Raw genomic sequence first — 42,097 nt, 5'->3', positions numbered from 1 at the left:
GGGGCCAAAACCCCATTCGGCCCCCGGCCACTACGCCGGTTGGCCCGTCACGGGGCCCCTCCCGCCCTCCCCGCGGCCACATGCATGGGGGAGCGCGCGTCGATGCCCTCCGCTTCCGGCGGGGGCGGGCGCGACGGGTCAGGCGGTGAGCGCCTCCAGTTGCTCGACCACCAGCTCGGCGACGCGCAGCGCCGAGGCCGGGTTCTGACCGGTGACCAGCCGCTGGTCGGCGACGGCGTGCTCGGCGAAGGTACCCGCCTTGGTGATCTTCGCGCCGCGCTCCGCGAGCCTGCTCTCCAGCAGGAAGGGCACGACCTCGGTCAGCCCGACCGCCGCCTCCTCCTCGTTGGTGAACGTCGAGACCTGCTTGCCCTCCACCAGGTACGAACCGTCCGTCAGCCGGATGTTGACCAGCCCGGCGGGACCGTGGCAGACGGCGGCGACCACACCGCCGCGCTCGTACACCCCGGCGGCCAGCGCCGCCAGGTCCTCGGAGCCGGGCAGGTCCCACATCGCGCCGTGGCCGCCCGCGTAGAAGACGGCGTCGTAGTCGGCGGCGGACAGCTCACCGGGCGCGGCGGTGCTCGCCAGCGCGGCGGCGGTCCCCGGGTCGGCGAGGAAGTCGGCCTGCACCCGGTCCCCGGCATCGAACCCGTCGCGCGGCGGCTCGCCGCCCTGGACGGAGACGTACGCGACCTCGTAACCCGCCGCGCGGAACACGGCGGCGGGGTGGGCCACCTCGGGGACGTAGTAGCCGGTGGGCCGGCCGGTGTCGCCGAGGGCGCCATGGCTCGTGAGCGCGAACAGAACCTTTTTGGCCATTACCGTTCTCCATTTCCGTGTGCGATTCCGTTCACCGAATGTAGGCACCGGGATTCCTGGCCGCCAAATAATCTGTTCGATTGCCCCCATAGAGAACTTCATGGAAGTTATTCGTTACGGTGGCCTCCCTTCGGAGAATGGAATGGATATGAAAGAGCCCGGGGAGAGCGGAGAGCGCGGAGAGGGTACGCGGAGCGGGGCGGGCGGGCCGGGCGGGCCCGCGCGGCGCGGGCTGATCGTGGTGAGCAGCGTCGCGCGGCTGCCCAGCGGCCGTCAGGCCGGGTTCTGGCTGCCCGAGGCCGCGTACCCCTGGCGTGCCCTGCTCGCCGCGGGCTGGGACTTCGCCTTCGCGGGCACCCGCGAGGGCACCCCGCAGATCGGCGGCGTCGACCGCTCCGACCTGCCGCAGCGCCTCTTCCTCGACGACGCCACGGTGCGCGAACGCCTGGCCGCGACCACGACGGCCGACCGCTACGAGCCCGCCGGCTTCGGCATCGTGCTGATCGCGGGCGGTCACGGCGCCATGCTCGACCTCCCCGAGGATCCGCGCCTGGCCGACTTCCTGACGCGTTTCCACGCCGGGGGCGGTGTGGTCGTCGCGGTCTGCCACGGCGTGGCGGGGCTGCTGGCGGCCCGTACGCCCGAGGGCGCCCCGCTGGTCGCCGGGCGCCGGGTGACGGGCTTCTCGCGGGACGAGGAGGTGGCGGCGGGGCTGGCGGCCACCGTGCCGTTCTTCCTCGACGAGGCGCTGCGCGAGCGCGGGGCGCGGTACGAGTCGGGCGAGCCCTTCGCGCCTCATGTCGTACGCGACGGAAACCTGGTCACGGGACAGAATCCGGCGTCGTCGGCGGAGGCCACGGCCCTCGGTATGCGGTGCGCACTCGGCAGGGAACTCCCCCGTGACTGGCTGATCGGACACCCCGCGAATTCCGCAGGTTCCGTTCGGCCGACAGCGGTCGGGAATGTCCGCTGAGGGAACGGAAAATACCCGGACGGAGAAATTCCTCTTCGACGTCGCCGCCACCGGGAGGCCGAGAGGGCCGGGAAGACCGGGAAGACCGGGAAGACCGGGAAGGCCGGGAAGAGCGCGGGCGGGGCGGACCGGGTCAGCCGCGGGGCAGTACGCCCAGGAGCGTCGCGGTCAGGGCCTGCTCCAGGTAGCCCTTCAGCTCCAGATGGAGGCGGGCCAGCTCGGGCTCGGCCTCGTAGGCCGCCCGCAGGCTGGGCGGGGGCGTGCTGTACGACGACAGCGCGCCGGCCATGACCATGGTCTGGAGGCTGAACAGTGTCGCGCTCCCGCCCAGCTCCGGCAGGTACTTCCCGATCAGGGCGGTCATGGTGGCCAGACGTTCCAGGGAGGCGTGCTTGAAGCGCGTCACGACCCCGACGGAGACGTTGTGCTCCAGGACGCCGCCCTGCGCGCCGAAGAGATCGCAGAGCACCGTCCGGCCGGAGAGTGAGCGGCCGAGGATCACGGCCACCGCCCTCGCCCGCTCCTCCATGGGCAGATCCTCGTCGACGCCGGCGGCCAACTCGGCCTCCAGCTCCGTCAGCCACTCCCGCAGGAAGCGGTCCAGCAGCTCCAGCAGCACCGCCTCGCGGGACTCGAAGTAGCGCAGCACGTTCGGCTTCGCCAGGCCCACCCGGCGGCTGAGTTCGTTCAGGGTGACCGCGGCCACGGGCATCTCGTCGAGCATCGCCGACGCCATGTCGAGGATCGCCCGCCGGCGGATCTCCCGCTGCTCCTCGGTTCGCGCCCGCTGGAAAGTCACGGCCACAGCCTAACTTAGGTACCGCCGGTACGTTGACAACGTACCGGGAGTACTTTAACGTCGTCGACACAAGATACCTTCGGTACGTTAATGGTCGACAAGGAGCCTGACATGAGCGAGAAGTGGACAGCAGAGAACATTCCGGACCAGCACGGGCGGGTGGCCGTGGTGACCGGGGCCAACACCGGGCTGGGGTACGAGACCGCCAAGGCACTCGCCGAGCGCGGGGCGTCCGTGGTGCTCGCCGTGCGCAACGTCGAGAAGGGCGAGCAGGCCGCGGCCCGGATGACCGGCGACGTGACCGTGCAGGCACTGGACCTGACCTCGCTGGACTCCGTCCGGAGCGCGGCGGCGGCGCTGCGGTCCCGGCTCGACCGGATCGACCTGCTGATCAACAACGCGGGCGTGATGTACAACCCGAAGCAGACCACCCCGGACGGCTTCGAGATGCAGTTCGGCACCAACCACCTCGGCCACTTCGCGCTCACCGGGCTGCTGCTCGACCTGATGCTGCCGGTGCCCGGCTCGCGCGTGGTGACGGTCAGCAGCACCGGCCACCGCATCCGCGCCGACATCCACTTCGACGACCTGCAATGGGAGCGCTCGTACAGCCGGTCCGCCGCCTACGGCCAGTCCAAGCTGGCCAACCTGATGTTCACGTACGAGTTGCAGCGCCGGCTCGCCCCGCACGGCACCACCGTCGCGGTGGCCGCGCACCCCGGCGTGTCCAGCACCGAACTCGCCCGCAACACCCCGGCGCCGCTCCGGATTCCGCTCACCTGGCTCGCGCCGCTGATCACCCAGACTCCGGCGATGGGCGCGCTGCCGACCCTGCGCGCCGCCACCGACCCCGCCACGCTCGGCGGCCAGTACTACGGCCCCGGCGGACGCAACGAGATCATGGGCCACCCCCGGCTGGTCACCTCCAGCCCGGCGTCGTACGAGGTGGCCGTCCAGCAGCGGCTGTGGGACGTCTCCGAGGACCTCACCGGGGTGACGTTCCCCGTCGTCCGGTCCGGGCGGAAGGCGTCTCCGTCGCTCCCGTCACTCCCGTAGCTCCTGTAGCTCCTGTAGCTCCCGTGTCGGGGCCGGGGCGCGATGAGTTCCGGGGGCGGGGACGGTCAACCCCTCACACACCCGGAACGCCTCCGGACGGGACAAGGGAGTCACGACATGAAGTACATGGTGCAGCTCTTCGGGAACCGTGAGACCTGGGACGCCGACATGGCCTCGTACACGCCGGACGCGCTGCGCGCGATGGTCGCGTACATGGGCACGCTCAACGACGAACTGGTGAGGAACGGCGAGTTCGTGCAGGCCGAGGGGCTCGGCGGGCCGTCCCTGGTCACCTCCGTGAGCGCGCGGGACGACGGCGACCCGGTCGTGTCGGAAGGACCGCACTTCCGGGCCGAGAAGATCCTCGCCGGCTACTGGGTGATCGACGTGAAGGACAGGGAGCGGGCGGTCGAGTTCGCCGCCCGGGTCTCCGCGGCGCCGGGCCCGGACGGAGCGCCGGCCAACGAGCCGGTCGAGATCCACCCCGTCCCCGCGGGGCCGCCGGAGGCGTGAGACGGCCCCGGGGCGGCCCGGGGGCCGGTGCCGGGTTCCGGCCCTGGTCGCGCGCCGGGCGCGGCGGCCCGGCCTATTCGTCCTTGTCCGCGGCGAAGACATCGCCCATGGAGCCGAACTTGCCGCCTTCGGAGTGCATCCCCTTCTTCTTGTTCATCGGGGAGAACGCGCTGGTGCTGCCGTCCTGCATGTACGACTTCAGGTAGGCGGACTGACCCTTCGTCTTGGCGGTGGCCAGGTCGATCAGGGGCTGGTAGTCGGCCTGCGTGACGGCGTTCATGATGGCGAAGCGGCCGGCCGCCCCGGCGGCCGCGTGGAGCGCCGCCACGGGGCCCTCCGCCGCCTTCTTCCCGTCCGCGTCGAGCGGAAAGCGGGCGGGCACGGACATCTTCACCACGGGGCCGTCGCCACCGGTCTCGGAGATCGCCTTCCCGTCGCCGACGTTGAAGTTGACGGCGATCACGGTGTAGCCGGCCGCCCCCGCCTCCGCGAGGAAGCCCGGGGACTGCTGGTCCGCCTCGGTGATCCCGCCGGTGCCGCCGCTGGTGGGGTTGCCCCAGGCGGCGGCGGGGTTGCCGGTGCCGACGCCGATGTAGAGGAGCACCTCCTTGCCGGCTGTCTGCGCCTTCGCCATGATCTCGTGGACCCGGCCCGCGGCCTCTCCGAGCAGCCGGACGTCGTCCGGGTCGAGGGCGCCGCCGAAGCTCCCCCCATCGCCCACGGGCGTGTTCTTGAACCCCGCCCTCTGCACCGGCTGTCCGGGGCCCATCGCCCTCTGCAAGGGCGTCGCGGCTCCGGCGTGCGGCCGGCCACCCGCTTCCGGGCCGGACATCGCGCGCAGCACCAGCTTGTTTCCGGCGGAGTTCTGCAAGGAGTGCATCGGGGACCCCGGACCGCCGGTACGCGCCGACGGGCGGTCGTCGGCGCCGCGGGAGCGCGCGTGGCCCGGGGCGTGTGAGGTGTGTGCGTCACGGCTGTGCACGGCGGGTCCTTCCACAGGGCCGGAGGTTGCCGACCCATTTTCCGCCACTTCTCGCATTCCGGAAGAGGCCGCGGGTACGTCGGGAGGGCAGTGCGGCTGCCCTCCCGACGCACCCCGGCGGCCCGCGACCGGCCCGTACCCTGCCTGAACAGCACATGATGGAGCCGTGAGAACGGAGCCGTGAAGACGGAGCCGTGAAGGGGGAGTTCCCGCGTGAGTGACCAGGTGGACCCACGGACGAAGAAGCCGTTCCTGTACGTCGTCGTGTGCGCGGCGGCGATCGCCGGCGATGTCGGCACGCTGGTCACGGCGGCCCGGAAGGCCGGGTGGGACGTGGGCCTCGTCGCCACCCCGTACGCCCTCGGCTTCCTCGACATCCCGGCGCTCGAAGCCGGCACCGGTTACCCCGTCCGCTCCGCCTGGCGCTCGCCCGGCGACCCCCGGCCCCTGCCGCCGGCCGACGCCATCGCGGTCGCCCCGGCCACCTTCAACACGATCAACAAGTGGGCGGCCGGGATGTCCGACACCCTGGCGCTGGGCATCCTCTGCGAGGCGTACGGCTCCGGGGTCCCCACCGCCGTCCTCCCGTACGTCAACCCGGACCTGGCCGCGCACCCCGCGTACCGCAGAAGCCTGGACCTGCTGCGCGAGATGGGCGTCCGCGTCGGCTCGACCACTTCCCACGCCCCCGGCGCCGAGGACGGAAACGGGGGCGGAGACGAGGGCGGGGGCGGCGACGGGGCCGATCCGTTCCGCTGGGAGGAGGCGCTGGAACTCCTCAGCGCCGGGAGCGCAGCAGCGCGGCCGTCCGATCCGCCAGCTCCGCCGCCGACTGCGGGTTCTGCCCGGTGACGAGCCGGCCGCTCACCACCACGTGCGACCGCCGGTCACGGGCGGCCGAGAACACCGCGCCACGCTCCTCCAGCGCCGTCTGGAGCGAGAACGGTACGACGTCCGCCAGCCCGCGCGCGGTCTCCGACACCTGGGAGAAGGCGGTGAGTTCCCGGCCGGCCACCAGATGCGTACCGTCCGAGAGGGTCAGGTCGACGAGGGCCGCCGGGCCGTGGCAGATCGCGGCCACCACCCCGCCCGACTCGTACACATGGCGTGCGAGCGCGTGCAGCGCCGGGTGTCCCCGGAAGTCCCACATCGTGCCGTGGCCGCCGACGAAGAGCACACCCGCGTACGCCGCCGGGTCCACCTCCTCGGGCCGCGGCGTACGGTCGAGCAGCCCGCCGCCCGCCGGGTCGGCCAGGAACGCGCGCTGGGCCGGATCGTGCGGGTCGTACCCGATCATCGGGGGCCGGCCGCCGCGTACGGAGACGAAGTCGACCGCGTGGCCGTCGGCGCGCAGCCGCCGCCAGGGGGTGACGGTCTCGCCGAGGTGGAATCCGGTGGGCGCGCCCGTGTCGCCGAGGGTGGCATGGCTGGTCAGCACGTGGAGCACGCGCCGGGGCCGGGTCACGGTCATGTCCTGCTCCTGCTCCTGTTCCTGTTCCTGTTCCTGTTCCTGTTCCTGTTCCTGCCCGCAGGAGTGGCGGTACGGGTTCGGGTTCGGGTACGGGTTCCGGTGGCCACGGTGAGGGCGGCGAGCAGCGTGGCGCCCACGAGCACGGCCAGCATGGGCCGCAGCCCCAGGTGCGCGGCGGCGAGCTGGCCGGCCGAGGCGCCCGCGAACAGGGCGAAGGTGTTGACCGCTCCGGCCGTTCCCCGCGCTTGCGGGGCGAGTTGGTGCAGCAGGCCGACCGTCCCCGGCACGATCAGCCCCGTACCCGCGACGAAGACCACGCCCGCGCCGATCACCGCCTCCGGCACGGCGGCGATACCCGCCACCAGCGCCAGCAGCAGCCCCGACGCCGAGATCAGATATCCGGCGAGCGCGAGCGCCCGGGGCCCGGCGGCGCCGAAGCGCCGGTTCACCAGCGGGCCGGCCAGCAGCCCCACCGCCCCGGCGGCCTGGGCGAGCAGCAGCCCGCCCGCGTCGTACCCGTACGTCAGGCGCAACTCCCGTTCCAGCACGGCGTAGAAGGCGACGAAGCCACCGAACACCGGGAGCGCCGCGGCGAAGACGGCGGCCGGTCCCGGGGTACGGAGGAGTGTGAGCGCCGTGGCGGCGACGGCACGGACGGAACCGCCCGGAGCGGGCGGGACTCCACCGGGCGCACCGGGTGCACCGGGTGCCAGGAGACGCCAGAAGGCCACGGCCGCCGCGGCGTACAGCGGGGCCGCGGGCCAGAACGCGGCGCGCCAGTCGGCGTACTCCGTGACCAACTGCCCGTACACCTGCCCGGCGATGCCCGCCCCGAGCAGCCCGGTGGTGAGCAGCGAGAGCGCCACGGGCCGCCGGGCGGCGGGCGCCCGCTCGGTGACGTACGCGAGCGCGACGGGCGCGAAGGTCGCCGCCGCGAACCCCTGGAGCGCCCGTCCCGCCAGGAACCAGCCGAGCCCCGGCGCGGCGGCGGTCAGCGCGGTGGTCACCGCCGTCGCCAGCGCGCCGCCCGCGAGGACGGGGCGTCGGCCGACCCGGTCGGAGAGCGGCCCGAAGACCAGGAAGCCGAGGGCGTACGCGAGGGAGAACGCGGCCCCGGTCCAGGCGGCGGACGCCGCGTCGACCCCGTACGCGACCCGGACGCGGTCGGCGACGGGTATCGCGAGGTAGAGCTGCGCGGGGATGGCGAAGGCCATGGCCACCAGCAGCGCGAGCTGGACCCGGAAGGAGAAGGCCCACCGGGAAGGCGAAGGCGAAGGAGTAGGAGCGGGCGTAGGAGTGGGCGAAGAAGAATCCGGTCGTCGTCGGCGCGGGGCGTCGCGGTGCGCGGCCCGGCTCGCGGCGGTGGTCATGGAACCCCCCATTGCGTGACCTTGAGTCGGATACGGAGGTCGGGATCAGGGTCGGGGTCGGAAGAGGGGCGCCCGGTGCCGTACCGAGTCCACCGGGCGCCCTTCCCGGAGTGGGCTAGAAGGTCGAGAGCAGCCCGGCCAGGCCGGTCAGTTCGAGCCCCGTGATCCCGAACTCTGCTGCCTCCGCGCGGTGTTCCGGGGTCTGGTAACCCCACAGCGCCCACCGCGCCCGCACGCCCGCCGCCGACACCCCGCGCACATTGGTCAGGTTGTCGTCCACGAACGTGGCGGCTTCCAGCGGCACACCCCGTCGCGCGCACGCCTCCCGGACCGCTTCCGGTTTGGCGGCGCACTCCCCGTAGACCTCGGCGACCGCCGATTCCAGGCCGTGGTGGGCCAGGATGGCGCGTACCGAGGACTCGTCCTTGGCCGTCACGATCACCACGGGCACGCCCGCCCGCCGCAGCAGACCGGGTATCCCGGGGTAGAGCGTGTGCAGCCCGAGCCAGAACTCCGGCTCCTTCTCCCGGAGGCAGTCCCGGGCGGCGGACGCGCCCGCCACGAACCGCCGGACCCGCGGCTGCGGCAGCGCGGCGTACAGCCGGTCGAACTCCGCCTGGGAGCCGATCGCGCCGGCCGCGGGGTGATGAGCCACCAGGAAGTGGTCCAGCACCCGCGCGTAGTCCCGTACCTTCCGGAACCGTTCGGTGAACTCCTCCGGCACCCGGGCCAGTTGCCCCGGCCCGGGGAGCGCCGGGTCATACGGCTGCTCCCCGAGCCAGGTGATGAGGGCGCACTCGTCCAGGGCGTCACAGACGACCCCGTCGAAGTCGAGCGCGAGCAGCCCCCGCCCCTGCTCGCGCCCCACTTCCGGACCGGGCTCCCCCGCCCGTGCCCGCGCATGACGGTCCATCAGGCGGCGCTCTTCGCCGCGAGCTGTTCCGTCGTCCGGAACACGGCGCGCATGAACGCGCCCATGTACCCGTAGTACGAACAGGTGATGATGTTGCCGTCGACGATGACGTCGCTGTCGACCACCTCGGCACCCGCGTTGATCACGTCGTCGCGGAGCCCGATGTACGCGCAGGCGCGCCGCCCCCGCAGCACCCCGGCGCTCACCATGATCCACGGACCGTGGCAGAGCCCGGCGACGACCTTGCCGGCCTCGTTCATCCCCGCGACGAAGTCCAGCACGTCGCGGTCCTGCCGGACCCGGTCCGGCGCCTCGTGGCCGCCGGTGAGGATCACGGTGTCGTACAGCTCGACGGCGAGGTCCTCGTAGGCGATGAGCGGCCGCGCCGTCTTGTCCATGGGCAGCGGCACCCCGTACTTGCCGGTGGTCGGATCGCCGTTCCTGGTGGCGATGTCGACCTGCCAGCCCTCCTCCAGGAGGCGGTAGTAGGTGTAGACGACGTCGTGGTCCTGGAATCCCTGACCGGTGATGATGACAGCAGTGTGAGACATGACGATCCCCCCGGATCTTCCTCTCGACCGATCGCGGTTTCCGGTGGTCCTCCGCGATCCCCGATGATCTCTGACGATCTCTCGCCCTCGTCCTTTACTTCTTTCGCTTTATCGTCCGAACTCCGCTCTCCGGCTTCTTCTCGACTTCTCCCCGGCTTCCTCTCGGCGTCCTCTACGGAATCCTCTTCCGTCAGGCGCGGCTGACGCAGAGATACTGCTTGTCGGCCTGTACGCGCCGGGCGTCCTCCGGCCGGCCGGTCAGGATCTCGATGTCGGCGTACACCGCGCCGGAGACGCAGAGCGGAATGTGGAAGAGGTCCTCGGCACGCCGCCGGTAGAACACGTCCATTCCCGTACGGAGTTCGAAACGGAAACGCCCGTCAGGCGTCCGCGCCCGCATCCGCGTGTTCGGAAACGCGACCACTTTCCGCATCGGGTGACGCGGGGTTTCGAGCGAGGTCGATTCGTACGCCGTTCCCGCCCGGTTGTAGTCGTCCTTGAGTCGCATCAGATCGAACTTGTTCCTCGGCGACTCGACCTCGATCAGCTCCAGCGGCTCGTCCCCCGCGTTCCGCGTGCCGTGGAACGCGCCGGGCGCGATCCGTACGACGCTGCCCTGCCTGATCGGGATCGAGACCCCGCCCAGGCCGGTCGTGACGCCCTGTCCCCCCAGACAGAGCAGATACGTCAGCTTGCGCGGGTGCACATGCACCGAGGTGCTGTGCGGGGCGTCGATGTGCAGCGCCCAGAAGTCGAAGAACTCGTCCACGAAGGCGCGGTATTCGTACCCCCACGGCTTCGGTATGACCTCGTCCAGATGCGTGTCCTCGTCGAACTGCTCGTGCGCGACGCGGGCACCGCGCCGCAGGAGCCGCTTCAACTCGGCGATGTCCGCGGTGCCGGCGTCCAGTCGGACGGTCGGATCCCACCGCGGGCCGGTCTCGATCCCTTCCCCGGCCTCCCTCGCGCTTTCGAATATGTTGGTCACAGGTGTGGCCGCCATGTTTTCCTACCCCCGTTTGCGGATTGCCCATGGCCGATCAATCTCGACACGGCAACTAAAGCACCGATCGGCACTTCCGCTCAAATAGGAAGTTCTGGTGGGGGCATGAAGATTCCTTGTTGAGGGGAATCTGATGTTCCGGGGTGGCCGCGAGGCGGGCTCAATACCTCGAACGGGTCAAGGAGAAACGATTTTCGCCGCCCGGGTAAGGGGATTCCCCTACGGGTCCGCCCTTCCGCGCCGAGGCCTCCCCGCTCAGCGCGTCGTACGCGCGCTCGACCAGTACGGGCAGCCCCTCGGGGTCGCCGTCCGCACTGCGCGCCCACATCCGGAGCGCGGCGATCAGCACCCCGACACCGGCGCCGACGACCACCGCGGGGCGGGGATCCCGGTCCGGGTCCACCCCGAGCCGCTCGGCGAGGATCCGTACGGACTCCTCCTGGGCCTCGATCCGTACCCGCTCGTACGCGGCGAACAGCGCGGGCTCACGGTCGATCAGGGCGAACAGCGCCCGGCCTCGGGGGCGTCGGTGCACCCCCGGGCACTCCTCGTCGAACAGCCACACACGGACGGCCGACCGGTAGGCCACCAGCGGCGGTTCACCGGCGGGCCGGGCGCGCAGGGCGTCGTTGATGCGCTCGCCGTCGACCCGGGTCGACTCGACGGCCGCGTCCTCCTTGCCGCTGAAGTGGCGGCTGAACGTACGGCGGGTGACGTCGGCGCGCTCGGCGATGGCCTCGACGGTGACCTCCGCCAGCCCCCGCTCCAGCATGAGATCGGCGGCGGCCGAACCGAGCGCCTCCCGCGTACGCCGCGCCTTGCGCTGCCGGCCGTCCTCGACCGGGGCGTCGGTCGGGGCGGGCTCCTGCCGGGTCACCTCATCACCTTCATAGGGTCGATCGTACACCCCAAATGTCCCATTGGGACATGATTCGCTTACCGTCGAATACCCGCGCAGGGCAGCCGAAAGCGCGGTATAGGCACGGTATTCGGCGCCCCTACGGGCTCCCTGCGGAACGCCTCCGGAGCCCCCGGGGCAGAGGGACGCCGCACGGCCGGCGCGGCAGGCACAGCGGGCACAACAGGCACAACAGCAGCGGCAGCGGCAGCGGCAGCGGCAGCGGCAGCGGGCATAGCAGGGACCCTTACCCCCAACTCTGGGAGTACTGACTGCGATAGCGGGCCTTGTCCGACCACATCCGCTGCGCCATCGTCAGCCCCAGCAGACTCAACGCGATGATCACCAGCCCGGGTACGAGGGTCCGGTAGTCCACGATCGAGCTCACCGAGCCCGTTCCGACACCCGCTCCCGCCCCCACGCCCGTCCCCGTACCGGTCCCCGACCCCGAACCGCTGCCCGCGGGCGCGCCGCCGCCCGCCGCCCCCGCGGGGGCGGGAACGGCCTGGTCCGCCGTCCCGTCGCTGCTCCCCGTCGCCGTGGGGGTGCCCTGCGCGTCGACGCCCGCGAGCCGCACCCCGAGGGCCGCCATCGCGCTCGACACCGGCTGGAAGAACGTCGTACCGCCGACCGTGCAGTCCCCGCTGCCGCCCGAGGTCACCCCGAGCGCGAGCCCCTGTGCGAGGAGCGGGCCGCCGCTGTCGCCGGGCTCGGCGCAGACCGTGGTCTGGATGAGGCCGCTGACGGTGCCCTCGGGGTAGTTCACCGTCACGTTCAACGCCGTCACCTGCCCGGAACGCAGCCCCGTGGTACTGCCGCTGCGGAACACCTGCTGCCCGACGACGGGGTCGGCGGCGCCGATGATCCGTACGCCCCGGCCGTCCCCGATGTCGACGGTGCTCGTGCCGTCGAACGCGGCGGGATTCTCGTACTGCACCAGCGAGAAGTCGCTCCCGGGGAACGTCGTGGCGACCGTCGAGCCGACCAGCGTGGCGCCTCCGGAGTCCTGGAACCAGGTGGTGCCCGCGGGGCCGCAGTGCCCGGCCGTCAGGACGAAGATGTTCTGCCCGTCCGTCACGTTGAACCCGACGGAACAGCGGTCGCTGTTGGTGAAGATGGGCGCGGCGCCGTTCACCTTCGTACGGAACTCCCCCGTGGTCCGCTCCATCTCCACGGAGCCGCCGATCCCGTCCGCGACCTCGGTCATCCGGGACCAGTCGCCGGCGGACACGGTCCGGTCGGCCCGCACCACGACCCGGTTGGAGGCGTAGTCCACGGCCCACGCGGTCCCGGGGACCCGGGGCGCCTCGGCCAGCGCCTCGGTCGCGGAGGTGAGGTCGCGCATGCTGTACCGCATCACCTCGGCCCGCGCCCCCTCGCTCCGTACCTCGGCCGCCGCGTCCTCGTCCGTCACGGCGACGACCGGCCGCCCGTCCGCGGCGATCCAGGTACCGGCGGTACGCGAGGCACCGAGCTTCGCCACCAGCCCCGTCCCCACCTCACCGACGGCCACGCCCCCGGCCCCCGTACCGCGGTCGGCCGGTTCACCGGCCACGGCGTTCGAGACCAGCAGCCCACCGCAGACCAGCCCGCCGACGGCGGCGAGTCGCGTGATCCGCCGGAGGTGGCGTCGCGCGTGCTTCATCCGTGGCCCCCAAGGTCGTACCGGTACGACGTCTACGACATCGCCAGCGCCGGAGCCCCGGGCATCAGAGGGCCCTCCTCCCATACGTACGGGACCCGCGCCCGGTTCAAAGCCGCCCGGATTTCCCGATCGGGCGACGGTCGCGCCCCGTATCCACCGGTCGGCTCGGTCGCGCCGGAGCAGAACCCGCCTTGCTGTTCGGCCAGGGCGACGACCCGCCGCGACCCGTGTGACCCCTGAGGCGTGATACGGCGCGCCGCGCCGGGTAGGACCCGGCCGGGCAGCGGTATACGGAGCGGCGGAGGGGATCCAGCGATATGAGCACTGATCACGGACTCGCACCGGGCGACGGTCTCGACGTGGCGGGGGTGCGCGCGGCGTATCCCGCGCTGCGGGACGGCGTCGCCTATCTGGACGGCGCGGCCGGTACGCAGACGCCGGAGGCCGTGATCGAGGCGATCGCGGGGGCCTACCGCGCGGGGATCGGCAATGTCGGCGGTGCGTTCCCGGCGAGCGACCGCGCGGGCGCCCTGGTCGACGGGTGCCGTGCCGCTGTCGCGGATCTGGTCGGCGGGCGGCCGGAGGGGGTGGTGCTGGGGGCCAACACCACCACGCTGATCCACCGGTTCGCCGGGGTACTCGGGGCGGCCTGGGGGCCGGGGGACGAGATCGTCCTCTCGCGTCTGGACCATGACGCGAACGTCCGCCCCTGGGTGCGGGCCGCGGAGCGGGCGGGTGCCGTCGTCCGGTGGGCGGAGGTGGACCCGGTCTCCGGGGAGCTGCCGGCCGGTCAGTACGACGCCCTGCTCGGCGCGCGGACCCGGCTGGTCGCCGTCACCGCGGCCAGCAACATCCTGGGCACGCGCCCCGATGTCGCGGCCATCACGGCGAAGGCGCACGCGGTGGGCGCGCTGACGTACGTGGACGGCGTGCACGCCACTCCCCACGGCCCGGTCGACGCGGCCGCCCTGGGCGCGGACTTCTACGCGACGAGCGCGTACAAGTGGTCGGGCCCGCACCTCGGCGCGGTCGTCGCGGACCCGGCGCTCCTGGAGACCCTGCGCCCCGACAAGCTGGCCTGCTCGCCCGACGGGGTGCCCGAGCGCTTCGAGACGGGAACCCTGCCCTTCGCGGACCTGGCCGGGGTCACCGCGGCGGTGGACCATCTGGCGTCCCTGGGCGGCCCGCGCGGCGGCGGCCCGCGCCGGGAACGGCTGCTCGCCTCGATGGCGGCGGTGGAGACGTACGAGCAGGGCCTCTTCGCCACCCTGCTCGACGGCCTCCGGGCCCTGCCCGGGGTCACCCTCTACGGCGACCCGGCGCACCGCACCGCGACGGCCTACTTCCGCGTCGCGGGCCACACCCCGTCCGCCGTGGCCGGCCATCTCGCGAGGCGCGGCGTGAACGTCTGGAGCGGCCACAACTACGCCTGGGAACTGACCAGTTCGCTCGGCCTGCGCGACACGGGCGGCGCGGTCCGCGCGGGCCTGGTCCACTACAACGACGCCTCCGACGTGGGCCGGCTGCTCGCGGGGGTGGCCGAACTGGCGGCGTGACCCGGGCCGCGGAGGAGCGGTGAAGCGCGACGGGACGGCGGGGCGGCGGGGCCGCGGGTCGGCGGGTCGGCGGGTCGGCGGGTCGGCGGGTCGGTCGTACGGCGGCCTCGGGCTCCCCCGCCCCGACGTGCGGACGGGCTCACCGCGTTCCGACGTCATGGGCGGCGCCGTCGGCGACGGCCCGGAGTTTGTCCGGGTTGGCCACGTTGTGAAGGGCGGTGATCCGGCCGTCGGCGTCGAAGTCGAGGGTGACCGTGGCGATCACGCGGTCCGGTGCGCTGAACAGCACACCCGGCCCACCGTTGATCTCGACGAGTCGGGCGCTCATGTCGGACGGGCCGACGCCCTCGTAGCTGACCGTGCCGATGGCGGCGAACCAGGCGGCCACCGTCTGCGCGCCCACGATCGGCCGCAGGGCCTGGCGGACCTTGCCGCCGCCGTCGGTCCACAGGGTGACGTCCGGGGACATCAGCTCCATCAGGGTGTTGATGTCGCCACCGGTAGCGGCGGCGAAGAACCGCTCGGTGACCTCGCGCTGCCGCGACCGGTCGGCGGTGAAGCGTGGCCGCCGGGCCCTCACATGGGCACGGGCCCGGTGCGCGGTCTGCCGTACCGCGGCCTCGGAGCGCTCCACCGCCGCCGCGATCTCGGCATGGCTGAAGCCGAAGACGTCCTTCAGCACGAACACCGCACGCTCAAGGGGACTCAGGGTCTCCAGCACCACCAGCATCGCCATCGACACGGACTCGGCCTCCGTGACGGCCTCGGCGGTGTCACCGCTGGTGAGGATGGGCTCGGGAAGCCACGGCCCCACATAGGTCTCCCGCTTGTGCCGGGTGGAGCGGAGCCGTTCCAGCGCCAGGTTCGACACGATCCGCGTCAGATACGCCTTGGGATCGGCCACCTGCGAACGGTCGGCGGCCGACCACTTGATCCAGGCGTCCTGGACCGCGTCCTCGGCGTCGGTCGCGCTGCCGAGGAGACGGTAGGCCACCGAGAACAGCAGGCTCCGGTACTGGTGGAACACCGTCTGGTCGGGGTCGGCCGGCAGCGGGGTCATCGCGCGTCCCGGAGCCGGGTGTAGCGGCCACCACGGGGCCAGAACGCGCCCGAGGCGGGCATCTTCTTCATACGGCCGTAGGTCGGCCAGGGCGAGGCGGTCACCGTCTCCTTGTACCGGGCCGCGGTACGCCCTGTCAGATGAATTCTCCGCGGGCTGTCGTCGGGCCGGGTGAACTGCACCACCGCGTCATCCCGGCCCAGGCTCACGGCCGTGTGGTAGTAGCCGAAGCGGAACGGCCGGGGCCGCCGCCCCTTCAGCGCGCGGAGGATCGACACCGCGGCGTGCACACCGGTGGGCATCCCGCTCTGGCAGGTGCCGTGCATGACGCCGTAGCCCTGCCGGACCGCCGCGGCGTCGCCGACGGCGTACACCTCCGGGTGCGACACCGAACGCAGCGTGGCGTCGGTGACGACACGGCCGCGCTCGTCGACGGTCAGCCCCGCGGCGTCCGCCAGCGGCGAGACCCTCGTACCGCTGGTCCACACGACCACATCGGCGGCGACCTGCTCCCCTCCGGCCAGCCCGATCGCGCCGGGCAGCACCTTCACCACCTCCGCCCCGCCGCGCACCACCACTCCCAGCCGGTCCAGCGCGGCCCGGAGGTACGCCCCCGCCTTCGCGTTCATGGCCGCGCCGGGCTCGGTCCGCCCCAGCAGCACGACCCTCAGCCCCGGGTGCCGTTCGGCGATCTCCGCGGCCGACTCGACGCCGGTCAGCCCGCCGCCGGCGACCACCACCGTGCCGCTGCCGAGCCTCGCCAGCCGATCGGCCAGCACCTCGGCGTCCTGCGCGCTGTTCAGGGTGTACGCGTGGTCCTCGGCGCCCGGCACCGCAGCCGTGTCGGCCACGCTGCCCAGCCCGTACACCAGCGTGTCGTAGTGCAGGACCAGGTCGTCGTCGATCCGCACGGTCCGCGCCTCCGCGTCCACCGCCGTCACCCACCCCCGCACGAACCTCGTGCCCGTCCCCTCCAGCAGCTCCGGGATGCGGAGTTCGGCGAGCGGCTGCCCGGTCGCCGTCATGTGCAGTCGCAGCCGCTCGGTGAACCGCTCCCGGGCGTTCACCAGCGTCACCCGCACCTCCCCGCGCCGCCCGGCCCTGGCCGCGAGCTGGACCGCCGCGGCCATGCCCGCGTACCCGGCCCCCAGGATCACCACGTGGTGGGCGCCTGTCCGTTCGGCTTCGTACTGTGCGCTCATCGTCCGGCCTTCTTCCGTCTGCTTCGGTCCTACGTCGCTGTCGACGACCACCAGATGGAAGGGGGCGCCCCGTACGTGACATGAGGCCGAAGTGACGCGCGCCACACCCCGAACGGACAGGGCGACTGCCGGGCGCCCGGGGGCGGCAACATCCCGGCCGAGGCGGGCACATCAGGACTGGGCCGGCGGCCGGGCCGGATCCGGTGCCCGGGCCGGAGCTCCGAAGGCGCCCTTCACGCGGCCGTGCTCCCCGGCGGTGCCCAACACGGCACCGGCCACCTCGATCCGCCTCACCCGTGAGGGCGTGAAGGGTGCGCCCGCCCGGGGAGTACGGCGCGGGCGCGGGCCATCAGGTCCGGGGTGGTCAGCAGGAACCGGCCGGTGTGCAGGGCGTCGTGCCCGTACATCGTCCGGACCAGCTCGGTCGAGCCGTCCACCTCCAGCGACCAGGCGGCGCGGCGCAGTTCGAGGGTCCCGGGCTTCGGTACGCCGCGCCCGCTCCATCCGACGCAGATCAACCAGCACGCCTCCGCGAACCGGCTGCCGTCCGCGGACCCGTACAACCGCGTCGGCCCGTGCCGCGCCGCGATGTCCGCCAGCACCAGATCCGGCACGCCCGGCACGGGCACGTACCCGACCACCGCCGTGCTCCCGTAGTGCCCGGTGGTCGTGTAGGCGACGACGCCGTACCCGTCGGGCCATGTATGCAGCAGCGGCAGGACGGTCACCCTGCCCTCGCCCGTCACGACGCGCGCCAATGCTCTCTCCTTGCTCCATCGGGTGAAGGTGCGGTTTCCGTCCGGGCTGCCCCCGCGCGGAGCCGCCTCGCCCGTACGCGCCTACGCGCTCAGCTCGTCCCCGCAACCGGAGGACGGATTGGACCCGCCCCCGTCTCCGTCCTCGATATCGGTGTTGTCCGGGTCTCCCTGAACAACCGCACGCGCTCGTAAGCGACTTCCGGACATGTGCCGATCCCTTCTCCCCGAGGGGTGGTGCACCGACCCGCTTCAGCCGCACTGCTGCCGGGGAAAGGGAGTGAGCGGCCGGGCGGGGGGCTTGAGACCGGGCCGTGAAGGAGGCCGGGCCGCAACGCCCTCCGCGACCGTACGGACGGCAGACGTCCACGCACCAGCGACTTGCACCAACTTGCACGGCAATCCATCTGGCCTGGGAAGTTGGCTGTTTTTCCTCCTTACGTACTCGCATCCGACGACGCACCATTTGTGCAAGTCCTCGCAAGCAAGCACAGCCATCGGAGGTTGGCCATGGCCTTACACTTCATCGGCATCGACCCGGAGACCGACGGCGACCATTGCCCGACGGTGTGGTTCGACGACGAGACGCGGGAGCTGGTCGTCCAGGGCTGGAAAGCGGGCCGCGAACTCATGGACCGGTGCCGGGAGTTCGGCGCCGTCCCCGACGGCGAGGCCGTGGTCCGGATTCCCGCACGCATGGTGCACCTCCTGCGGAAGGCGTGCGATGCCGCCGAGCGTGCCGCCCTTTCGTGAGCTGCTGGCCGGCGCCGAGCGGACCGCCGTCCATCTGGAGCTGCGGGACACGTACTTCAGCAACCCGCGCTTCGAGGAGTGGCGGACGGGGAGCCGTGTCGACTGGTCGGACCGGTCGTCGTGGTGGCTGCCCTTCCATCAGCAGATCGCCGATGCCGTGGCCCGGGGAGTGGCGGTCCGTCGCGCACGGGTCGTCTCCGAGCCGGTGACCGAGTACATCCGCTGGGAGCACTACGTCACCCGCGCCAACACGGCGGCGGGGGAGGAGGTGCGATGGCTGCCCCGCAGACAGGCGGGGGACCTCGCGCTGGCCGGCAACGACTTCTGGCTGTTCGACGGCCGACTGCTGCGGGTACATCACTTCTCGGGCGACGGTGACCTGGTGGCGGACGAGATCACCGACGATGCCGCTACCGTCGAGGTGTGCGCCACCGCCTTCGACAGCGTGTGGCAGCGTGCGATCCCGCACGCGCACTACGAGATCCACTAGTCCAGGACCCGAATCCACACCTTGACCACCTCTCCGTCGTCCAGCGCTCAGACCGCACGTGCCGCGCTCGCGGCGCGCCTGCGGGAAATACGCCTGGACGCGGGACTCACCAAACGGGAACTCGCCGCCCGGTGCGGCTGGCACGAGTCGAAGTCGTCACGCATCGAGAACGTCAGGACCCCACCGTCCGACGCGGACATCCAGGCATGGTGCCGCGCCTGCGATGCCGAACGGCGAGCGCCTGACCTCATCGTCGCGAACCGTGAGGCCGATTCCCTCTACGTGGAGTGGAAGCGCCTTCAGCGCACCGGTCTCCGCCGTCTCCAGGAGTCCGGCGTTCCGCTGTACGAGAGCACCCGGCGTTTCCGGATCTACTGCTCGAACGTGGTACCCGGCGTTCTCCAGACGCCGGGATACGCGCAGGCACTGCTGTCGTCCATCGCCGCGTTCCGCGGGACCCCGGACGACGTGGCGGATGCCGTCACCGCGCGCATGGCGCGTTCGCGTGCCGTGCGAGAGGGCGATCACCGGCTTGCGATCCTGGTCGAGGAAACGGTCCTGCGATACCGCCTCGGTGACGCGGGCGTCATGGCCGGGCAATTGGGGCACCTTCTGTCCGCCATGGACCTGCCGTCCGTGTCCCTCGGGATCATCCCGTCCACCGTGCCGCGCCGTATGTGGCCCCTGGAGACCTTCACCGTCTTCGACGATCACCGGGTGCATCTGGAACCGCTGTCGGCGTCCATCAAGATCATCTCACCCGAGGAGATCGCCCTGTACGTCCGAGCATTCGACGAGCTGCGCGGTCTGGCCGCGTACGGAGCAGAGGCGCGCGCTCTCGTCGTGCGGGCCATCGACGCGCTGGGGTAGGTGCCGCAGGCCGTACCGCGCGACCCCGTACCGCACACCAATGGGTGCGATTAGTGATGAATCGCACATACATAACATGTAGCCTTAAGTAATGAAAGCGCGGCTGGATCTGCTGGCCACCGTGGACCAAGGTGTCACGGAGAGTGAGATCTTTCGGCTCGCCCTCCAGCACTCCGTGGCCCAGCTGGGCGGCTTGGGCGGGACCGTGCATCTGCGTGGGCCGATGTCCGCGCTGCGCCTCGTGTCCTCGACCGGGCTGCCGCCGCATCTGGTGCGGCCCTGGGAGATCATCGATCAGGAGGGGCCGACCGCGCCCGCGCTCGCCGTGCGGCAGGGCGGGGCCGGTGGGGGTGGCGGGGTGTGGGTGCCCGGTGGGGGCGGGGCAGGGTGGCCGGGGGCCGGGCTCGCGGCGGTGCCCGTGTCGGGCGGGGCGCGTACCGTCGGCGCGCTCACCCTTGTCATGGCCCGGGGCCGGCCGACCGAGGCGCAGTGGGAGTTCCTGCGGGCCGTCGTCGCCTGGGCCGAGGAGCGGATGGAACAGGCGCCGCCGCCCGCGCGGGCCCGGCCGCCCGGTGAGGAGATGAGCGGGCGGCGGCTGCGGCAGGCGCTGAAGGCCGTCCAGATCGGCACCTGGGACTGGAACATCCACACCGGCGAGCTGGCCTGGGACGACGCCGCCATGGCCATCTACGGCACCGACCCGGCCGACTTCGTCCCGAGCATCGAGAGCTGGATGAAGGTCGTCCACCCCGACGACCTGGCCTGGACCCTCGCCGCCGCCGAGCGGGCGATCCGCAACGGGACCGTCTTCGAGGCCGAGTACCGGGTCCGGCGCCCCGACGGCGGTTACGGCTGGACGCAGGCGCGCGGCAGGACCGTACTGGACGAGCGGGGCGAGCCCGTCCGGATGGTCGGCCGCGCCTGGGACAGCAACGAGTCGCCCTCCGCCCGCGACGCCCTCAGCCGCGCCCTGCGCCACATGAGCGACGGCTTCCTCGCCGTGGACGACGACTGGCGGATCACCTTCGTCAACCTGGCGGCGGAGCAGGCGCTCGGCTCCTCCGAGGAGGAGCTGTTCGGGCACCCGCTGTGGGAGCTGCCCTCCGTACGCAATGTGCCGGGGCTGGAGGCCCGCTGCCGGGAGGCCGCCGCCGCGGGCCGGCCCGCCGGTTTCGACGTACGGGCCCCCGAGGGCGACCGCAGCTACCACCTGCGGCTGGTCCCCGTGCCCGACGGCGTCACGCTCTACTTCACCGATGTCACCGAACGCCGCCGCCGTCAGGCCGAGCAGGACGCCGCCGAGCGTGCCGCCGCCGACCGGGCCGCGCGGATCGCGGAGCTGACGACGGCCCTCGCCGGGGCGACGACCTCGCGGGACGTGGTGGACGCCGTGGCGCGGCGCGTGCTGCGGCCGTTCGGCGCGAGCGGGCTGATCGTGCTGGCCGTGGAGGTGGGCGGCGACCGGCTGTCGTGCATCGGGTCCGTCGGCTATCCGCTCGACTTCGTCGATGTGATCGTCCGCTCCACGCCGGCGCGGGGCGGCCCGATCTGGGAGTCGGTCCTGACCGGGAAGCCGCTGTTCATCTCCTCCGCCGACGAGTTCGTGGCCCGCTACCCGGAGATGCGGCACCGCCCGTCCGAGGCCGCCAAGCGGGCCTGGGCGTTCCTGCCGCTGGTCGCCTCGGGACACACCTTCGGCGTCTGCGTGATCGCCTTCGACCGGGCGCACCGCCTCCCCGACGAGGACCGTACGCTGCTCACCGCGATCAGCGCCCTCGTCGCGCACGCGCTGGAACGGGCCCGGCTGTACGACGCCGAGCACACCCGGTCGCAGGAGCTCCAGCGCGGGCTGCTCCCCCGCACCCTCCCCGAACTGCCCGCGTGCACGGCCGCCGCGCGCTATCTGCCCGCCGGGCAGGGCATGGACGTGGGCGGCGACTGGTACGACATCATCCCGCTCTCCGCCGGGCAGGTCGCGCTGGTCATCGGCGATGTGATGGGCCACGGGCTGCCCGAGGCGGCCACCATGGGGCGGGTCCGTACGGCCGTCCACACCCTGGCCGCCCTGGAGATGCCGCCCGACGAGATCATGAGCCATCTCAACGAGATCGTCGGCGCCCTCGGCGAGGACTCGTTCGTCACCTGCCTGTTCGCGCTGTACGACTCGACCACCCGGATCTGCTCCTTCGCCCGCGCCGGGCACCCGCCGCCCGCCGTGGTCCACCCCGACGGCACCGTCCACTTCCCCGAGCTGGCCCTCGCGCCGCCGCTCGGCGCGGCGGAACCGCCGTTCGAGACGGCCGAGCTGACGATCCCCGAGGAGGGGCTGCTCGTCCTCTACACGGACGGCCTGATCGAGTCGTCGGGCCGTGAGATCGACGAGGGCATGGCCACCCTGGCCGAACTGCTCCGTACCGCCGACACCTCCCCCGGCGCCGATCTGGACCAGCTCTGCGACACCCTGATGGCCGGGCTCCTCCCCGACGACCAGCGCACCGCCGACGACGCGGCGCTCCTGGTCGCCCGCGTCCACGCGCTCGCCACCGACCACATGGCCTCCTGGCCGCTCCCCTCGCACCCGCAGGCCGCCGGGGAGGCGCGCAAGCACGTCAGGGAGCAGCTCACGGCCTGGGGCCTCGACGAACTGGCGACGACCACGGAACTGCTGGTCAGCGAGTTGGTGGGCAATGTCGTACGGCATGCCAAGGGTCCGGTACGGCTCCGGCTGCTGCGCAGCGCGGAACTGGTCTGCGAGGTCGGCGACGGCAGCCTGACCACCCCCCGGATCCGCCGCGCCTCGGCGACGGACGAGGGCGGGCGCGGGCTCCAGCTCATCACCGCGCTCTCGCAGCGGTGGGGCACGCGGTACACGGCCACGGGCAAGTGCATCTGGACGGAACAGGCGCTCCCGGGCGCGGAGGGCCACCACCCGGGGCCCGGGGGTCTGGGGGACCTGGGGGATCTGGGGGGACTGGGGGGCCTGGGGAGTCCGGACGGGCTGGGGGATCTGGACGGGCTGGGAGACCTGGGAGACCTGGGGGAGCTGGGGGACCTGGGGGAGCTGGACGGTCCGGGCGGCCTCGGGGGGATCGGCGCGCCGCCGCACCGCGTGTGACCGGGGTGACGTGTGGCGCGGGGCGGGCGCGTTCGGGAGCGTACGAATTCCGCCATATCCGAGTGATCGCGGGGCGCGCCCGGTCCGTCGGTGTCACCATCGCCGTCCGAGGCCGGACGCGGCGGAACGCGGACGGCGCGGAGCGAGCGCGCGCCCGTGCGGTGCGAGGCATCGCGCCATACCGTCCGCGTCGCGTTTACGGGGGCGGGTCCGGCGCCGACAGCCTTTACGCAAACTGCACTTGGTCCACTACTCTTCCACTTGTCACACCGTAAGAACCCCCTTCTTCACCCTCAACTCACCTCGCCCATGGCCCCGTTCGGCCATCCGCGTCCCCCGCGACGCCCCCTTCCTCTTGTGCCGACCGATCGCCGATCCCCCGATCGCGATCACGGATCCGCGTACCCCGTCCCCGCGGGCGACGCTGGAGGCAACCTGCGCATGTCAGAGATGAGCGGCGCCGACCCCACTCGGCCCATCGACCAGGCACCTCCCGGCGCCCCGCCGAACGCCGTTCCGGTGGACCCGGGCGGCCTTCCCGCACCGGCGCGCCCGCCCCGCCCCGAACTGCCTCCCCACACCGAGCGGCCGTCCGCCCCCGGCAAGGAACTCGCCGTCATGGGAGCGGCCGGGGCGCCGGCCGGCCCCGGGCCCGATCCCTCGGATCTCGAACTCTTCGCGGACGGTCCCGGCGGTCCTGGCAGCCCCACCGGCCCCACCGGCCCCAGCCGGTCCGGGGCCTCGGACGCCGCCGGGCGGCTCTCCGGCACCAACCCCGGCCGCCTCAAGGGCCTCCCCGGCCGGCTCCCGCCCGAGGGGCTGCCCAACGGCCTGGGCTGGCCCGGGAGTTCCGTCGGGCCTGGCGCGCTGCTGCCGGTACCTCCGCCGGGGCCCCCGCCCGGTCGCGGGGCGGGCGCGCCGGCGGGCGGTCCGGTGCCGTACGAGCAGCCCGAGCCGCGCTCGCGCTCCCTGTGGTTCACGGTGCTGGCCGGGGTGGCCGCGCTCGCCTGCGGTGCCACGCTCGTCGTCGTCGCCGGTCAGTCGGACCGGCAGGCCGAGCAGGCCGCCGCGCCGGTCACCGGCGCGAGCATCCCCGGGCTGCGCGGCTTCCCCGAGCGCCCGGAGGGCAACCCGGGCGACGGCGGCGACTCCGCGGGGTCCCTGTCCGAGGGCGCCCCCGCCGCCTCGGACGCGGGCCACGAGGAGACCGCGAACGGCCGGCCCCCTCGCGCCGCCGGCAGCGGGGCGCCGGAGGCGTCGCAGGACGGCCCCGGCGAGAACGGGAAGGACGGCGGCGGGGCGGAGTCCGGCACGGGGTCCACGGACGCCCCCGGGACCGGGCAGGACGGCGCACCCGACGGGAACGGGAAGGGCGACGGTGGCGCGGGCGGAGGGAACGGCGGCGGTGCGGTCGGCAGACCGACCACCGCGCCCACCCGCAAGGCCGCCATGCAGGCCGTCAACTACCCGGACCGCTACTGGCACATACGCGACAACGGCGGCGGCTATCTCGACGCCGTCAGCCGCAGCGCCGCGGCCTTCACCGTGACGGCGGGCCTCGCCGACTCCGACTGCTACTCCTTCACCCTGGGCAAGGGCCGCTATCTGCGCCACGCGCAGTTCCGGCTGCGCGCGGACACCGACGACGGCGGCAGCACCTTCCGCAAGGACGCCACCTTCTGCCCGCGCGCCCTCGGCGACGGCTCGATCATGCTGGAGTCCGTCAACTACCCGGGCCGCTTCGTGCGTCACCGCGACTTCCAGCTCTTCCTGGACCCGTACCAGAACAGCGGCCTCTACCGGGCCGACACCGCGTTCCGTATGGTCGCCGGCTGACCGTCCTGCGGCCCGCCGCCTCCGTCGGCGGGCCCATGGCATAGGGTCGTGCGCCGTCGGGACTTCGAACACCCGAACTGGGGGAAACCGGTGGGGAATGCGCGTTGGGTCATCCCGGTGATGGCCGGGATGGTGATGACCCCCATCGCCATCGGACTCGGCTTTCTGCTGATCTCGTCGGTCAACGACGGCGAGGACCCCGACCTCGGCGCGCCCGCCCCGATGTCGACCGAGCTGAAGGCCGGTGACGGCGGTGTGCCGCCCGAGTACGGGCAGCTCATCCTGGACGCGGCGGCCGACTGCGACCAGAAGCTGCCCGCCACGGTGCTGGCGGCGCAGCTCAAGCAGGGCAGCAACTTCCAGCCGCGCGCCCAGTCGATCGAGTCCGGGGACCGCCCTCCGGCCCAGGGCATCGCCCAGTTCCGGCCCGCGGACTGGGAGGCCGAGGGGTACGACGCCAACAAGGACGGCAAGGCGGACGTCTGGGACCCGGCGGACGCCATACCGTCGCAGGGCCGGGCGATGTGCAAGCTGCTCACGAAGGCGAAGGAACGCCCGGAGCTCCGCGGCAAGCCGATCGAGGTGGCCCTGGCCGCGTACCACGCGGGGTGGGACACGGTGGAGACGTACAAGGGTGTGCCGCGCGCCAGTTGGGCGGACGGGGCGACGTACGAGTACGTCAAGGGTGTCGTGAAGTCCGCCGCCTACATGATCGTCCCGGCGGGCGGTTCGCTGCCCGGGAGCTGGACCCTGCCCGTCGGGGGCCCGGCGGGCGCCCCGTACCACCAGCAGGGCTCCTCCTGGTCGACCGGCCTGCACACCGGCATCGACTTCATCGTGCCCACGGGCACCGAGGTCAAGGCGATCGGCCCCGGCACGATCGCGACGGCGGGGCCGGGCGGCGACTACGGCAACCAGATCGTCGTCCGCCACGACGACGGCACGTACAGCCAGTACGCCCATCTCTCCGAGATACGGGTCGTCGCCGGCCAGCGGGTGGAGGGCTCCACCGTCATCGGCCTCTCCGGCGCCACCGGCAATGTCACCGGCCCGCACCTCCACTTCGAGATCCGTACGGGCCCGGCCTTCGGCTCGGACATCTCGCCGCTGCCGTACCTCCGCGCCAAGGGCCTGATCAGCTAGGGCCTCTCGTCCGGAGTCGCGCTTCAGCAGTCGCGGGCCTCGGCGGCGGCCTTGAGTTCGGCGAGCCAGCCTTCGAGGCCGTCGTGGAGGATCTCCGTCGCGGCGGGGACGTCCGCCTCGACCTGCGGCCCGGTGTGGGTCTCCTCGGTCCGTACGAGGACACCACCCTTGACCTTGGTGAAGTTCCATACGTGGACGCCGTCGATGTGCAGCCCGTCCGCGACGGCGGGGCCGGTCCAGCGGATGCAGGAGCCGGCCTTGAGCTGCTGGACGGTCGAGGTGACGGTCAGGGTGGGCGCGGTGGTCGCGGGGTTGGGCGGCAGCGGGGTCGTCCACCGGAACGCCGAACCCGCCCGGAAGGGGCCGTGGTCGAGGCGTTCCACGGAGTCGACCGGGCTCTGCCAGGACGGCCAGCGCCGCACGTCGGTCTGGAGCTTCCAGATGGTGCTCAGCGGGGCGTCGATCACGGTCTCGCCCTTGGCGCGGACGGCGGCCTTCGGGTCGACGCCCGCTCCCCGGCAGGTGAGGGACTTCTGGTGGTGCGGGGCGGCCTGGGCGGGCGCGGCGGCGGTGCCGAGCACACCGGCGACGACGAGCGGGAGGGTGAGCAGGGCGGTGCGGAGGCCGGTACGGCGGGTGGTGGTCATGGCGGTACTCCTCGTCCGGTGGGGTGTGCGGTGGCGCGGAAGTGCCGCGCCCCTCACGCATGGCGATAGGCCAGCGCGTTCGTTAGAAGTTATAACGCAAGCCCGGACGAGTGGTCAATACTTTCGTGACACCCTCTAACTGAACGGGGAGTCGCCGGCTCAGACCGTGACGACGGTGATGTGCCCTGCCCGCCGGAACGGCCGGAGCTGTTCGTCCGTCGCGCCGGTGTCGGTGACGAGGGTCCAGGCGCGGTCCAGGGGCGCCCAGGCCGTGAAGGGGCGCTGGCCGAACTTGCTGCTGTCGGCGAGGACGTACAGCTCCGCGCCGCGCGCGGCCATCAGCTCCTTCAGGGAGGTCTGCTGGAGGCTCGCCTCGCAGATCCCGAGCTTGGCGTCGAGGCCGTCCGCGCCGAGGAAGACCTTGTCGGCCGTCAGCCGGGACAGGGTGAGTTCGGCGAGGGGGCCGACGAAGCCGTGGCTGACATGGCGCAGGGCACCGGCGAGGGTGATGACCTCGACGCCGTCCGCCTCCGCCAGCTCCACCAGGGTGGTCAACCCGTTGGTGATGACGGTGAGTCCGCCCCGGCCGCGCAGATGATGGGCGAGCCGGCCGGTCGTCGTGCCCGCGTCGAGGATGACCGTATCGCCGTGCGCGATCCGCGCAGCGGCCCAGCGCGCGATCCGGTCCTTCTCCGCGACCGCGAGCCCCGAGCGCTGGTTGAGGGAGGGCTCGGGCGCGTGGCCGGGCGTGATGGCCCCGCCGTAGGTACGGGCCAGCTTGCCCTGCTCCGTGAGCTGGGCCAGGTCGCGGCGGATCGTGGACGGGGTGACCGCGAGGGTACGGGCCAACTCCTCCACCGCCACGGTGCCGTCGGCGGCCACCATCCGCAGGATCAGTTCGCGCCGGTCCGCCGCGCGCAGCCGGTCGGGGCCGGGGGCCGGGCCGGGGAGGCCGGGTCCGGCGTCGCCGTGCGGGTCCTGCGGGGCGTTCTGCGGATCCATCGTCGCCATCCTCTGGTCACCCGGGTCACCGGACAGGTTATCCCCGCCGCACAGAAGACACCGTAGGGACCCTTGCGCGTAACGCGCAGCCGTGTCAGCGTTCTGCACGCAATACGCAACGCGATAGCCAGACGGAGTTGGTGGCGGGTCGCGCCCAACGGCGGGCGCCGAGGCGGGAGAAGCATGACGACACGGAGCACGCCGGCGGCATCGGCAGCGGGGAAGACGGCACCGAGGAGCGGCGGGACGCCGGACACCGGAGCCGGAGCGGGGACCGGAGCCGAGGCCGGAACCGGAGCCGGGACCGGAGCGGGGACCGGAGCCGGAGCCGCGCCCGAGGATCCGTACGCGCTGCACCCCTCCGACGCGCTGGATCCGCCCGCCGGATTCCGCGGCACCGTACGGCGGTTGGGCCCCGGCATGGTGCTCTCCGCGGCCGTCGTCGGCTCCGGCGAGCTGATCACCACCACCGCGCTCGGCGCGAAGGCGGGCTTCGTCCTGCTGTGGCTGGTCGTCATCAGCGCGCTGGTCAAGGTCTGGGTGCAGATCGAGCTCGCCCGCTGGACCATCCTCACCGGCCGTACCGCGCTCTCCGGTTACGCGCGGATCGGCCCCCGCTTCGGCGGGCGCGGCCGGCCGGACGCCGGGGTCGGCTGGATCAACGTGCTGTGGATCCTGATGGACTTCGCCAAGATGCTCCAGCGCGGCGGGCTGATCGGCGGCACCGCGGCGGCGTGCAGCATCCTCCTGCCCATCGGCGGCGCGGCGCTCTCCACCACCTCGCTGACCGTCTGGACCGTGATCATCGTCGCGGTCGTGATCGCGATGATGTACTCGGGCCGCTACAGCGCCGTCGAGAGGAGCGCCTTCGTCGCGGTCGTCGTCTTCACCCTCGTCACCGTCGGTCTCGCGCTCGGCCTGCCCTGGACCGAGTTCTCGTACGGCGGCTCCGAGCTGGCCTCCGGCCTGACCTTCGCCATCCCGGCCGGGACCGTCGGTTTCGCGATCGCCATGTTCGGCATCACCGGGGTCGGCGCCGACGAGATGACCACGTACACCTACTGGTGCCTGGAGAAGGGGTACGCGCGCTGGACCGGCCCGGACGACGGCACCGAGGAGCGCGCCCGGCGCGCCGAGGGGTGGATCAGGGTGATGCGGATCGACGCCCTCCTCTCCTGGGCCGTGTGCACCCTGTGCACGCTCGCCTTCTACGTCATCGGCGCGGCCGTACTCCACCCGCAGGGCCTGGTCCCGCAGGGCAACGAGATGATCACCACCCTCTCGCGCGTCTACACCGACACCCTCGGCCCCTGGGCCCACTACCTCTTCCTCGCGGGCGCCATCGCCGTGCTCTTCTCGACGCTCGTCGGCTCCACCGCGAGCGTCCCCAGGCTGTGGACGAACACCCTGGGCCTGCTCGGCGTGATCGACTGGACCGACGTACGGGCGCGCAGGCGCACCATCCGCGTCCTCACCGTCGCGCTGCCGCCGCTGTGGGCCTCCTTCTACCTCTTCATCCAGTCGCCGGTGCTGATGGTCCAGATCGGCGGGGTCGCGGGCGGGATCTTCCTGCTCGCGGTGGTGATCGCGGTGTGGCACCTGCGGGCGTCGGACGTGGACGCGCGGTTCAAGCGGAGCAAGGGGCTCAACGCGGCGCTCGTGGCGAGCAGTACGGCCATCGGCGTCCTGGGCGTCTACTCGGTGCTGGAGGTCTTCGGGCTGGGACTGGGCTGACCCGCCGCCCCGTCGACGACCCGACGCGGGACCGGCAGCGCCACCACGGAGAGAACAGGGAGTGAGTACGCGATGAGTACGCGAGAGCCGCACACGGGCCGGGAGCCGGACGGCGCCGCCCCGCACCCCGGGCCCCTCGGGCACCCCGGACCCCTCGGTGACGTCCTCGTGACGACGCCCAGTTTCGGCCAGACTTCCCGCGCCCCCTGGGAGGTCTTCGAAGCCGCCGGCGCCGCCGCCCGCCGCAGCGCCTTCGCCCACCCTCTCGCCGAAGCCCAACTCAGAGCCGAGATAAGGGACATGGAGGCCCTGGTGGTCGGTCTCGACCCGGTGACGGCAGCCGTGCTGGCCGCCGCGCCCCGGCTCAGGGTCGTCGCCAAGCACGGCGTCGGCACCGACAACATCGACCTCGACGCCGCGCGGGAGCGGGGCGTACGGGTGGTCAACGCGCCCGGCACCAACACCGGCGCCGTCGCCGATCTGACCTTCGCGCTGCTGCTCGCCGCCGCGCGGAAGATCGTCCCGGCGCACGCGGCGGTGACCGGGGGCCGCTGGGACCGTTTCTTCGGCCCGGAGCTGGGCGGCCGTACGCTCGGCGTCATCGGCTTCGGACGGATCGGCCAGGCCGTCGCCCGCCGCGCCCACGGCTTCGACATGGACGTCGTCGCGTACGACCCGCATCTGCCCGCCGAGGTGTTCGCGGCGGCCGGGGTCCGCTCCGTACCGTTCGACGAACTCCTCGCCGACGCCGATGTCGTCACGCTGCACATGCCGCTGATGTCGGACCGGCCTCTGCTCGGGCGCCGGGAGCTGACGGCGCTGCGCCCCGGCGCACTGGTGCTCAACACGGCGCGCGGCGGCCTGGTGGACGAGGACGCCCTCGCCGATCTCCTGCACAGCGGGCATCTCGGCGGCGCCGGTATCGACGTCTTCAGCACCGAACCCCCGGTCGGCAACCGGCTCCTGGAGGCGCCCGGCGTCGTACTGACGCCGCACTGCGCGGCGTTCAGCGACCAGGCCAACCGGGCGATGGGCACCGCCGTCGCCGCCGATGTGGTGCGGGTGCTGCGCGGGGAGGCCCCTGTGAACGCGGTGGTCTGACGGCGGCGGTCCAGGGGCCGCCCGGAGCGCGTCAAAAATCGATGCGAAGGCTCTGAGCTGGGAAAACAGACACTCTTTGGCCGGTCGGCTGTCGAACGCTCTGACAAGGTGCCATAATGGGCCGCGTAGCCCTTCGTGCATCCCCCGTCGCGAAGGGCTACACCTCTGCCCAAAGCTCTACGGCCCCGGAACGCCCCTGGCGACCGGGGCCGTTGTGCGCGCGGGACACCTCACGGACAGGGGACTCCCCTCGCGGCCCCCTGCCCGTGTTTTTTCGAGTTAACAGCGCTGCGGTTTGTTTGCGCAAGCCCGGAAACTGACCTTGGATCAAGAGCGCCCACTTCTCACCGTCGGCGGTACCTCGCCAGGTCAGGGTCGGTTACAGTACGACCCCGTTGACCCGAGCCCAAAGGCGGGCGTGGACGTGGGGGAGGCTGGCTGAATGGACGGCGGCGAGGAGCGGGCCCCGGAACAGCACCCCGCCGACCCCGTGGTCCCCGAGCAGCGGACGGCCGGCCCCGGACCCGGGAACGGCGGCCACCAGGGCGGTACGGCACCGGACTTGAGGACCTTGCGGCAGAAGGTCGAGTACATGGTGGAGACGACCTTCCCGGGGGAGCGGATCTCCGGCCGGTTCTTCTCCGACCTGGTCAAGAAGCGCGGCGGCTCCCTCTCCCACAGCTACTTCTCCAACATCCTGGCCGGGAAGGTCACCCGCCCCTCGGAGGACATCCTGCGGGCGCTCGGGCTCGGCTTCGGGGTCGACTGGCGCTTCTTCAAGGAGGAGTCCGAGGTCGTGGACGAGGTCGTCGCGGGCCTCCGGTTCCTCGCCCGGCGGCGTACGGGAGAGATCAACGGGCCGGGTGCGCCGGGCGCGGACGGCGGCGGACTCCCGCCCGAGCTGCTGACGTTCGCGCTCTCCCTCCTGGAGGACACGAGTTCGGCGCGGCGGGACCCGGACGGTGCCGCGCCGGACGCCGTGGCGGACGAGGCCGGCGGGCAGCCGCGGCGGTAGCGGGCGCGAGCCGTACCCCGGGGCGGGCCGCGCCGGGGGCCGCCCCATACTGGACCGGGGCGGGACCGGCCGCCGGTCCGGCCGCGGCGGACGAGCCGCGGCGCACGCCCGCGTCCCCATGGAGCGGCATGACCCCCGACACCACCCCTGACCCGACGCACGCGAGACCCGCGGAGCCCGCGGCGCCCGCCGAGCCCGCGGCGCGCGCGGAGCCCACGGATTCCACGGATACCGCCACGAGGCGGGCCCGTACGGTCACGAACGTGCTCCAGCCCCGCAACCTGATCCTGGCCGCCTCGCCCGGCATCGGCCTCGCGACGGCGGGCGACTGGACCGGGATCCCGTGGGGGCTGCTGGCGGCGCTCTGCGCGGGGCTCATACCCGCCGGCTACATCCAATGGCACGTCAAGCGCGGGGCGTGGGGCGACCGTCATGTCGCCGACCGCACCCAGCGCGGGCCGATCTTCCTCGTCATCCTGGGCTCGATCGGCACCGGCGCGGCCCTGATGCTCCTGGGCGGCGCGCCCACGGGCATCCTGGCGACGATGCTCGCCCTCTGGGTCATGACGGTGGGGCTCCTGGCCGTCAACACGGTGTGGAAGATATCGGTGGACGCGGCGGTGGCCTCCGGCGTCGTGGCGCTGCTCGCGGCGGCGCACTCGCCGTGGTGGCTGCTGGCGTACACGCTGGTGGCGGCGGTCTGCTGGTCCCGCGTGGTCCTCACGTACCACACGGTCGCGCAGACGATCGCGGGTACGGCCCTGGGCGCCACGACCGCGGCGGCGTTCCTCTTCGTCTGACGGCACCCGGCCTCGCCCGGCGTCGTCCGTCGCCGCCCGGCGTCGTCCGTCGCCGCCCGGCGTCGTCCGGCGCCGCCCGGTCTCACCCCGCGTCGTCCGGCCCGGCGGGCGTCCGCTCCCCGGCCTCCGGTACGGCGAGCGCCGCCAGATGGCGCAGCGAGCGCACGAGATGGTCCGGGCCGAACGGCGGGAACCGGAGGTACTCCCGGACGGACGGCGCCACCGCCGACCAGTCGTAGGTCAGCGTGACCTCGGTCCGGTCCCGGCCCAGCGGCGCGAGATCGTAACGCCAGCTCCAGCCGCCGAACTCCAGGCGCCCGTCCTCCTTCTCCTGCCCCGTCAGCCAGCCGATCGCGCGCGGCGGGTCGACCACCCGCACCTGGTTGGCCACCCGGTAGTGACGGTCCGGGTGGCCAGGGTGGTACATGCCCATCCGGAAGACCTGCCCCACCTCGGTCAGCGGCGCCCGGTCGGCGGCCTCCCGTACCCAGCCGGTGCCGTCGATCGCGGCATGGGCCGTCGGGTCGGCCAGCACCGCGAACACCGTCGCGGCGGGCGCGGCGACGGTCAGGGTGGCGCTCACGCTGTCCTCGGCCATGGTGTCCACGCTCCTGGTCCCTCCACGTCCCGGGCCTCCCGCCGGGCGCGGGCGGAGGACGTTCCCGGAGTGCGGACGGCGCGGCGCGGCGGAACTCATCGGTCCCCGGGGGTGGAGCGGACTCCACCCCTGTTCGGCAGTGGGCGGGAGTGACCGCGCCGCCCGGTTCCTGGTGTGCTGGTCGTGCTGGTCGTGCTGGTCACACCGGAAACCACCCTCGCACCGCAGGAGCACCGTGTCCCTTCACGAGCGCCCACCCGTCACCACGCCCGCGCCCACGCCCCCGCCCGCTTCCCGGGACACCGGGATCCGGGGTGCGGTCGGACGCCGCCCCCTGCTCTGGTTCTTCGCCGGGGCGATGCTGCTGAGCTGGGTCGCGTGGACCCCGTACATCCTCTCGGAGACGGGGCTCGGCGTCCTGGACCTCCGCTTCCCCGAACTCCTCGGCAGCTCACAGATCCTGGGCGTGCTGCCCGGCGCCTATCTGGGTCCCGTCACGGCGGCGTTCCTCGTCACGGCGGCCACGGAGGGCCGGGAGGGCATCGGGCGGTGGGTCGGCCGGCTGACGAAGTGGCGGGTGAGCTGGCGTTGGTACGCGGGGATCATCCTGGGCGTACCCGCGGCCCTCATTCTCGCCACGCTCCCCCTGTCGGGCGGCGACATCCGGTTCCCCTCGGCGACGGTGGTGGCCGCGTACCTCCCCATGCTGCTCATCCAGATCGTCACGACGGGCCTCTCGGAGGAGCCCGGCTGGCGGGACTTCGCCCTCCCGCGCCTCCAGGACCGGTTCGGCCCCCTGGTCGGCACGCTGATCCTGGGGCCGCTGTGGGGGGTGTGGCACCTGCCGCTGTTCTTCAGCGAGTGGGGCGGCTACCCGCACATCAGCGCGCTCGGCATCGCCGAGTTCGTGCTGGCCGCGACGACCATCAGCCTGGTGATCACCTGGGTCTTCAACCGGACCGGCGAGAGCATGCCCATGGCGCTCCTGCTCCACGTGGGCATCAACAGCTTCGCCTCCCTGGCGGCGTCCGACATGTTCCCGACGGTCGACTTCGACCACGGCGGAGCCAGCCGCGTCTCGCTGATCGCCTCCGGCGTGGCGGCCGTCATCCTGCTCATCGCCACCCGGGGCCGCCTGGGCCACCGCCCCAGCGCGGAGACCCCGGCCCCGGACCCGGATCAGCGGCTGCCGAAGGTTCCCGCCTGAACGGCGACGCCCGATCGGCGTCGAGCACGGGGGCCGGCCGCCGCGGCAGCGGAACGGGGGTGACGGTGCGCGGCTGACGCGCCGCGACCGAGCCGCGCCCACCCTGGTTGACAGTGTCCACCTCGCTGCGTAGGTTGACGTTGTCAACCAGGAGGTATTGATCATGTCCACGATCCTCATCACGGGCGGACACTCAGGCATCGGTCTGGCCGCGGCCCGTGAGCTCGCAGCCAGGGGAACCGACCTCGTGCTGGCCGGACGCAGCGCGCAGCGAATGCAGCCGGTCAAGGACGACCTCACGGCGGAGTACGGGGTATCGGTGACCTTGCTGGCGCTCGACACCTCGTCGCTGGCGTCGGTCCGCGGTGCCGCCGCCGAGGTGGCCAGGCTCCGCGAGGCAGGCGAGGTCGGCCCGCTCGCCGCGCTCGTCTGCAACGCCGGGGGCCGTTTCGACGGCGAGGTCACCTACAGTCCCGAGGGCTACGAGACCACGTTCGCCACGAACTACCTCGGGAACTTCCTGCTCGTCGATCTGCTGCTGCCGTATCTGGAAGAGGCGGCCCGCGTCGTGTTCACCGCCAGCGGCACACACGACCGGGACTCGATGGACGGCAGGATGGTGGGTGCCGCGGTCGAGCCGGACGCCGCTCTGCTGGCCCATGACGGCAAGGGCGGCCGCAAGCCGCTCAGCGCCGGTAAGCGCTATGCCACCTCGAAGCTGTGCACGATCATGTACGCCTACGAGCTGGACCGCCGTCTCCGCGGTGCCGGGAGCACGGTGGTCCCGATCGCCTACGACCCGGGTTCCGTGCCGACCACCGGGTTCCTGCGTGACATGCCCAAGGCCGTCCAGTGGATCGCTGCCACCTCGGTGTTCTCATGGCTGACCAAGCGCATCGGTGGTGTCGTCTCCGACGTCGAGTTCTCCGGCGCGTCCCTGGCCGAGCTCGCCTGCTCTCCGGAGTACGGGGACCGCTCCGGTGAGTACTTCCAGGCCAACGACGGAACCTTGTCCTCCGTCCGCTCCGCCCATCTGACCTATGACAGGCGGCGTGCGAAGAAGCTGTGGGAGGACTCCGAGCGGCTCGTCGCGCGGACGGCGGACGCCGACGAAACGGCCAGGGTCCGATGAGCACCGCGCAACGGCTGGTGGCGGCAGCGGCGGAACTTCTCGACGAGGGCGGGCAGGCGGCTGTGACGCTGCGCGCGGTCGGCTCCGCGACCGGGGTCTCGCACAACGCGCCCTACAAACACTTCACGAGCCGCGACGACCTGCTCGCCGCTGTCGCCGCGGCCGACTTCACCGCGATCACCGAGTCCTGGCGGACGATCGGGACATCGTCCCTGGACCCGGTGGAGCGCCTGCTCGACGCGCTCGACGTCGTCATCCGGTTCAGCAGGGACCATCCAGCGCGCTACCGGCTGCTCTTCGGCACGCCCGACGTCGCCGCGCGGGGCGGAACCCTGGGTGAGGCCGCCGAGACGGCGTTGCAGGTGTTCTCCGACATCGTGGTCGACTGCCAGAGGACCGGCGCCCTTCCACCGTCCTCCGGCAGCAACCTCGGGATCATCCTTTTCGCGACGGCCCACGGCCTGATCGACGCCGATGCGAGCGGCCGACTGCGATCCCGGTCCGGCTGGACCGATGTCCGGGCAGGACTGCGGTTCCTGATCGGTCTCCTCCACGGTCAGCCGCCCGGACACACATCGCCCCCCACCACCCGGCCGGACACATCCCCCCAGGAGCCACGAGAGGTATGACCACTACCGAGGTACCGACCTTCTCCATCGCCGAGCGCGACCGCCGCCACGCACTCGCGCGGTCCTTCATGGCCGACGAAGGGCTGGACGCGCTGCTGATATACGGCGAGCACGAGGACGCCGGCCCCGCGCCGGTCGCCTACGACACATGGTTCACCAACAGCCGGCCGGGATCACTCGTCATCCTCCCGCAAGCCGGTGAGCCGATCTCGCTCCTGCCGGGTCCCATGTTCATGATGGACCATCTCGAAGCCTCCCGGCGCGGCGAGAAGATGTGGATCCCGCCGCGCAATCTGCGTGGCACCCGCCATTCCTCCACCATCGTCGAGACGCTGTCCGAACTGGGCCTGCAGAAGGCTGTCATCGGAGTCGTCGGCCTCGGCGCGCACCTGCCGTGGAACCCGGAGGGGATCATCCCGCACGGTCAGTGGAGCCGGGTCCTCGACCGGTTCCCCGAAGCGGAGTTCCGGCCGATCGACCTCGCCTTCGGGCAGCTCATCATGGCTCTGGGCGAAGAGGAGATCGCCGTGCTCCGGCACTCCGCCCAGATCGGTGACGCCATGGTGCGGGCCATGGTCGCGACTGCGGCGCCCGGCGTCCCGGAGAGCCACGTCTACGCGGCGGGCATGGCCGAGGGCTACCGGAACGGCTCGATGCCGCCGTCGATGCACCTGTGGTCCGGTCCGGATGTGATCGCCGCCGGGATCCCGTCCTGGGGACAGCGGCCCGAGGCGCCGCGCATCCTGGCCGAGGGCGATGTCGTCTACGCCGAGGTGTTCTCCAACTTCGGCGGGCGTCACGCCCAGAGCCAGGTCACCATCACCGTCGGCGAGGTGCACGAGGACTTCCACCGCGCCGGCCACGTCGCCCGCGCCGCCTACGACGCGGGGCTGAGCGCCCTGCGCCCTGGCCGTACCTTCGGCGATGTCGTCGAGGCCATGCACGAGCCCATCGACGCCGCCGACGGCTGGCCCTTCCTCATCGCCGTCCACTCGCTCAACCCCGGCCTCTCGGTGGGCAAGGGCCGAGGAGTCTTCAGCACCCTCCCCGGCACCGAGGGATACCCGCGCGTCCTCGACTACCCCGCGTTCCTCACCGAGATGACACTCGTACCGGGCATGAGCTTCGCCTTCGAGCCGAACTACGCCTACAACCGCCACCTCGCCCACCTCGGCGGCACCGTCCTCGTCGGTGAGGACGAACCCGTCGAACTCAACCCCTACTCCGCCCAGCTCCTCGCCGCGGCGGGACACGGCCCCGCCTCATAGCCCCTCCTCGAACCCGAGATCCGTCGTCCCCGGGAGTCGTTCGACCAGATCCGTCGCCCGATTTCACTCGACAGGCGTCTGTCGTGCGGGTGGCCGGTGACGCGGTGCCGCTCCGGCGACGCGTGGCGCATCTTCACGCCTCGCGCCGCCCATCGCCTGGACGGCCGTACTCAGACGACGTCGAACTCGTTGCCCTCGGGGTCCCGCATGGCCGCGGCGTAGAAAGCCATGTCAGGTTCGTCCTTGATCCTCAGGAGGGTGGCGCCGGCTTCGACCAGTCGGTCCACGGCGGCCTGGACCCGCTGCTTGCGGACGTCCAGCGGGACGTCGCGTCCGCCACCGGCCTGCAGGTCGAAGTGCCACCGGTTCTTGGCGGTCTTCGGCTCCGGAACCTTCTGGAACCACACGCGCGGTCCGTTGCCCGCCGGGTCGACAATCGACTCCGGGATGTCGCCGGCCCCGGGCGGCAGTTCCTCCGGGGGGACTCCCATCGCCTTCCAGTAGGCGCGCCACGTGGCGTGCCCGTCCGGCGCGGGCTCGGGCACGTAGCCCAGGGCTCCGGCCCAGAACGCCACCATTCTCCGCGGATCGGAGCAGTCGATCGTCAGGTGCCATGTCGTCTCCATGCCCGGAGCCTCCCAGAAGGGTCTGACAGTCGAACCGTTCCGCACGGCGCGGCGGGCGTGGCCGGTTCAGGCGCTCTGGGCGATCTGGATGAGATTGCCGCAGGTGTCGTCCAGGACCGCGACGGTCACCGGGCCCATTTCCAGGGGTTCCTGGGTGAAGCGCACACCGAGTCCGCGCAGCCGGTCGTACTCCGCCCGTACGTCGTCCACGGCGAAGGACGCGGCCGGGATGCCGTCGTTGACCAGCGCGGTGCGGTACGGGGCCACCGCCGGGTGACCGGAGGGCTCCAGCAGGAGTTCGGTGCCTTCGGGGTTCTCCGGTGAGACCACGGTCAGCCACCGGGCCTCGCCCAGCGGGACGTCGTGCTTCTTCACGAAGCCCAGCACATCGGTGTAGAAGCTCAGGGCCTTGGCCTGGTCGTCGACGAAGACGCTGGTGAGGTGGATCTTCATGGGACGCTCTCTCTCCGGTGGGGTCGGGCCGGGTCATCGGGGCGGTGCGGGGACATTGTCGCGGGCCCGGACCGGTGCGGGCGGCGGGTTCGCGCGGGACACGCGGGCCGGGAGGTGAGTACGGGTGCTCACGCGCGTACGGGCGCTCCGGGAGACCATCGCCTGGTGCCCGACCACACGGCCGATCCGGAGGAACCGTACGTGCTCAGCAGCATCGCCCATCGCCTCGTGCCCGCCTTCGGCCCGCTCACCGTCACCACCGACGCCCGGGACGGGCGCGGGCCGGGGCCGGGGAGCATCGTCGCCGCCAACCACACCAGCCTCTTCGACCCGGCCCTGGTGCTGGCGGCCCTGCGGCGGCTGGGGGTCGAGCCCGTGGTGCTGGCCGCCGCCGGGCTCTGGCGGATCCCTGGGCTCGGGGCGGCGCTCGTACGGGAGGGGTACGTACCGGTGCACCGGCGCGATCCCCGGGCCGGGAACGCGCTGACCGGGGCGCGGGAGGCCCTGCGGGACGGGCGGGTCGTGCTGATCTACGGGGAGGGCGGGCTGCCCGCGCGGGTCGACTCCGGGGAGGCGGCGCCCGAGCGGTTCCGGCCCGGGGTCGCCCGGCTCGCGCGGCAGAGCGGGGCGCCGGTCGTGCCGCTCGGGCAGGCGGGGGCGCGGCGGGTCAGTTCGGGCAGTGCGGGCAAGCAGCTCGCCGGGCTGCTGACCGCGCCCGTACGGCGGCCCGCGCTCCATGTGCACGTCGGGGCGCCCGTCGCGCTGACCGGGGACCCGATCGCCGCCGCCGAGCAGGCCCGCCGGGCGGTGACCGACGCGTGGCGCACGGCGGTGGAGCGGCTGGGCGGACCCGTACCGCCTGCCGGGTAGCGGCGTGATCGGAGGCGCCGGTGGGATGACTCGGCAAGGGCCGCGCGTCTGCCCCCGGTACTGCCCTCAAGACCCTTACGCCGCGCGGGTCATGTCCCGCACAGTGGTGGGCTGGCACATGTCCGTCGCTGAAAGGATCGTCCATGCGCGTTCAGGACCAGGGGAACGACCGGGGTGAAAGCCTCCGGACCGGGGCCGGGCGGGTCGCCGCCCGGTCGACGCCCACGGGCCCGGCGGCGGGACTGCTCGCCCTCCAGCGCTCGGTGGGCAACGCGGCGGTGACGCAGGCGATCGAGGAGGAGCGGCACGAGCACGGCCCCGGCTGCTCGCACGCGGGCCGGTCCGCCCAGCGGCGGATGGACCCCGAGGCGGAACAGGGCGCCGTGCAGCGGCGGGTGTCGCTGGCGGAGGTGACCGGGGCCGGTGGGCTGAGCCTGCCTCCGCGCATCCAGAACAAGGCCGAGCAGGCCTACCAGATGCCGTTCAACCACGTGCGGGTGCACAACGACGAGACCGCGCAGCGGGCCAGCGCCGAGTTCGGCGCCCGCGCCATGACCGTCGAGAACCACATCGTGCTCGGCTCGTCGTCGGTGGACGACGAGACGTGGTTCCACGAACTCGACCACGTACGGCAGCAGTCGAAGGGCAAGGTGGCGGGCTCCGACGACGGTTCGGGGAACAGGGTCTCCAGCCCGGGCGACCCCTTCGAGCTCCAGTCGTCGGACAACGGCCGCCGGGTCGCGCAGGGCGAGAACCCCGACCTCTCGATGCCCGGCATGGCCGGTCACGGGGAGCCGGTGCAGCGGGCGAAGGCCGGGCCCGGCGAGCGGGAGAGCGTGCAGCGGATGCCCACGTCCGGCGGCCGGGTCAGCAAGGCCAAGAAGGGCTCGGGCCAGGCGAAGACCGTGGCACAGGCGATCACGGCGGCTCTCGTGAACAACCACGGCTGGCAGGAGTACGGCGGGGCGCAGAACAAGACCGTGCACCTGCCGGTCGCCTCCGACAGCGCCCCGGAGCACGCGAAGAGCGAGGGCCTCAAGGGCGCCGCGATGAGCAAGATGTACCACGGCACCGGCAACATCAGCGACAAGCGGTCGTTCGCCGACAAGGGCCGTGTGGAGCAGGCTCTGCGCTGGATCTCCACCGTCACCTTCAACTACCTCAACGACCTGAGCAAGCAGCCCGAAGAGGTACAGGCGGGCATCAGCACCACCGACGCCGCCGGGCCGGACGGCACCACCGCGAAGAAGTACGAGCTGTACATCTCCTCGAACAAGAACAGTGCCAACAAGGCGCTCAACGACCTGTACGCGGGCCAGACCAACGCCAGGGCGTTCCTCGCCGCGATCCTGGAGGCGAACGAGCCGAACCTCGCCAGCCGTACCGCGCGCGAGCAGCGGCACGCGCAGAAGCTGGCCAAGCGCATCCTCGGTTCCAAGGACGGCGTGGGGCAGTACGGAGCGGTCCTCCAGGCGCTCGCCGGCCCGGTGAACGTGCCCGCGAACGCCGAGGAGGACGGCCTGCACGCCGAGCGGCGCATCATGGACAGCGCGCCGGAGAAGAGCATCTCCAACGACCAGATCGCGGGCGTCAAGCGGCCCTGCATGGTCTGCTACATGGAGCTGTTCGTCGGCGACGACTCCAAGCGTCCCGGCCCGTTCTGGCCGAGCAAGGCGTCCAACATCGGGCAGGACGACTACACCGTCGCGAACGCCGCGAAGCTGGCCGCGCGCATCCACCAGGCCGCGGTGCAGGGCGGCGGCACGCACGTCACCCTCCGGGTCGACTGCGAGGGTCAGGAACGGGTGGAGACCAAGTACGGCTCCGAATCGGACTCCCCGGCCTCGGGCAGCGACCGGCATTCGAGCCCGGAGGCGATGGACACCAGCGCCTGAGGCGGCGCCCGGCCCCGTACAGCGCGAAGGCCCCCGTACCGGACTCGGTACGGGGGCCCTCCTGTGCGGACCGCCGTCGGCTCAGACGTCGTTCGAGGTCGAGCGGCGGAAGAACTCGATCTCCGCGATCGAGACCTGCTTCTTGTCGCCGGCTCCATACGCCGAGCGGATGATGAAGCGGACGTTGGACACCTCGCCCACCCGGAACTTGCGGCGCTGCGGGCCGCTCATCTGGTCCAGGACGATCTGGCGGGTGAACTTCTTGCCGTCGGCACCCGTGATCACCGCGTCGATCCGGTGCGGCAGCGCGGCCTCCGTCAGGTCGGTCGACCGCGCGGAGATCCCGGAGGTGATCATCAGGTCCAGCAGGCGGGTGGGCTCGGAGAAGCGGGCCTCGATCCACTGGCCCTCGGCGTCCCCGGAGATGCCGGGGCCCCACCACGAGTTGCTGATCTTGTCGAACGCCTTCTGCGGGTCGTGGTCCTTGAAGGACCGCGACGCGGCCATGGAGTCCGGGCTGACCTGGGCGCGCTTGGCGAAGTGGTCGCGGGCCGCGTTCCACGCCGTACCGACGTTGAACAGGGCGAAGATCACGAGCCCCAGCGCGAGCGCCCAGGCGATCCAGCGGAAGATCTGGCCGATGCCGCGCCGCAGCCCCGGACGGTCGCCGGCCCACGGGGCCGGGCGCTCGCCGGCGCCCCACCACATACGGCGCCACCAGGGGCGGGGCGCGTCCGCGACCTCGGTGCGGTCCGTGAGGGACATGGCGCAGCGGCGGCAGAAGTGGCGGTCGGGGCGGTTGCCGGTGGAGCACCAGGGGCACGGGGGGCCGGTCTCGTCGGCCGGTTCCGACCGGGGCGCGTTGACGCGGGGGCGGGCGGCGGCGGGGCGGCCCGGGAGGACCGGTGCCACGTCCGGCGTCGCGACGGGCCCGTTCGGGTCGGCCACGGGCACGAGGAGGGCTCTGGCGCGCGCCGCGTCCTCGGAGGAGGACGAACTCGCCGCCGGGGCCGAGGTGGCCGACGGCGGCTGCTGGGAGCGGGTGGGGATCGTGGGTGTGGTGTCCGGCTCCTCGGTGTCCTGCTCGTCCATGTCCGGTATGTGGTCACGCCGTGCGGGGGCGACCGGCTCCCGGTTCTCCGGCGACCCGTGCTCCGGGTCCCGGTCGTGCGGGGTCCGGTCCTCCGGGGTCCGGTCGCGCGGCTCCTCGGGCTCGGCGCGGGCGGGCTCCGGCGCGGGGGGGGGGGGGGGGGGCGCGCGCCCCCCCCCCCGCCCCCCCCCCCCCCCCCCATGGGCTTAAATAAAATAAAACAGGGCCCCCCCACTATTGTGTGTTTTGATGAG

General features: G+C 72.6%; 40 protein-coding genes. 21 read left to right on the top strand and 19 right to left on the bottom strand.

Annotated elements, in window-relative coordinates; all coding sequences use genetic code 11:
* Positions 1 to 138: 138 nt before the first annotated feature.
* Positions 139 to 822 carry a type 1 glutamine amidotransferase domain-containing protein gene (locus tag ACFXPK_RS06100; RefSeq protein ID WP_385006751.1) on the bottom strand — a complete coding sequence of 228 codons (684 nt, stop codon included), beginning with the start codon at positions 820 to 822 and terminating at the stop codon, positions 139 to 141.
* A 148-nt stretch (positions 823 to 970) separates the two neighbouring features.
* On the opposite strand from ACFXPK_RS06100, the gene ACFXPK_RS06095 reads away from it, so the two are divergent.
* Positions 971 to 1,795, top strand: a complete 825-nt coding sequence (locus ACFXPK_RS06095; RefSeq protein WP_385072174.1) for a type 1 glutamine amidotransferase domain-containing protein — start codon at positions 971 to 973, stop codon at positions 1,793 to 1,795.
* Between the two features lie 133 nt (positions 1,796 to 1,928).
* On the opposite strand, the gene ACFXPK_RS06090 is transcribed toward ACFXPK_RS06095, so the two are convergent.
* Positions 1,929 to 2,594: a TetR/AcrR family transcriptional regulator gene (locus ACFXPK_RS06090; RefSeq protein ID WP_385072171.1), complete on the bottom strand. Its 666-nt coding sequence runs from the start codon at positions 2,592 to 2,594 to the stop codon at positions 1,929 to 1,931.
* Positions 2,595 to 2,705: 111 nt separating this feature from the next.
* Here ACFXPK_RS06090 and ACFXPK_RS06085 point away from each other — a divergent pair, with 111 nt between their 5' ends.
* Positions 2,706 to 3,650: an SDR family NAD(P)-dependent oxidoreductase gene (locus ACFXPK_RS06085; RefSeq protein WP_385072169.1), complete on the top strand. Its 945-nt coding sequence runs from the start codon at positions 2,706 to 2,708 to the stop codon at positions 3,648 to 3,650.
* A gap of 117 nt (positions 3,651 to 3,767) precedes the next feature.
* The gene (locus ACFXPK_RS06080) at positions 3,768 to 4,163 is read left to right on the top strand and encodes a YciI family protein (protein WP_385072166.1); all 396 of its coding nucleotides are present in this window, start codon (positions 3,768 to 3,770) and stop codon (positions 4,161 to 4,163) included.
* 73 nt (positions 4,164 to 4,236) lie between these two features.
* Here ACFXPK_RS06080 and ACFXPK_RS06075 read toward each other — a convergent pair whose 3' ends face one another.
* Positions 4,237 to 5,043: a hypothetical protein gene (locus ACFXPK_RS06075; protein WP_385072164.1), complete on the bottom strand. Its 807-nt coding sequence runs from the start codon at positions 5,041 to 5,043 to the stop codon at positions 4,237 to 4,239.
* 315 nt (positions 5,044 to 5,358) lie between these two features.
* On the opposite strand from ACFXPK_RS06075, the gene ACFXPK_RS06070 reads away from it, so the two are divergent.
* Positions 5,359 to 5,997 (top strand): flavoprotein, encoded by a 639-nt coding sequence (locus ACFXPK_RS06070; protein WP_385072161.1) that lies wholly within the window; start codon positions 5,359 to 5,361, stop codon positions 5,995 to 5,997.
* On the opposite strand, the gene ACFXPK_RS06065 is transcribed toward ACFXPK_RS06070, so the two are convergent.
* The 7 genes from ACFXPK_RS06065 to ACFXPK_RS06035 all read right to left on the bottom strand — a co-directional run bounded on the left by ACFXPK_RS06065 (position 5,924) and on the right by ACFXPK_RS06035 (position 12,996).
* Positions 5,924 to 6,616, bottom strand: coding sequence for a type 1 glutamine amidotransferase domain-containing protein (locus tag ACFXPK_RS06065; RefSeq protein ID WP_385072158.1), 693 nt, complete (start codon positions 6,614 to 6,616; stop codon positions 5,924 to 5,926). The two genes, ACFXPK_RS06070 and ACFXPK_RS06065, sit on opposite strands and share 74 nt — an antisense overlap.
* On the bottom strand, positions 6,613 to 7,986 hold the full coding sequence (locus ACFXPK_RS06060) for an MFS transporter (protein WP_385072155.1): 1,374 nt from the start codon (positions 7,984 to 7,986) through the stop codon (positions 6,613 to 6,615). Before ACFXPK_RS06060 ends, ACFXPK_RS06065 begins: the two co-directional genes overlap by 4 nt.
* 115 nt (positions 7,987 to 8,101) lie before the next feature.
* Positions 8,102 to 8,899 carry an HAD family hydrolase gene (locus ACFXPK_RS06055; protein ID WP_385072153.1) on the bottom strand — a complete coding sequence of 266 codons (798 nt, stop codon included), beginning with the start codon at positions 8,897 to 8,899 and terminating at the stop codon, positions 8,102 to 8,104.
* A complete protein-coding gene (locus tag ACFXPK_RS06050) occupies positions 8,899 to 9,450 on the bottom strand; it encodes a type 1 glutamine amidotransferase domain-containing protein (RefSeq protein WP_385001869.1) in 552 nt (183 codons plus the stop codon). Before ACFXPK_RS06050 ends, ACFXPK_RS06055 begins: the two co-directional genes overlap by 1 nt.
* Before the next feature lie 190 nt (positions 9,451 to 9,640).
* Positions 9,641 to 10,453 (bottom strand): cupin domain-containing protein, encoded by an 813-nt coding sequence (locus ACFXPK_RS06045; protein WP_385072151.1) that lies wholly within the window; start codon positions 10,451 to 10,453, stop codon positions 9,641 to 9,643.
* A gap of 160 nt (positions 10,454 to 10,613) precedes the next feature.
* On the bottom strand, positions 10,614 to 11,330 hold the full coding sequence (locus ACFXPK_RS06040) for a TetR/AcrR family transcriptional regulator (protein WP_385072148.1): 717 nt from the start codon (positions 11,328 to 11,330) through the stop codon (positions 10,614 to 10,616).
* A 268-nt stretch (positions 11,331 to 11,598) separates the two neighbouring features.
* A complete protein-coding gene (locus tag ACFXPK_RS06035) occupies positions 11,599 to 12,996 on the bottom strand; it encodes a S1 family peptidase (RefSeq protein ID WP_385072145.1) in 1,398 nt (465 codons plus the stop codon).
* A gap of 317 nt (positions 12,997 to 13,313) precedes the next feature.
* Between ACFXPK_RS06035 and ACFXPK_RS06030 the strand changes: the two genes are divergently transcribed.
* The gene (locus tag ACFXPK_RS06030; RefSeq protein WP_385072142.1) at positions 13,314 to 14,552 is read left to right on the top strand and encodes a cysteine desulfurase-like protein; all 1,239 of its coding nucleotides are present in this window, start codon (positions 13,314 to 13,316) and stop codon (positions 14,550 to 14,552) included.
* A gap of 139 nt (positions 14,553 to 14,691) precedes the next feature.
* Here ACFXPK_RS06030 and ACFXPK_RS06025 read toward each other — a convergent pair whose 3' ends face one another.
* The 3 genes from ACFXPK_RS06025 to ACFXPK_RS06015 form a co-directional block, all read right to left on the bottom strand.
* Positions 14,692 to 15,612 (bottom strand): RNA polymerase sigma-70 factor, encoded by a 921-nt coding sequence (locus tag ACFXPK_RS06025; RefSeq protein WP_385001854.1) that lies wholly within the window; start codon positions 15,610 to 15,612, stop codon positions 14,692 to 14,694.
* On the bottom strand, positions 15,609 to 16,814 hold the full coding sequence (locus ACFXPK_RS06020; RefSeq protein ID WP_385072138.1) for an NAD(P)/FAD-dependent oxidoreductase: 1,206 nt from the start codon (positions 16,812 to 16,814) through the stop codon (positions 15,609 to 15,611). The genes ACFXPK_RS06025 and ACFXPK_RS06020 overlap by 4 nt, the downstream gene beginning before the upstream one ends.
* Before the next feature lie 290 nt (positions 16,815 to 17,104).
* Positions 17,105 to 17,572: a hypothetical protein gene (locus tag ACFXPK_RS06015; RefSeq protein ID WP_385001849.1), complete on the bottom strand. Its 468-nt coding sequence runs from the start codon at positions 17,570 to 17,572 to the stop codon at positions 17,105 to 17,107.
* Positions 17,573 to 18,079: 507 nt separating this feature from the next.
* Between ACFXPK_RS06015 and ACFXPK_RS06010 the strand changes: the two genes are divergently transcribed.
* The 6 genes from ACFXPK_RS06010 (at position 18,080) to ACFXPK_RS05985 (ending at position 25,776) form a co-directional block, all read left to right on the top strand.
* Positions 18,080 to 18,322 carry a hypothetical protein gene (locus tag ACFXPK_RS06010; protein ID WP_385001846.1) on the top strand — a complete coding sequence of 81 codons (243 nt, stop codon included), beginning with the start codon at positions 18,080 to 18,082 and terminating at the stop codon, positions 18,320 to 18,322.
* Positions 18,294 to 18,812, top strand: coding sequence for a DUF6879 family protein (locus ACFXPK_RS06005; protein WP_385072135.1), 519 nt, complete (start codon positions 18,294 to 18,296; stop codon positions 18,810 to 18,812). Before ACFXPK_RS06010 ends, ACFXPK_RS06005 begins: the two co-directional genes overlap by 29 nt.
* 21 nt (positions 18,813 to 18,833) lie before the next feature.
* Positions 18,834 to 19,682 carry a helix-turn-helix domain-containing protein gene (locus ACFXPK_RS06000; protein WP_385072132.1) on the top strand — a complete coding sequence of 283 codons (849 nt, stop codon included), beginning with the start codon at positions 18,834 to 18,836 and terminating at the stop codon, positions 19,680 to 19,682.
* Positions 19,683 to 19,773: 91 nt separating this feature from the next.
* The gene (locus tag ACFXPK_RS05995) at positions 19,774 to 22,797 is read left to right on the top strand and encodes a SpoIIE family protein phosphatase (protein WP_385072129.1); all 3,024 of its coding nucleotides are present in this window, start codon (positions 19,774 to 19,776) and stop codon (positions 22,795 to 22,797) included.
* Between the two features lie 441 nt (positions 22,798 to 23,238).
* Entirely contained in the window at positions 23,239 to 24,633 is a 1,395-nt protein-coding gene (locus ACFXPK_RS05990; RefSeq protein WP_385072126.1) for an AbfB domain-containing protein, read from the top strand.
* 90 nt (positions 24,634 to 24,723) lie between these two features.
* Positions 24,724 to 25,776, top strand: a complete 1,053-nt coding sequence (locus ACFXPK_RS05985) for a peptidoglycan DD-metalloendopeptidase family protein (RefSeq protein WP_384997788.1) — start codon at positions 24,724 to 24,726, stop codon at positions 25,774 to 25,776.
* A 23-nt stretch (positions 25,777 to 25,799) separates the two neighbouring features.
* On the opposite strand, the gene ACFXPK_RS05980 is transcribed toward ACFXPK_RS05985, so the two are convergent.
* Entirely contained in the window at positions 25,800 to 26,423 is a 624-nt protein-coding gene (locus ACFXPK_RS05980) for an SRPBCC family protein (RefSeq protein WP_385072123.1), read from the bottom strand.
* Positions 26,424 to 26,582: 159 nt separating this feature from the next.
* Positions 26,583 to 27,425 carry a DeoR/GlpR family DNA-binding transcription regulator gene (locus ACFXPK_RS05975; RefSeq protein ID WP_385072120.1) on the bottom strand — a complete coding sequence of 281 codons (843 nt, stop codon included), beginning with the start codon at positions 27,423 to 27,425 and terminating at the stop codon, positions 26,583 to 26,585.
* Between the two features lie 183 nt (positions 27,426 to 27,608).
* On the opposite strand from ACFXPK_RS05975, the gene ACFXPK_RS05970 reads away from it, so the two are divergent.
* The 4 genes from ACFXPK_RS05970 (at position 27,609) to ACFXPK_RS05955 (ending at position 32,075) form a co-directional block, all read left to right on the top strand.
* Positions 27,609 to 29,159 (top strand): Nramp family divalent metal transporter, encoded by a 1,551-nt coding sequence (locus ACFXPK_RS05970; RefSeq protein WP_385072117.1) that lies wholly within the window; start codon positions 27,609 to 27,611, stop codon positions 29,157 to 29,159.
* A 72-nt stretch (positions 29,160 to 29,231) separates the two neighbouring features.
* Positions 29,232 to 30,260: a phosphoglycerate dehydrogenase gene (locus ACFXPK_RS05965; RefSeq protein ID WP_385072114.1), complete on the top strand. Its 1,029-nt coding sequence runs from the start codon at positions 29,232 to 29,234 to the stop codon at positions 30,258 to 30,260.
* Positions 30,261 to 30,702: 442 nt separating this feature from the next.
* Complete coding sequence (locus ACFXPK_RS05960; protein ID WP_385072111.1) at positions 30,703 to 31,275, top strand: hypothetical protein; 573 nt, start codon at positions 30,703 to 30,705, stop codon at positions 31,273 to 31,275.
* Positions 31,276 to 31,403: 128 nt separating this feature from the next.
* Positions 31,404 to 32,075 carry a hypothetical protein gene (locus ACFXPK_RS05955; RefSeq protein WP_385072108.1) on the top strand — a complete coding sequence of 224 codons (672 nt, stop codon included), beginning with the start codon at positions 31,404 to 31,406 and terminating at the stop codon, positions 32,073 to 32,075.
* 82 nt (positions 32,076 to 32,157) lie between these two features.
* Here ACFXPK_RS05955 and ACFXPK_RS05950 read toward each other — a convergent pair whose 3' ends face one another.
* Positions 32,158 to 32,673 carry an SRPBCC family protein gene (locus tag ACFXPK_RS05950; RefSeq protein ID WP_385072105.1) on the bottom strand — a complete coding sequence of 172 codons (516 nt, stop codon included), beginning with the start codon at positions 32,671 to 32,673 and terminating at the stop codon, positions 32,158 to 32,160.
* 235 nt (positions 32,674 to 32,908) lie between these two features.
* Here ACFXPK_RS05950 and ACFXPK_RS05945 point away from each other — a divergent pair, with 235 nt between their 5' ends.
* From ACFXPK_RS05945 to ACFXPK_RS05930, 4 genes are all read left to right on the top strand, one after another.
* Positions 32,909 to 33,880 (top strand): CPBP family intramembrane glutamic endopeptidase, encoded by a 972-nt coding sequence (locus ACFXPK_RS05945; RefSeq protein ID WP_385072103.1) that lies wholly within the window; start codon positions 32,909 to 32,911, stop codon positions 33,878 to 33,880.
* A 163-nt stretch (positions 33,881 to 34,043) separates the two neighbouring features.
* Positions 34,044 to 35,012: an SDR family NAD(P)-dependent oxidoreductase gene (locus ACFXPK_RS05940; protein WP_385072100.1), complete on the top strand. Its 969-nt coding sequence runs from the start codon at positions 34,044 to 34,046 to the stop codon at positions 35,010 to 35,012.
* Positions 35,009 to 35,641: a TetR/AcrR family transcriptional regulator gene (locus ACFXPK_RS05935; protein ID WP_385072097.1), complete on the top strand. Its 633-nt coding sequence runs from the start codon at positions 35,009 to 35,011 to the stop codon at positions 35,639 to 35,641. Before ACFXPK_RS05940 ends, ACFXPK_RS05935 begins: the two co-directional genes overlap by 4 nt.
* Positions 35,638 to 36,909 (top strand): M24 family metallopeptidase, encoded by a 1,272-nt coding sequence (locus tag ACFXPK_RS05930; protein WP_385072094.1) that lies wholly within the window; start codon positions 35,638 to 35,640, stop codon positions 36,907 to 36,909. The genes ACFXPK_RS05935 and ACFXPK_RS05930 overlap by 4 nt, the downstream gene beginning before the upstream one ends.
* Positions 36,910 to 37,079: 170 nt before the next feature.
* Here the strand turns inward: ACFXPK_RS05930 and ACFXPK_RS05925 are convergent, their stop codons facing one another.
* Together ACFXPK_RS05925 and ACFXPK_RS05920 are read right to left on the bottom strand one after the other, a co-directional pair.
* The gene (locus ACFXPK_RS05925) at positions 37,080 to 37,535 is read right to left on the bottom strand and encodes a VOC family protein (RefSeq protein WP_385072091.1); all 456 of its coding nucleotides are present in this window, start codon (positions 37,533 to 37,535) and stop codon (positions 37,080 to 37,082) included.
* 66 nt (positions 37,536 to 37,601) lie between these two features.
* Complete coding sequence (locus ACFXPK_RS05920; protein ID WP_384997760.1) at positions 37,602 to 37,988, bottom strand: VOC family protein; 387 nt, start codon at positions 37,986 to 37,988, stop codon at positions 37,602 to 37,604.
* 201 nt (positions 37,989 to 38,189) lie between these two features.
* Between ACFXPK_RS05920 and ACFXPK_RS05915 the strand changes: the two genes are divergently transcribed.
* A complete protein-coding gene (locus ACFXPK_RS05915) occupies positions 38,190 to 38,858 on the top strand; it encodes a lysophospholipid acyltransferase family protein (protein ID WP_384997792.1) in 669 nt (222 codons plus the stop codon).
* 143 nt (positions 38,859 to 39,001) lie between these two features.
* Complete coding sequence (locus ACFXPK_RS05910; RefSeq protein WP_384997758.1) at positions 39,002 to 40,753, top strand: DUF4157 domain-containing protein; 1,752 nt, start codon at positions 39,002 to 39,004, stop codon at positions 40,751 to 40,753.
* 81 nt (positions 40,754 to 40,834) lie between these two features.
* Here ACFXPK_RS05910 and ACFXPK_RS05905 read toward each other — a convergent pair whose 3' ends face one another.
* On the bottom strand, positions 40,835 to 41,845 hold the full coding sequence (locus ACFXPK_RS05905; RefSeq protein WP_385072087.1) for an NADase-type glycan-binding domain-containing protein: 1,011 nt from the start codon (positions 41,843 to 41,845) through the stop codon (positions 40,835 to 40,837).
* Positions 41,846 to 42,097 lie beyond the last annotated feature (252 nt).

The sequence above is a fragment of the Streptomyces sp. NPDC059142 genome, assembly GCF_042755665.1.
Classification (GTDB): domain Bacteria; phylum Actinomycetota; class Actinomycetes; order Streptomycetales; family Streptomycetaceae; genus Streptomyces.
This window is presented reverse-complemented; position numbering and strand designations above follow the sequence as displayed.

Coding starts and splice junctions, on each gene's coding strand:
- ACFXPK_RS06100 (WP_385006751.1), bottom strand. CDS start 822: ATGGCCAAAAAGGTTCTGTTCGCGCTCACGAGCCATGGCGCCCTCGGC.
- ACFXPK_RS06095 (WP_385072174.1), top strand. CDS start 971: ATGAAAGAGCCCGGGGAGAGCGGAGAGCGCGGAGAGGGTACGCGGAGC.
- ACFXPK_RS06085 (WP_385072169.1), top strand. CDS start 2,706: ATGAGCGAGAAGTGGACAGCAGAGAACATTCCGGACCAGCACGGGCGG.
- ACFXPK_RS06080 (WP_385072166.1), top strand. CDS start 3,768: ATGAAGTACATGGTGCAGCTCTTCGGGAACCGTGAGACCTGGGACGCC.
- ACFXPK_RS06075 (WP_385072164.1), bottom strand. CDS start 5,043: ATGCACTCCTTGCAGAACTCCGCCGGAAACAAGCTGGTGCTGCGCGCG.
- ACFXPK_RS06065 (WP_385072158.1), bottom strand. CDS start 6,616: ATGACCGTGACCCGGCCCCGGCGCGTGCTCCACGTGCTGACCAGCCAT.
- ACFXPK_RS06060 (WP_385072155.1), bottom strand. CDS start 7,986: ATGACCACCGCCGCGAGCCGGGCCGCGCACCGCGACGCCCCGCGCCGA.
- ACFXPK_RS06055 (WP_385072153.1), bottom strand. CDS start 8,899: ATGGACCGTCATGCGCGGGCACGGGCGGGGGAGCCCGGTCCGGAAGTG.
- ACFXPK_RS06050 (WP_385001869.1), bottom strand. CDS start 9,450: ATGTCTCACACTGCTGTCATCATCACCGGTCAGGGATTCCAGGACCAC.
- ACFXPK_RS06045 (WP_385072151.1), bottom strand. CDS start 10,453: ATGGCGGCCACACCTGTGACCAACATATTCGAAAGCGCGAGGGAGGCC.
- ACFXPK_RS06035 (WP_385072145.1), bottom strand. CDS start 12,996: ATGAAGCACGCGCGACGCCACCTCCGGCGGATCACGCGACTCGCCGCC.
- ACFXPK_RS06030 (WP_385072142.1), top strand. CDS start 13,314: ATGAGCACTGATCACGGACTCGCACCGGGCGACGGTCTCGACGTGGCG.
- ACFXPK_RS06025 (WP_385001854.1), bottom strand. CDS start 15,612: ATGACCCCGCTGCCGGCCGACCCCGACCAGACGGTGTTCCACCAGTAC.
- ACFXPK_RS06020 (WP_385072138.1), bottom strand. CDS start 16,814: ATGAGCGCACAGTACGAAGCCGAACGGACAGGCGCCCACCACGTGGTG.
- ACFXPK_RS06010 (WP_385001846.1), top strand. CDS start 18,080: ATGGCCTTACACTTCATCGGCATCGACCCGGAGACCGACGGCGACCAT.
- ACFXPK_RS06005 (WP_385072135.1), top strand. CDS start 18,294: ATGCCGCCGAGCGTGCCGCCCTTTCGTGAGCTGCTGGCCGGCGCCGAG.
- ACFXPK_RS05995 (WP_385072129.1), top strand. CDS start 19,774: ATGAAAGCGCGGCTGGATCTGCTGGCCACCGTGGACCAAGGTGTCACG.
- ACFXPK_RS05990 (WP_385072126.1), top strand. CDS start 23,239: ATGTCAGAGATGAGCGGCGCCGACCCCACTCGGCCCATCGACCAGGCA.
- ACFXPK_RS05980 (WP_385072123.1), bottom strand. CDS start 26,423: ATGACCACCACCCGCCGTACCGGCCTCCGCACCGCCCTGCTCACCCTC.
- ACFXPK_RS05975 (WP_385072120.1), bottom strand. CDS start 27,425: ATGGATCCGCAGAACGCCCCGCAGGACCCGCACGGCGACGCCGGACCC.
- ACFXPK_RS05970 (WP_385072117.1), top strand. CDS start 27,609: ATGACGACACGGAGCACGCCGGCGGCATCGGCAGCGGGGAAGACGGCA.
- ACFXPK_RS05965 (WP_385072114.1), top strand. CDS start 29,232: ATGAGTACGCGAGAGCCGCACACGGGCCGGGAGCCGGACGGCGCCGCC.
- ACFXPK_RS05960 (WP_385072111.1), top strand. CDS start 30,703: ATGGACGGCGGCGAGGAGCGGGCCCCGGAACAGCACCCCGCCGACCCC.
- ACFXPK_RS05955 (WP_385072108.1), top strand. CDS start 31,404: ATGACCCCCGACACCACCCCTGACCCGACGCACGCGAGACCCGCGGAG.
- ACFXPK_RS05950 (WP_385072105.1), bottom strand. CDS start 32,673: ATGGCCGAGGACAGCGTGAGCGCCACCCTGACCGTCGCCGCGCCCGCC.
- ACFXPK_RS05940 (WP_385072100.1), top strand. CDS start 34,044: ATGTCCACGATCCTCATCACGGGCGGACACTCAGGCATCGGTCTGGCC.
- ACFXPK_RS05935 (WP_385072097.1), top strand. CDS start 35,009: ATGAGCACCGCGCAACGGCTGGTGGCGGCAGCGGCGGAACTTCTCGAC.
- ACFXPK_RS05930 (WP_385072094.1), top strand. CDS start 35,638: ATGACCACTACCGAGGTACCGACCTTCTCCATCGCCGAGCGCGACCGC.
- ACFXPK_RS05925 (WP_385072091.1), bottom strand. CDS start 37,535: ATGGAGACGACATGGCACCTGACGATCGACTGCTCCGATCCGCGGAGA.
- ACFXPK_RS05920 (WP_384997760.1), bottom strand. CDS start 37,988: ATGAAGATCCACCTCACCAGCGTCTTCGTCGACGACCAGGCCAAGGCC.
- ACFXPK_RS05910 (WP_384997758.1), top strand. CDS start 39,002: ATGCGCGTTCAGGACCAGGGGAACGACCGGGGTGAAAGCCTCCGGACC.
- ACFXPK_RS05905 (WP_385072087.1), bottom strand. CDS start 41,845: ATGGACGAGCAGGACACCGAGGAGCCGGACACCACACCCACGATCCCC.